This is a genomic window from Thermostichus sp. MS-CIW-23 (assembly GCF_054059455.1).
In genome coordinates this window covers 1-57,671 of record NZ_JBSSCC010000004.1, presented here as the reverse complement: position 1 = coordinate 57,671, position 57,671 = coordinate 1, and the positions used below count along the sequence as shown (strand labels likewise).

Genomic DNA, 57,671 nt, shown 5'->3' with positions numbered 1-57,671 from the left:
CATCCGTCCAGTGGGGGAGCAGGATCTCGGCCTGTTTGCCTTTGCCCACCACCTGCAACATTTTGGGGTGTCCCGGCTGCCAGCCACAGGGGTGATCGTCAAAGCCGCAAGTCTGTCGCCCTTGATCCACGCTCAAGGGGTAGCGCCCATCATAAAGGCGGAAAGGACAAAGATCCCGGTCTTCGGCCAAAAAGCGCTCGTCCTGCCACAGGTGGGCCGCCAAGGCATGACAGCCGATCCCTTCCTGGCTGTTGCAGGCTTTGAGCCAGCGCCGTTCCGCCAGTTTCCCGCCCACTTTGCTCGGGGCCAGGGGCCGGATCAAGCCGTTTTCCCCTTGGTTGAACAGAGGCCACACCAAAGGCTCGCCGGTTTCGGGTAGGGTCGGCAAAAGAGGGTGGGTTTTGCTGTAAAACGGGTCGCAAATGCGCTGGGCCACTTGCTGCAAGGGCAGTCCGCGAGGGGATCCCACCCAAGGCAGCAGGGATCCCGATCCGGCCTGAGCGCGGTGATACTGGATGGCCAGGGCCACCTCTAGCCCTATCGGACGGAGTTCCGGCGTGAGCTGCCGGTAGCGCTGCAGCAGCCGGGAAGCCTGCACAAACAGGTCGTAGCGCCGAACGGGAACTGCGTCAGCCATAGTGTTGCAGGAAAAGCTCCCCACTGCCTTGGGCAAGAGCTGGTACAGGCAAGCACCATGGCCTCAAGAAATGAGACCTTGGCAACCGCCTCTACAGACCCAGACCTTGCCGAGGATATCGGGCCGACACCCCCTCCTCTTGGCACCAGGTCAGTTGTCAGTGTAGTAGAGAAACCCAGGCGCGAGAAGATGCTGCCACCCGCTTGCAGGCTGTGGGAAAAATGCGCAGCAGGCCCTAACGCCACGGCCACCCAGGAAAGGGAAAGGGGCGCTCTGTCTCTGCATCACGGTCGTACTCCGTAGGTCGGCCTGTGTCCCGCTGAAGCACCAAGCTGCCCACATAGTCGGCCTCTCGATAGACGCGGGCAATTTGATGGTGGATTTGGGCCATGTCTTCAGCAGAGACCACGCCATTGTCGGTGGCTTTGTAGAACTGGACCGTGACCCGAATGGGAAAGCGGGGATCCCGCTCGATGTCCAGGTTGTTGACCTCGGTGAAGGGGCCTTCCACCGGCCCATGTCCAATGACAGCGGCTTCTACATTGCTGAGGCCGGCCAGGTCGGCTGCGGGTCCGAAAAACTTGACAGAGATATCCTCAACTTCCCTTCGCGGCGGCTGCCGCTGATGAAGAGGCACTTGGATCAGCATCACCAGATTCAGGGCTTCTTCTGCTACTTCCGCCGAATGGGGATCTCTGGGGGTTGGGTCGGCGGCTTGCTCGGCCCGAAAATCGCTGAGGCGCTGCCCGGTGAGGCTGGCCCGTTCACCGTTTTGATTGAAGAAAAGGCGCTGGCCCCAAATAGCCCCGCCCACCCTATCTTCGGTGCGGTTCTCGATCACCGTAATGCTGGTGCCCTCGCGGGTGGCCAAAATGGCCAGTACGGCTGGGTTACCGGGATAGGATTGGTAGTTGAACAGCACCGGGTTGAATTGAGCGGATCCCCCGGCAGGGATGGGCAAAAAGGCAGCTTGGGCGCTCACCAACACATGGCTATCCCGTGGGGCCAGCAGGGAGTTCCGGTTGCCGGCCCAGGAGCCGGGATCATGTAAGTAGCGGCGCAGATTCCCCAGCAGCTCTCGCAGCGACACGGGTTGCAGGGGTTTTCCTTTTTCATTGCCCACCAGCACCTGCAGGCTGTCGAGGGGCAGGTCGGCAGACAGATCGGCAAAGTTGGGGTAGCGGATCACCGGCATCAGGCTCAGCTCGTAGCGGCCCGTTCTGGGGTTGAGCTGGTGTACCTGGATGGTCATGTCGCTGATGTTGGGGCCAAGGGCGGATCCCTTGTGGCGTCCGGTATCTTCCCAGGTGATGTTGACGATATCCAGCCCATACTGCTTTGCCAAGGCTCGCGCTTGCGGATCCCAGGTCATGGAGATCGTCCGGTCGATGACCTGCCTGTAGGCCAAGTATTCCGCCCACTCTGAAGGAGTGGGGGAAGAAAGGGACTGGTGGAGCGGAAAATCCATAGGGGTTGCCTGCGAGGTGGACACCATCAGTGTAGGGACGAGGGCTGCTCCGGCCAGGGAAATGCCCACCCAGCTCAGTGAACTCAGCAGCCAGGGGATGGGGGCGCGCATAGCAATATTCCTGAGGATTGGAAATTGGGGGACTATACCCTGACAATAGCTCCCAAAAGGGGAGAGGACGTGGCGGTTTCACTTTTGGCAACCCCATGCTTTTGCCGGGATCCCAGGCCGCCTGGGCTACGATAAAAAGCTGTAGCACCCTTTCGAAATATTCCAGATCATGGCCAGTATTCGCCGGGATCCCGAGGTCAACGCTTCTGTAACTTCAACTTCTCCAGAGCCTCAGGCGCAGGTTCAGCCCTTGCCGCTGCATGTTATGTTCCGCCTGGGCCTGTTTCAGATGGGCTTGGGAATGATGTCGCTGCTCACTCTGGGAGTGCTGAACCGCGTCATGATCGATACAGAGCTGCTGGCCATCCCGGCCACAGTGGTGGGGGGATCCCTGGCCATGCACCAGTTGGTCTCCCCGGCTCGGGTTTGGTTTGGGCAGCTCTCGGATGCCAAGCCCCTGTTTGGCCTGCATCGCACCGGCTATGTGCGTCTGGGATCAGTGCTATTTGCCGTTTGTATCTTCCTGGGGGTGCAGGTGGTGTGGGGTTTGGGGGAGAGCTTTGCGGCCACGGGTTGGTCTGGAGGCACCTATGGCTGGGTAGGCTTGGCCTGTTTGATGTTTGCCCTCTATGGTCTCTGCCTCAGCGCCTGCTCCACGCCTTTTGCGGCTTTGCTGGTGGATGTGTCAGACGAGGACAACCGCTCTAAGTTGGTGGGGATCGTCTGGTCTATGTTGATGGTGGGGATTGCCGGCGGGGCCATTGGCTCGGCGGTGCTGCTGCGGGGCTTGCAGCCAGACAACCTGCAGAGCACCGTCAACCGCCTCTTCGTCATCATTCCAGCCGTGGTGATCCTGCTGGGGGTGATCGCCACCTGGGGAGTGGAAAAGCGCTATTCCCGCTACGGATCCCGTTCCACCTTGGCCGGACGAGAAGACCAAATCACCCTGGGTACGGCCATCAAGGTGCTGACCGCCAGCCGCCAAACCCTGATCTTTTTCGGCTTCTTGGTGTTGATGACCATGGGCCTGTTTATCCAACAGCCGATCCTAGAACCCTACGGCGGCGAGGTGTTTGGCATGACGGTGGCCCAGAGCACCCAGCTCAATGCCTTTTGGAGCCTGGGTATTTTGGCAGGGATTGTGCTGACCGGATTTTTCATTGTGCCCAAGCTGGGCAAGCAGACAACGGCTCGTCTGGGCTGTCTGCTGGTGGCCATCTCTTTTGGGCTGACCATTGCCTCAGGGTTTACAGGCAATCCACGGCTGCTGCAGCTGTGTATGATCCTGTTTGGCTTGGCTTCTGGGATCACCACCAATGGCGCCATTAGCCTCATGTTGGACTTGACGGCAGCGGAGACGGCAGGCACCTTTATCGGGGCTTGGGGTCTGGCCCAGGCCATGTCCCAGGCGGTTTCCACCTTGCTCGGCGGGGCTTTGCTCGATCTGGGGCGCATTCTCTTCCCCACTTCTTCAGTGCTTGCCTATGCCACCGTCTTTGGGGTGGAGGCAGCGGTGATGTTGCTGGCCGTGTATTTGTTGGGGCGGGTGAGCGTGGCTGAGTTTCGCGAAAAGACCAACCGTGCGCTGACCCAGGTGTTGGCTCTGGAGCTGGAGGGCTAGCAACGCGGGGCCGACTCGTAGTGGGGGCAGCCCTGACAGGGCCCGCTGGGGTTGACGGCACAACGCAGCAAGGGCGAGTGAGCATTAAACCGACAGGAGGGATCCCCCAGGCAATTCCCTGCTTCCTGCGGTGGGTTTACCGAACGCACCAAGGCGCGGATCCCACACAGGTGGTATTTGCCTTGCCGGAGCCGGTAGGAATGACGCTTTTCCAGAACCAGGTAGTGCTGCTCTGCCAGTTGGACGTAGGTGCCCGGATGGGGACTGCTCTCCCAAGGGCATTCTTCCACCACCTCTCCCGAATCCGCGTCGATCCACTGAATGGGCAGGGTCAGGTTGGGGGAAGACATAAGGTGCCAACGGAGCCAGTTTAGGGCAGCAGACTACAGGATGATGGGCTTGGTTTGACCCATGATAAGACCTGGGCAGCTTTTTCCGGCAACACTGACTAATGTTCCTAATGTTCTCTCTTCTGTGACTTGGATCCCGCTGATTTACAGAACTTCTACAAAGTCAAGCCCAGAAAAAGCTGTATCAGAAAAAGCTGTATTTAGAAAGCTGTATTCAGTGTAATGGAGTAATGGATTTTCCGCAGCGGGCGGAGAACGGGACAGGTTGGGCCTGTGGCGGCGAAAAGACGGATGCTTGGACTAGCTGTTGGAATGGGCTTGGCGGGCCAGTTGGGTGAGAAAGGCCAGAGGATGACGGTTTTGGAGCTGCTGCCTAATCCGCTCTTGCAGGATTTCCTCTTGCCAGGGATCCCCAGAGGACAGCCACTCTAGGTAACTGAGCCCCGCCACCCGTGTCAGATAGGCCCCCGTCACTGCCTGCAGGGGGATCCCCATCACCATCAAGGGGCTGGCCTTGAGCAGAGAGCCCAAAGCCTGAGTAGCCAGCTCCAGCCCCCCCAGTTGCACCACCATTTGCGCCAAACTCTGGGCAATTTGCTGGGCCCGGCGCAAGGTAATGCGTCGGTCAAACACCTGGTGCAGTTCCCCAATCATGCGCGCCTGAATGGCTACTCCTGCCAGCACATCCAAAGCAGGAAGAGGGTTTGCCGCCAGGGCAGCAGCGGTGGCCCACTGCATCCGTTCCACGATCTGACGACCCTGTTGGCGACGTTCTTCTTGGAGGGCCTGCTGGACGGCTTCGCTGAGAGTTCGGGTTTGCAACAAGGCATTGGCCAAGCGCAGGTGGGATCCCTTCTGCTGCAGCAGGTGAGCCATTTGTTGGATGAGGGCCTCTGTCTCGGGGGGCTGCGGCTCCCAAGTTTCCCACACAGAGCCATCTTCGGAGTAGTAGCGAACCTTCAGGGGTTCTGGATCGGCGGCGATGGCCACTACCTGTTCGGCGGGGATCACATCGGCGGTGCGCCGGCGCAAATGGGTCAAGATGGTCTCCACATCCTCCGGCAGCATCTGATCGGTTTTGTTGAGGGCCAGGATGGTGGATTTGCCCAGCCGGGCCAACTCCAGCATTTCGGCATATTCCGAAGCCAGCAGGTCTCCGGCCACCACCAAGATCAGCAGATCCGCCTTCTGGGCCAGGGCGCGGGCTTCCGCTTCACCTGCTCCCCCAATCGTCAGCAGCCCAGGTGTGTCGGTAAGGGAAATGGGGCCGTTCCAGCCCTCCAATTGGTAGGTGTGGATGGATCCCTGCTGGGTGGTGCCCAGCGTGGGGGCTGTTTCGCCCACTGGTCGGCCCATCAAGGCATTGATCAACGAGGTCTTGCCGGCGGAACTGGTGCCGAACACCACCAGATGCAATTCCTCCTGGTTAAGCCGCTGATTGATCTCTTGCAGCTTGGCACGCAGGGCACGGCGACTGATGTCATTCTGCAGCTTCTGGATCAGGCGATCGGCATCTTCCAGATCGGCTTGCACCTGATTCCGAGTTAACTTAACCCGCCGCAGCGGTTGTGTCCGCTGGTTTGGAGTACTTTGCCGTCGGCCAGCCTGCTGCCACCAATGGCGCGCTGCCAGACCTGCTGCTGCTGTCCCTCCCAGGATCCCGGCCACTGCCAGATCCGCCAGCGGCAACGAATGGGGGGCGATAAAGCTATAGATCCCGCTAACCCATTGCAGATATTGGCTCAGGGCCGCCAAACCCAGCCCTGCCCACAACCACACCCAAGTGGAGCGCGACAGCACCATCCCAACCCACAGCCTGCCCAGATCTCCAGATCAAAAAGCCAAAATCGACCGGTCATCCCAGAGGACAGCCCCCGCTGTCAACTGAATCTGCAACCGCTTCTCCAGCATAGGGCTTGCTGTAGCTGAGCATACAATTTTGTCAAGAGTTTTGCTGGGGATCAGCCACCCGCAAGTAAAAGAGGAAGGGGAAGCAGGAAGTCAAAAGCGCCCTCAGCTCAACCGGCCAAATGAGCCAGGGATCCCCTCTCCCAAAATCGCCGGCGGCTCCAGCGGTGCCGGCAAAAACTCGCCCCCGCGATAATCCAACAGCTGCACCAGCAGCAAGTAGCCCACCCCCAGAGCAATGGCCAGGATCCCTGTAACGATTGCTACCCACTTAGGCCGCTCCACGCTGAATCTCCCCAATAAAGTGCTGGATCTCGATGCCTCTATGATGCCCGAAGTGGTGGCCCAATTCCTAACGCGGCGGGATCAAGACGGCGTCGATGACGTGGATGATGCCGTTGGCAGCTCGAATATCGGCGGTCAAAAGCCTTTCTCTCACGGGTGGCCCTAGAGTAGAGCAGAGAGCACCTTGGCGCAGAAACAGCTGCCGTAAAGTTCGGTATCCTGGGGCTGTGATTGCTGGAGAGGAGAAAGGCCGTCAAGTACCCCCATTCTTAGCTGGGGGCTTGTGGGAGTAGGGCCTAGCCAGCCTGAAACCCCAAGGGCAAGGAAAGACTAGCCTGCCCAAGCAACCCAGTCATGGGGGGCGTTTGAAGGAGACTGAGCCGACTGGGCGTGGCAGCCCAAAGTACGTAGCGAATGCTTCCCTAGTTTGCTACCTCTACGTCGGCCAGGGGCGAAGGGATGTACATACTCCGCAAGGAGACTTACCGCATGTTCGTGCCCGTCGTAGACCACAACCAAAACCCCCTCATGCCGACCACTCCCAGCCGGGCGAGGCGGTGGGTTAAATCCGGCAAGGCTACTCCCTTTTGGAAGAGAGGGGTGTTTTGTGTTCGTCTCAACGGGGAACCTTCTGACCGGCAAACCCAACCCATAGCCGTCGGTATTGACCCAGGAAGCAAGAAAGAAGGGTGGTCGGTCAAATCAGCCGCACACACCTACCTCAACATCCAAGCGGACGCGGTTAATTGGGTGAAGGAGCATGTTGAGCAGCGTCGAAACATGCGTCGGTTGAGGCGGTATCGCCAAACGCCCTGTCGGCAACCGAGAGCGAACCGGGCTAGAGGCGGATTGCCCCCTTCCACCAAGGCTCGGTGGCAGTGGAAGCTCTGTCTTGCCAGGTGGCTGAGCAAGTTGTTTCCCATATCCGTATTTGTGGTGGAGGACATTAAGGCGAAGACCTCAGGCCAGCGTCGCTGGGACGTGTCTTTCTCCCCCCTAGAGGTGGGTAAGCAGTGGTTTTATCAACAACTAGCGGGCTTGGGGCAAGTGTTGATCCGCTCAGGGTGGGAAACCCAGCAGATGCGGGACGCCCTTGGGCTGAAGAAAACCAACAAAAAGACAGCCGAGGTCTTTGAGGCTCACTGCGTGGATGCGTGGGTGTTGGCTAACTCCGTAACCGGTGGGCACCTGCAACCTGACAACCGGCAGATGCTCATAGTAGTTCCTCTACGGTTTCATCGTCGTCAACTGCATCGTTTGCAACCGGCCAAAGGTGGGAAAAGACTGCCCTACGGGGGGACTATCAGTCTGGGTTTGAAGCGCGGCAGTTTGGTGCGTCATCCCAGATGGGGGCTCACTTTTGTGGGTGGCAGTTCTGGGGGGAGGTTAAGTTTGCATTGCTTACGGAGCGGGAAGAGGTTGACGCAGAGCGCCAAAAGAGAGGATGTGCGGTACTTATGCTTTTGTTCCTGGAGGTTTTATGGAGAGTAAAGCCGCCCTCAAGAGCGGGGTTTCAGACCTAGGTTGTGTTGATCTTTAGCCAGAAGAGAGCACCTGCGAAGTAGAGAAAGCTCAAGAAGTTCCTGGCCAACTTGTCAAAACGAGAAAACAAATGCCGATACTGCTTTAGCTTCTGAAAAAAGCACTCTACTAGGTGCCTCTCTCTGTAAACATGCCGGTCGTAATCTCGCACCACCCTCCTCTTCTTCCTAGAAGGAATCACCACCCGACTCTCCCTTATCACTTTCGTGCGTTCTTTTTGCCAGCTGTATCCACCTCGACTCCTGCCCAAGGCTTGCTCCCCTCTGGCTGCACAGGGGTGAGCACGAACGATAGTTGAGTCCAGGATAAGATGCTCTCAATCGGGTTCTGTGATGAAGAACTGAAACATTCTTTCCCAGACTCCCAAGCGACTCCAGTGATGGAATCTTGGGTAAACGGTGTACCACTTTCCACATCTTTCCGGGAGGTAGCGCCAGGGGGAGCCAGAACGAGCCATCCACAGCACGCCCTCGATAAACCGCTTGCATCCTGCCTCTTTGCCAATGTGGGGTTCTGTTCGCAGAAAAGCCAGAATCTTTTGCTATTTATTGTCATCTATGACAAGGCAACTCATCAGACCTTGCCCAAAAACTATCCTCACCTCATACTAAAAGTAAACACAGCCTAGTTTTTTCGATGAACGGGATCCAGTCGTGGTTGCGGCAACTCCGCCGCTGGCTGCCCTGGGTTGCTCTGCTTCTCATTCTGGTCTTGATCGGCTACTGGGTGGGTCCTCGGGCCAGACCCTACCCCCAAGAGCCGGAGCTGCCCACCCTGGCCCCTCTGCCGCAGCACCCCCGCATCCGGGTGGTGTTCAACCAAAGCCGCGAGAGCACCTATCGGGATCCCTACCGCCAGATCCGCCGCTATGGCTACAACCTGGAAGAGTTCATCATTTCCCAGATTCGCTCCGCTCGGCAGTCGGTGGATATTGCCGTGCAGGAGCTGAACCTACCCCTGATTGCCCAGGCTCTGGTGGAGCGGCGGCAGGCGGGGATCCCTGTGCGTTTTATTACTGAAAACACCTACGTGCGAGCCTGGCACCAGCTCACCCCTGCCGAAGTGCGGGCGCTGGACGAGCGCAGCCGTCGCAAGTTCGAGGAGTACCGCAACCTGGTGGATGTGAACCGGGATGGACGGTTTTCTCCCGAGGAGATTGCCAGCCGAGATGTGTACGCCTTGCTGGATGGGGGGCGGGTGCCCTGGCTGGATGATACCGCCGATGGCTCCAAGGGCAGCGGCCTGATGCACCACAAATTTGTGGTGATCGACGGGCAGAAAGTCTTGACCGGATCGGCCAATTTCACGCTCTCTGATATTCACGGGGACTTTGATGCCCCCGACAGCGTCGGCAATGCCAATCACCTGCTGCTGCTGGATAGCCCCGAGCTGGCCCGCCTCTACACCGAGGAATTCGATCTCATGTGGGGCGATGGCCCCGGTGGCTTGACCGATAGCCGCTTCGGCGTGCAGAAGCTCAAGCGTCCCCTGGAAACGGTGTACCTTGGCGATGCCATTGTGGGGGTTCACTTTTCTCCTGCCAGCCGCTCCCTGCCCTATGAAGCCACCTCCAACGGCATCATCGCCGCCGCCCTGGCCCAAGCCCGGCGACAGGTGGATCTGGCTCTGTTCGTCTTTACGGATCCGGGCATTGCCAACCAGCTCAGGCAACTGCGCCAGGAGCGTAACGTGGAGATCCGCGGGGTGTTCGATCCCGGCTTTGCCTTCCGCGACTACAGCCGCACCCTGGAGATGTGGGGGCTCCTGCTCCCCGACGAAAAGTGCCAGGTGGAGGCGGCGCGCCTGCCCTGGACGCTGCCGGCCCAGTCTGTAGGCATACCCAACCTCGCCCCCGGCGATAAGCTGCACCATAAGTTTGCCATCATCGATCCCAGCGCTCCTCAGGCCACGGTGATCACCGGATCCAACAACTGGTCGATGGCCGCCAATCACGTCAACGATGAAAACCTCCTGATCATCCGCAATGGCCGAGTGGTGGATCACTTTGTGCGGGAGTTCGACCGGCTGATGGCCGAGGCCCGTTTTGGCCCCAGCCGCCGCTTGCAACAGCAGGCAGAAGAGGCGTCCCGTCGCTGCCCCAACCCCGTCCCCGTTGCCGCTTCCTTGCCTGAACCGGAGCCGGAGCTGCTGGAAGTCGAGGTCGTTCTTCCTCCTGAGGCGGGATCCCCTTCCCCGTCGGTTGCTTTTCCGGTGGCGTCTCCTGGGGGATCCCCTCGCGTTAACCTGAATACGGCCACGGCGGCGGAGCTGGAACAGTTGCCCGGCATTGGCCCCGCCCTGGCGCAGCGCATTATCGAGGCCCGCCCCTTCTCCTCTTTGGAGGATCTGCAACGGGTCAATGGCATTGGCCCAGCCCGGATTGAGCAACTGCGGGATCGGGTAACCTGGTAGGAGTTAGCCCCCTCTTGGTCAGGTTGAGGGCGCGGAGTGCTTTCGGAAGTTCATCCCAGAGCAGCTCCTAAAGGGCCTCTCCCCTCGAATAAACCCCAAATTAAACCCCAAATATAGTCATTTCAGTTCAAACCAGGACACTGCACCCACGCCTAAAATGTTGGTCGCATCGGCGTTGCAGAGCAATAATGCAGGGGGCCAAAAGGCTTTTCAAGGACTCCGTCCCGCTGGCGCGATCAATGGCCCAGGTGTCTCACCCTAATCTGAAACGACTATAAATCAGGGATGCATAAGTCTATTCAGAAAGCTCCAGAAACGCTCCCATGCGGCGAAACTTTTGGTAGCGCTCCTCGCGCAATTCTCGCCCGCTCAGGCTAGAAAGTTCCTTGAGATGCCTGAGAAGAGCCTCTTTGAGGGTTTGAGCAGCTTCCAAGGGCGCGCGGTGGGCGCCGCCAACCGGCTCTGGCAGGATCTCGTCGATCACCTCCAGTTGCAGCAGGTCTTGGGCGGTAATGCGCAGGGCTGCCGCCGCTTGGGGAGCCTTCTTGGCATCCTTCCAGAGAATAGCCGCGCAGCCTTCCGGCGAGATCACGGAGTAGACGGCGTGCTCGAACATCAGGATGCGGTTGCCCACCCCAATGGCCAAGGCTCCGCCCGATCCCCCTTCGCCGATGACGGTGCAGATGATGGGGATCTCCAGCCGAAACAGGGTCTGCAGGTTGGTGGCAATGGCCTCCCCCTGACCCTCCGCCTCGGCTTTAACCCCTGGGTAGGCTCCCGGCGTGTCGATAAAGGTCAAAAGAGGCAGGCCGAAGCGGTGGGCATGTTCCATTAGCCGCAGGGCTTTGCGGTAGCCGGCGGGATTGGGCATCCCAAAGTTGCGGTGGATGTTGTCTTTGGTGTCGCGACCCTTTTGGTGGCCTAGGATCATCACCGGCTGATCCCCCAGCTTGGCCAACCCGCCCACAATGGCTGGATCGTCCTGGCCGTGGCGATCCCCGTGCAGCTCAAACCAGTCGTCACAGATGGTCTGTACGTAATCCAGGGTGGTGGGGCGGCGGGGGTGACGGGCCACCTGGAGCCGTTCTACTGGCGTGAGCTGGCTGAAGATCTCGCGGCGCAGCTCTTCGGCTTTGGCTTCCAATTGGCGAATTTGCTCAGAGGCATCGATGTCGTTTTCTTCTGCCAAGGCCCGAATTTCCTGAATCCGTTGTTCTAGGGCGGCAACAGGCTGCTCAAACTCCAGCAGTAGGCGGTCGTTGGACTTGGTCATGACCGGTTGGCTAAATTTCGGGAGCGTGCTGTGACCGGCAGAGGCTGCACAGATTTCGGGGTCAGGCTTTGATCTTCTCACATGTAGATCCCGTAGGCTAGAGGGAGCAATCCCCCTACTGCCCAAGAGGGATCCCTTGTCTGCTTCTGTCTCTTCTCCCCCTTCACCCCTTCCCCCCTGGCTGCGCTGGGGGGTGGTGGGATCCGTCGTTTTGGCCATCGCAGGGGGCGCCTTTTGGCACTACGGGCGGCCCGAGCGGCAAATCCGGGCCCACACCCAGAGATTGCTGCGGGCGGTGGAGCAGCGCAACTGGGATCAGGTGGAGATGTTGGTATCTGAGGCCTATAGCGATGGTTGGGGCCTGAACAAGCAGCGGGCGCTGGCCTACAGCCGCGAGATCTTCGGCCAATTTTTTCGCTTGCGCCTCCAACCCCAAGCGCTGCAGGTGCAGCTCGACCTAGGGGATCCCAGTCGCCAAGGACGGGCCACTCTCTGGTTTGTGATCGAGGGCTCCGGCGGCCCCTTGGCCAACCTGACGCGAGATCAGGTGAATGCGCTGGAGCAACCCTTCCAATTGAATTGGCAGCGACGGGGTGGGGAGCCCTTTCGCTGGGAGCTAACCCGCGTGGAGAATCCAGAGCTGCAACTGCCCCTTCTCCCTTCTCAAGAACAGGCAGGCCAGAGATGAGGGTCGAACACCAACAGGGGGAGCTGACCTTCAACTGGCGGGATCCACTGCACAATACCCCTTTGGCGGGCCTGAGCTGCATAGCGGCTGGGGAGAGGCTGCAACTGGGAAGAGGGCAGACGGCGCAGGAGGGGCTGAGTGGGAATGGGCAGAGCCCCTGTTTCTGGGTTGTCGATCTGGTCGGACAATCCGTCCTCAGAACTGCCTGGCTGCAACAGAATAACCCCTTCCGGTTGAAAAGGGATCCCTCGGCCCAGCAACAAACGACCGGTATCCAAAAGCTGGGGGCCGCCCTCCTGAGCAAGCTGAAACTCTGCCCAGCTAAAAACTCGCCGCGCCCGATCAACAGGGAGGCCGAAGCAGTAGGAGCCCAGTTGGAAAGTAATCAAGGTCTGCCGGTTTCTCAGTTGTTCTTGCCGAGCCAGACGACGCAGGCGCAGAGGGGAAAGCAGGGGCATGGACTACCTCGCCATCAAAACGCCGGTGGAAGGTGCCGAAGAGGCTGGTTGCAGCAGTTGCCGCAGCTTTTGGATCAGCTCCTGTTCCTGGAAGGGCTTGGAGAGGTAGGCGCTGGCTCCCAGCCGCTGGGCCAGTTGGCGGTGTTTCTCGCCACTGCGGGAGGTGAGCATGACCACGGGAAGCTGGTCATACAGGGGGTGGGCACGAATCTGGGCCAGCAAGCCAAAGCCATCCAGCCGCGGCATTTCAATGTCGGTAATCACCGCTCGGATGGGAATTCCTCTCTGCAAGTGCTCGAGGGCCTCTTGTCCGTCGCGAGCCTGTTCAACCCGGAACCCTGCTCTTTCTAGGGTCATGGCCAAGAAACGGCGCACGTTGACCGAATCTTCCACCACCAGCAGGGTGGGCTGGGCGGCAAACCTGGGCTGGGGAAGGGGATCCCTTGCCGACTGACAGGGCTGATCCCGCTGGGCGAGCAGCCAGCTCAAGAGGGCAGGCGGATCCACGAAAAGAGCGATTCGCCCATCGGCCAAAACCGTACAGCCGGAGAATCCCGACGGCAGAGGCAGACCTCCCTCCACCGGGCGCAGAGTTACCTCTTGCTCCCGCCAAAAGCGATCCACCAACAGGCCATAGGGCCGGTTGTCTTCTACCACCAGCAGCACCACAGGTCGGTCGAGAAGGGGGGTCTCGTCAATTTCCCGGCGAGGCTGCCAGCGCGCGAAGCGAAACCAGTGGCCCACAGGAATTAAAGGGATCTGCTCCCCTTCCCAGAGAAAGGAATCGGCAGGCAACTGCGGGGGGATAAGCAATTCTTCCACTGCGTTGGCCGGAAAAGCCAACATCAACCCCTGGCATTCTGTCAGCAGCACGCGGGTGACGCTCAAAGAAACGGGCAGAGTGAGGGTAAACAGCGTGCCCCGTCCCGGCCAAGATTCCACCTGCACCTGGCCGCCAATTCGTTGCAGGTTGGTGCGTACCACGTCTAGACCCACTCCCCGTCCAGATAGCTCGCTGACTCGCTCGGCGGTGCTGAAGCCCGGCTGGAAGATCAACTCCAGCAGCTCCTGGGAGCTGGCCTCAGCCAGGTCGGCAGCGGAAAACCCTATCTGCAAGGCGCGGGCCCGGATTTTATCCAGACAGATCCCTGCCCCATCGTCTCGCACCGTGATCAGAGTGCGGTTGCCCCGTTGGCTGGCGGCAATTTCGATGAGGCCCTTGGCCGGCTTGCCCTGGGCCAGGCGGGTGTCTGGAGCCTCGATGCCGTGGTCAAAGGCGTTGCGCACCAAGTGCAACAAGGGATCCGCCAAGGCCTCCAAAATCGAGCGCTCGATTAGGGTGGATCCCCCCAAGACCCGCAGCTCCACGGGCTTGCCATGGGCTAAGCTCAGCTCCCGCAGCGCTCTGGGGAAGCGATCCGTCAAATCCGATAGAGGCTGCATGCGCACCTGGTCGAGACGGGTTTGCATTTGCCTGGAGAGGCGGCTGAGCTGGCGGGCGCTGCCTTCGGTCTCCTGCAGGGTGGTGTCGATATCGTGGGTTACCTCATCAATTTGCACAACGGTTTCCATCACCTCTTGGGTCAGCAGGTGCATCTCTCCATAGCGATCCATCTCCAAGAGGTCAAAGGTATCGGCCAAGGTCAGGCCGGGATCCCCTTCTTTTTTCAAGAGCACAGAAGCAGGCACGGTGGCAGCGACGCGGTCGTAGCTGCTGCGCAGGCGGCTGTTGGTTTCTTCTAGAGTGCGAACCCGCCGTTTGAACAAGCTGACCAGCTCCCGCAGCCGTTGCAGGCGACTGTTTAAGCGGTTGCGCTCCCCTATGAGCTCTCCCAACAGCTCCCCCAACTGTTCCAGAGGGCGAGCCGGCACCCGTAGCATCTCGGCAGCGCTTTTGGCCCCGGCTGGAATCGAATCCGGCAGCTCGGTGGCTCCTGCCATTGCAGGGGGAGGGGCTTCTGGCGGGGGGGAAACTGGAGGCTCTGCCGGATCCCAGGAGCTGGGGAGAAGAGCGACCTGACCGACCAGCACCAGGGCCTGCGAGCGTCGCCAAGCTTGTAAAGCCGCCTGAGCAACGGGCAACACCTGCTCCTTGGCATTTGGCGGCAGCGTCTCCAGAGCTTGGACTACTGAGCCGCACAGGGTGGCAAAGGCAGGCAGATCCAACATTTCCCCCAGCGCCCCCAGCTCTTGGGCAGCAATGAGAAACTCCTCCCGCAAACAGGGCTGCTCGGGGTGGGCCAGCACACCTTCCAACCGCTGCAGACAGGCCTCCACCTCGGTTGCAAACAGCAGCACCCGCATATCGCCCCCGGCCTCTGCTGCCAGGACTTGGACGTTGTCCTCAGGCTGCAACTCTCCCAACTGCTCTCGCAATTGATCGAAAAGAGGCTGCACCCGCTCTGCCAGCCAAGATTCGTCCAAAAGCCGCTGCTGGCGGTGCTGCTGGGCTATTTGGCGCATGCAATCCAACGCCGCCAAGAGGTTGCGCTCCACTGCGGGGTCGGCTTTTTGGGGATCCACCTGCAAGATCTTGAAACCATCTTCCAGGCGATGGGCCAAGTCGCTAAGCACCGGAAAGCCCATCATGGCCGCCCCGCCCTTGATGGAATGAGCAGCCCGCAGCAAGCGATCCAAACGGGGGCGATCCAAACTCTGGGATCCCAGGCCCAACACCCCTGCCTCCAGGGTGTCGAGGTAAGCCTGGGCTTCGTCCAAAAACTGCAGCCTAACCTGCCACTCGCGTGGGTCAAGGGAAGTGGGATTCGGCCCCATGCTAAACCGCCTCCCCCACCTTGAAGGTGGACACAGAAGTCTGCAACTGACGGGCAACCGCCACCGTAGCCTGGAGAGAGTTGGCCACCTGCTGCGAGGCTGCCGCCGTCTGGGCGGCAATGTTGGCGATTTGCTGCATCAACTGGCGCACCGTTTGAGATGCATCTGCCTGGGCATCGGTGGAGCGGGCAATGGCCTGAAAGAGCTGGTTCACCTGCCGCGAGACTTCCACAATTTGTCCCAGGCTCTGCTTGGCTGCTTCCACCAAGCGGGTTCCCTCCACCACCTGGCCGGTGCTGGTTTCCATCGCCTGTACCACCTCGCCGGTTTCCCGTTGGATCCCTTCCACAATGCGCTCGATCTCGCGGGTGGCTTCTGCCGACTGGGCCGCCAGTGCCCCGACTTCCTCGGCGACCACCGCAAAACCTCGCCCTTCTTCGCCGGCACGGGCTGCCTCGATACTGGCGTTCACCGCCAAGAGGTTGGTTTTCAGCGCAATCTGGTTGATCAAGGACACCACCTTGGAAATCTGCTGGGAAGATTCCCCCAGCCGCTTCACCTTCTTGGCCGTTTCGGCCACCGTTTCCCGCAGTTGCAGGATGTTTTGCACTGTGCGATCCATAGTCAAGCTGCTGTTGATGGCCGTGGCGGCGGCAGATTCGGCAACGGTGGCGGCCTGTTGGGCTTTATCGGCTACCTCCTCGATTGAGAGCGTCATTTGCTCGACAGAGCGCAAGGTCTCTTCGATTTGGGTGGCCTGTCGGAGAGCGGCTTCGGCCAACTCGCGAATGGCTGCCTCGTCACGACCAATGGATTGGTTGACTTGACCGGCGGCCTGCTGCACTTGAATCACGATGTCGCGCAAGCTCTCGATAATGACGTTGAAAAAGTCCGCCATGATGCCAACTTGTCCGGCTGTTAGCTGCGCCCGCACCGTGAGATCCCCCCGCGAGGCTTCTGTGACCTCGCTGATAAGCTGCAGCAGCTCTCTTTGCAGCGCTTCCGACCGCTCCCGTTCCTGGGCGGCCACGGCTTTTTGCTCCAGCGCCCCCAGGTTACCCAAAGCTTGACCCAGGCGGTTGGCCAGCTCTGCCAAGGTTTTCTGTTCTTCGTCAGACCAGCTCTGGCTTTGGGCGCGGCCTATTGCCAAAAAACCGTAAAGCTCATCGCCACGCACCACCGGCGCTATCATCTCGGCTTTCAGTTGGGCTGTGGCCAGCCTCTGCAGGTAGTCGGCGCCCAGATCTGGCCTAGGCACCGGGCCAAAAGCGTAAACTTGCCCGCCATGGAGAGCCTGCTGGATCGGAGCCGGGATCCTGCGGAGGAGGGTGCCCAAGGTGTCGGGCAGGCGGCTGTCGTGAGATTCAGCGATAACCTGCGCCTCTTCGGGAGCGGTCAAGCGATAGAAGGCCACTCGTTCGGCACCGAAGCGCTGGCGCATCTCGCCCAACAAGTCAGTTAGGGGATCGATCAGCTCTTGCTCTTGGCGAATCCGGGCAATATCGGCAAACCGCTGGGCCAGTCGGGTGTCGGAAACTTGTCGCTCGTAGGTGGCGTTGCGTTCCCGCACAAAGTTGCGCACCAGGATCAAAATGATCCCCCAGCTCAGCAGCAGAATCGGGAAGCTGATGCCGGAAAAGATCAAAGCCTGCAGCAGCTCTTGCTCGTAAAGCTGGACCCTGGCCTGAATGTTGCTGCGAATGGCCTCCAGGGTTTGGTTGATCCCTTCGGCGTAGATGCGCTTTTGCTCTTCGTACTCAGGGCTGTGCAGCAAGTTGAAAGCCCGTTCCTGCTCGCCGGCCCGAATCAGATCAAAAGCCTGCACTTCCCACTCCACCAGCTTGATGTTGGCTGCTGTGGTTTTGGCTGCATAGGCTTCGTAAGAGGCGGGATCCAATTGCTGAATCTCCGCCAGCACCTCATCCAACTGAGGGACATGGATGTTGTAGCGCTCTTCCCAGGACAGATCCCCGCTGGCAGCGGCCATGCGGGCAGACATGGTCAAGACTTCATCCAAATAGATCACCTGATCGCTCAGGTTTTGCAGGGTGAACTGCCGCGAGATCGCCGGCTTGAACTCGAAATAGGTGCGGGCTACGCTGCCGGCAGAGACGGCAAACAGCAGGGAGCTGATGCCCAGAGGAAAACTGATTGCCAGGGCCAGGCGGGATCCCGCGACTTTGCGTTGGGGCCGAGAAGATGGAGCAGGCCTGAGAAAGAGGGGACGGAAGGAAACCATAGAATTTTGCCTTTAAGTGAGGGTAAGTCGGGGAAAAGGTCGCCAAGATCAAGATCAAGGGTTTGCCGAGGAATCAACTGAGTTGAGCTTTTGGACAATGGCAAGAGGGTCGAGCACCCAGAGAGGCTCATCCCCTTCCAACACCAGCCCTTTGCAAGAGTCGTAGAAGTTCTCCAGTCGAAAGTTGTTTTGTGCTGCCTGGGCTTTTGTTAAGGGTTGGATCTCCTCGGCGGGCACTCGAGCTACTCCTTTCACGTGTTGGGTTGCCAGGCCCAAGCCTGTTCGCACTGGCGATGCAGAGCCCCCAAATTCTGGGCGCATCACCACCAAGTGGTGTTCGGGCTGCCCAAAGTCCAAGGGCTCTAGGCCGAGAAATTGCGGCAGATCCAGTCCCCAGAGAATGCGATTGCGATAGTTGAACAAGCCCAGCACCCATGCGGGCTGGTTGGGGAGAAGGGTAAAGTGGTGCGGGCCAACAATTAGAGCTTCCTGGGCAAATGCCATGGGCAAAAGGGCCCGACAGTCTACCCCCAACTGTAGATGTAAGTACAGCTCGCCGGTACGGGTAGAAGTAGGGCTGTGTGGGGAGAAAGCTACCGCCATTGCCGTTCTCGCTCTGCCAATTCTAAGACATCTCCTAAGAACAATTCGTGATAATCACAGGGATCCTAACTGGAGGCGCAGCTCAGCAAGGACAGGAGTGGCAAAAATCATGAGCTCGGGCTGAGCACTACTGATTTCACGGCCCGCAAAATGTCTTCGCGGGTAAAAGGCTTGGTCAGATAAAGATCGATCCCTTGCTTCATGCCCCAGAGTTTGTCCAGCTCTTGATTTTTAGAAGTACAGGCCACAACGGGCAACTTTTGGGTTTCCGGGTTTTTCTTGATTTGGCGGCACAATTCCAGCCCGCTCATGCCTTCCATGACCAAGTCCGTCAGCACCACATCGGGTTTGTCGTTGCGGATCTGCTGCAATGCCTCTTGGGCGTTGGCCACCGCTACCACCTGATAGCCTTCTGAGCGGAGGTAATCGCTGATGAGCTGTCGCTCCGAGGCCACATCTTCCACCACAAGAACTTTCACCATGATCGACATCTCCTTACCTCTTTTTCGACGAACCTTTAGAGGGATCCCTAGCTGAGATAGCGAAACACCATCTGCAGCAATTCTTCCTGCCGAAAGGGCTTGGTCAGGTAATCGGTGGCACCGGCCAGGCGCGCCTTCACCCGATCGATCAGACCTTTGTGGCCTGTGACCATCACCACCGGCACATCCTTTAACACGGAGGATTTGCGGATGAGGCTGCACAATTGGTAGCCATCCACGTTGGGCATACCCACGTCCAGCAGGATCAAATCTGGCTTGAGGGTGGTCAGCTTCATCAGGGCTTTCAAAGAGTCGCTGATGGTGTGAATGACCAGGTTGTGCCCTTCCAACAACCGCTGCAACTCGCTGAGCATGGCTTCGCTGTCGTCAATACAGGCCACAATCCAGGTTTTCGAGGCTTGGGGAGATGGGCCTAGATCTGCAAGCCCGTTGGCCAGGTGAAGAGGGACGGTGGGAGTTTCTGAGGGCTGTGATTCTGTCTCAAGCTTGGCCGAGTAGGTTTTGGGCAGCCGATCAAAGGGGGGCTGGGGATCCCGCAGGACAAGGATACCGGCTTTGACCAGAGGATGTAGGCGGCGAGCGATCTGGAGGTCGTCTTGATCGAGAAGGGCGCTCAACTGGCGGAAGCTAAACCCCTTCAGTAACCGGCCTAGCCGTTCCTGTTGCTCGGCGGGAAGGCGTTCTGCCTGGGCCCGGCTGGCAAAGTAGGGCCGTTGGTAGGGGGAGGTGATCTCAGGCCCCAAAGATTGCCATGCCCGTAGCCGCTTTTGGATCAGGTCGAGCAGGGATCCCCCATCCCACTGGCCCAGGGTGGGCACGTTGTCCAGTGGGATGATCTCCTGCTGAAAGCCCCCTGGAACCAGCAACAGATTTTGCAGCACCTCCTCGCCGATCCAAGCATTCAACCTGCGCGCAGCTTCCCAAGGCAGCAGTTGCTCCGTTACCATCCAACTCAGCCCCAGAAGGTCTGCAGGTAGAGGCCCAGTCTCCTGAGCCAATAGCGCCTCCACCTGCCGATGGATGCGTAGGCAATTTTGGCGAGTCAGAGAAAAGACTTGATGGCTGAGCCGACGCAGGTGGCGATCCAAGCGCTCCAAGGGCTCCAAGCTGTGGTGAGCAAACCCTAGGCGACCTTGGTGAAACACCAATGACCAAGTGCCCAGCCCCTCCCCTTTGTCCAAGGCACTGAAATACCGAACAACTCCTGTGAAGCTGACCTCTGCGTTCAGCAGATGGGCCGAGACTTCTGTACAGACGGGGGGATGGTTCATGGGTCGAGAGGACGTGCTCGGACAATTTCCTGCGCTGAGGTTGATGACACGACTGAAGTCTTAGCTACCCCACAAGCCGGTGAAAAAATGCTTTCCAGAATACAGTTCAAGCCCAGCCCTGACCCAGACGAGATCTTTAGATGAGCCAAGCCCAACAAGACGGCCAAGGCTGCACGAACTCAAAGGCAGTTTCAGCGTTCAATCCGTATTCAGAAAAACTCTCCTTCTGGGGAGATCGATGACTATTGCTCATCAGCCAATCTCTAAAGGTGAAGGCTAGCCCTCAGATTGTCTGCTGGCTTTCTTACTCGGGAACTTCCCACGGAAAGCCTGCAAGACAAGATAAAGGTAACCCCGATAAACCTCTTCCGTAAAAATACGGAACTTAGGTCTTCTCCAATTTCCAAAGCTGCTCCAGGTGGGCTTGGCAGCGGCGCAGCAGTTGCCGACTTTCTTCGAAGCTGATCTGCTCCAAGGCTTCGGGGTAGGAGCACCAGCGGTAGGCGGCCACCTCCTCTGGTTGCACCTGTAGCTCAGGGGGAGGAAATTGGGGCGGCAGCAAGGCCACGTAGTAGGTAACGGTTTTGGCCACTCGGTTCCCCTCTGGATCCGTAAAGGTGTAGGCTTCCTGCAGCGTCAAAGGGTCAGACTGGCCGGGCAGGGTCAGAAGCTGGTAGTCGGTCAAGCCGGTTTCCTCTCGCAATTCTCGCTGCGCCGCCTCCAGGTCGCTTTCGGAGCTATCCTTGTGCCCTTTTGGGAAAGCCCAATGCCCCTTCTGGTGCTGGATGAGCAGATACAAATGCGAAGAGCCCAGTCTGGGAGCTTCCTGGGCGGGTGGGTGGGGCAGGATGGGGATCACCCCATAGGCAGCATCTATCAGCATTGGGGAGCTAATCTCCAAAGAGTTTGATGGCTGGCGGCTTAGGAGCGAAGACCTCGTTGGGATCCACCTGCGGGCGCTCTACCCCCTGCAGGGGCGAGAGGGGGCGACCGGTGTCGAATTGGAAGAGATAGATGGGCAACTGGCCATTCCCCAGAGGCAAAAGAGCTAAAGTATCGATTTGGGTCAGGGCGTTGCGGCTGGTGGGTCGGGTTAGGTTGAAAGCAACGATTCGGTCTTCCAAGGAATTGTCCGGGCTGGAGCGCCGGCCCAGGCCAATGCTGAACTGCTGGTTGCCCTGCTCATCCACTCCCAAGGCCCGCACATCTCCCAACTCCGCTTGAGGAGCGCTCCCCGGCAGGCCGGCTACCACCGGCGGCGCATCCACCGGCGGCTGCGAAGGCAAAAAGCGCAACTGCGTCCCTTCTGGCAAAATGCGGTAGTCCTGGTAGTCATGCTGGATGGACAGGGATCCCCTGAACACGCGGCGGTTCAGGCCCTCCAGGGTCCAAAAGCCATAGCCCAAATTGATGCGGGTGCTCTCCGGCAGCCAGTAGCGCTCCCCTCCCTCGGGAGCTGGCACCGCCGTAAACCCCATCAGGACATAGGCCTGCCCCCACACCCCCGACAAAAACAGCAACACCTGCCGCGGCAGCCCCGACTGCGGATCCAGCCACAGCTCCCGCAACTGGCCCTCCTGAATGGGTTCTAGGCGCAAATGCTGGACAGGGGATCCTGCCAAATCCACCCGTTCTGAGGAGAGGACGCGGTAGCGGCTGGGATCCGCCTTCAAGTAAAAGCTCACCGAGGGCAAGAGGGCTTCCGGTCGGCTCACATACACCGAGTACAGCTGCAGCAGATCCGACTGGTTCACCACTTCCAATTGGCGCGAATCCAAGAGGCGGATGCGATCCCCTTCGGCTACCCAAGCCTGCCAACTGCCGTCGCGGCGGTAGAGCACATCCAACGTGGCTGTGAAGGTTTGGGATCCCTCCACCCGCACCTGCTGGCGATATTGCAAGTTGGGCAAAGGGGGCAATTGCTCTAGAGCGGCGTTGTAGCGCTCCAGCCAAGCTTGGGGATCCTGCTTAGGGCTGGCAAGAGAAGAGGGAGCCGATTGGGCCACGGCTGGATCCCCTGACGGCAGACCGACCAGTCCCGTTGCCAGGAACACCACCCCGCCGAGATAGCCCCAGCCTCGAAGGGATCCCTGCCGCTTCCTAAATTGGGAGGGTTCAGGGAACATCAGCTCACCTCGCAACACCGCTCTTGCTGCCCTTCTTGTCGCTGCTTGTGCCCGGATCAGAGCGCTTCCCACACCTGAGAGAAAGCGTTCGGAAGGGATCCCTACTCTCTGCCCGCCGATTGAGTACGCCTATTCAATGGAAATGGATTGGGGGCCGTCGGAGCGACCGGAAGGCGGGGGCTCCTCCACCCTCAGCCCCTGGGACTCCAGCCAACTGCGCAGCGGATCTTGCTTCACATCCAAACGCAGCAGGCCGCTGAGAAAACCGCCACAGAACGGAACAGGATTGCTCAGAAAGGTCTTCCAGACCTCATTCATCTCCATAGCCGCAACACCAACCACCCCCCCAATCCTAGCAAGGCCGGCAGGTGGGGATCCCCTCCCTTGGCTAGACGGCAATCAACTTCTCTCGGTTTATGTTCTGCAGCACACTAAAAATGCTGTTGCCAATGCGCTGGAACTCTTTACTGCTTTTGTCGGCAAAGTGCAATACCCAAGGAAGCCTACAGGCTTGAAAACCACTGGCGGGATGAAGCTGGGAGAGATGGTAAGTTTGTATAGCCAGAACTTCCAAAGGAGTGTTGCCGTGTTCATGGACAACTCGCAGCGGTCTTGCGCTGCCAATTGGCACCGAGGACTTCTTAATGGGCTGGCTTGTTACGAGCATAAATGACCTTCGTTCATGGTCAAAAATGACAGTGCCCATTGCAGCGTCTCTATAGCTTCCTTTTTCCTCTCTTCCCATTCTGACTGTGCCACTTTTGCGCACTCCAACAATATCCACAGCAATCTTTTCTTTTCTTAGTTCCTCAATTGTTTTATCAAATTCGCCTCTTTGAACTAAGCCATCCCTCATCAAAAGAACCTTTCTAGGGTATCGATGAAATTTGTTGTAGAATCTATTGACGAGCTTGGACACGGTTTGATAAATTGCCTCGCCGGAAAAAGTTTCTCCTCTTTGTATATCGGGCAACTCCCAGCCTAAGCTTTGACCATTGGCCAGTACCGCGAAGGCAGAGGTTCCGTAGTAAAGCTCTCGATTCGTCCCCACATCAAAACCAATGGTAAGCTCGGAGCACTCAGGATGATCGAGGGGTTCAAGCAACACGGGTTGCCACGCAGCTTTACACAGAAGTCCTAGTACGACATTTAGAGCTTTGTAGGGGTCAGCTCCAGGAATCATAAACTGAGTTGCTATTCCTGCTCGAAGTGCTTGCAAGCGGATCTTTTGCTTGTGCTCATTAGGCGACAAGGGCATGACAACCAGAACGGTTTTGATCCCTTTGTCGGCCCAGCTTTGCCAAAACCTCTGTTGAGCAAGGTCGCCTTCAGGCAAATCTTGACGGGTTGCGTAAAAGTCTATTTCAACTCTTGCTCCGCTCTTTTTAGCTACTTCAAGTAGGCACTTGCGAACCTCAGTAGGATACTCACGTTTATTATCGTCAAGATTTAGAAGTCCAAACTTTGTCTCGCCAACTCTTGCACATCCTTGGTACCTAACTCTCGCGGGGTTTTGGACTTGTCTATGACCAAACCCCAATAGCCTTGGACTTGGCATAATGTATCCTTCTGCTTTTAGGGGATCAGCCTGAAAGTCAGAAATATTGTAGACATTTTCTATAATAGTTTTTGCGGTCTCTTTAGACTCTTTCAATCTCTCTTCTAAACTTTTTCTGATGTGCTCGCTAACCAAGGAGCTAACTTTTTTGCCAGTCCATCTTTGATCTTCTATACTTGCTAGCATCTCCAAAGTTAAAACAGGCGACAGTCTCCGCGATAGATGAAGGATAGGCTCTGCCTTTTGTCTGAAATTGCGTTCTCTCGAGACCACTTGAACCACCAGAGAGCCATCAACTTCTTCTGGAGTTGCTCCGTACTTCTGTACATGATAATCCGCTAAGCTAGTGTTTAGCTCCGCTAACCATACTTCCCTTGGCGACTGATTGGAGATAATGCCTCGATACTCCCAAGTTAGGTATTTATTATTTTTTGTCCTGTATGTGTTTCGTACAATTTCAATTTCAATTGAGACACCTCGGTAATTTTCCAGCCACTCATGCAGCGTCCATGGGCTGTAGAAATGGTATCGGATGTCGATCTCTAGATAGAGCTTCTTATCTTGTCTAATAACAACGTCTAGCTCTCTTCCTCTGTGAACCTCCCACCCATCTCCGCAAAGTGGTTTTTCCGAGTCCTTAATCCGTTCTACTCCTTCCAGACCCGTAACCCACCAGATCAATCCTCCTCCTGTTGATCGCTCAATCTCTGTTCTTTTGTACTTAGATCTTAGACTCCAATCTAGTTTCTTGCGCTCGAAAGTTTCTAGAGCCTGTCTCTCTGTAGGGTCTGTACAATCTAGAGCCTTAGAACCAAGCTCTTCCAACTCCCATTCCTCTGTTTTGAGTTTACTGGCCGGAACTTTTTCTCGGGTTATGATGCGATTTCCCAGACGAACAGCCATTACACCTAGCTGATTACAAATCTTGGAGAGAGCCCTCTGCTCCTCTCCTAGATCTGGAAGAGGGTTTGGCCTGCAACTATACTCATAGAAGGTGAGCTCTTCTTGAGTTAGCTCCTTGACGAAGAAGTGATTGAGTGTAGCCTCAACTTTTTGCTGGAGTAAATTCATTGGCAGACTCTAGTTTCAAGTTTCTCTCTAGGATCTCTAGGATAAGCTCTAATTCTCCTGCTCTTCACGAGGGATCTCCAAACAACCCTGGCGGAGCCAAATCTCTGCTGATCGCCTCCGCCTGAAACCGACCGCTCATGCCCACCACCTGCCACTCGGCGCTGCGATTTCCCTGGCGGAAGCGCAGCCGTCGGGCTCGCAAGGGCACCACTTCTACGACTTCTACCGGAAAGTGTTGGTATTCGCCCAAGTACTCCCGGTAATCCGGGGGTAAGTTTGAATGACTGTGGATTTGAATCCAAAACACCCGTCCCGCTTCGTTGCCATAGGCGCGGATCTGCTCTTGACCTCGGTATTGCTCCACCCCCCGCAAGCGCTGTCGCCCCACCGGCATGGGCTGTGCCCATTCGGGCAAGGGATCCCCTAAGCTCACGGCCCACCCTGGCCCACCTAGCCCCAACCAACACAACAACAGCAGTCCCCAAACCCAAGGCCATCTGCGCGGCGTGCTGTTCCCGGTTTTCAAGGCTCGACCGAACATGGCAAGTTTTTCTCCGCAATTGAACCCAACGTTAACGTTTGGGATGGTTCAAAACAACTTTGTCTCAACGCACGCGAAAGCCGATCCGCCCGCCCTCAACATCGAAGGCAACGTCGATATTGAAAAACAGCGGCATGCCCAACAGTTGCACCCCCTGGTTGCCGTTGACGAAAATCCGATCTCGACTGGGCGTAATGGGAAAGCCAACCCGAATGCGGTAGTCAAAAGCCCCCTCCAGCACAGCTCGCCATTCAGCGCCGGGGGGCAAGGTCGAGGTGGAGAAAGGAGCTGCCCCCAACAGCCTGACATTGAGAAAAATGTCGGAAGAACCACTGTCAAAAACGGTGGGGCTGAGGGCATTTTGAATGGAAGTGTTGCTAATGCTGTAGGCCACTTGCAAAGCCTCATCCCGCCAGATGGGTGTGCCATCGGGAAAGCTTCCCACCTGGGGAAACTGCCGGAAATTGAAGCCGGCGGTGTTGGCAGCCGTTAGGCCAACCGTGAACAGGCCCTGGGTGGAGTTGAAGCCCCCCGTTTGGATCATGTACCCAGAGCGAAAATTGCCCGGAAGACGGGTGAGCGGGCTAAACAGCTCCCGGTTGGGGCTGCGCTCATCCAAGGACGTGCCTAGGATCCCGGCGAAGGGCCGCCCTTCTCCAAACAAGTTCTCTGAACAACTGGCCACCAGGGCGTCCACACAGGTGATCCGGTCGATCAACTGAATTGTTACCGGCTCTCGACTGGGGATCCCTCCTATGCTGAAGGGGGCGCGGGCCAACACGCCGATAAATTGCGTGCCATCTCCAAACGTCACAGTGGAAGGGATCCCCGTCCGTTCCAGGCCAAAGCGACCTGCCGCCGTCGCTACAATGCGCAAACCTGCCGAGCCGGTATCCAGTAACACCTCAGCTCCGCTCCCGGCTACCCCCACTGTCAGGCCCAGGAGCTTGAAGCGGCTGTTGCCCAGGGTACGCACCGGCATGGGAATCGACTCGGTTCCCGGCTGAGGCGGGAGAGGGATCAACGCAGGGGGGGAAGCCACAGATTCCCCCTGGCCAGAACAGCCGGCACCGAGCAGCAGCAAGGTCAAGATCCCAACCAGGGCGATCACCATTCCCCAAGGGCTGTGCCAAGCCCACCCAGACCGTGGCTCATCCTTTGGGCCCGACCTCGCCTGCATTGAATACCCACACTGAATTAAAAGGAGCCTAGCCCGGTTGCAACCGGTAAACAGCACGCTCAAACCTGGGGGATTTGGATCCCGGCCAAGGACAGTGTACACAAAGCTGGCTGAGGGAGAGTGCGCAATAGCGCTGTCAACTGTGGAGTTGTGGGGCTGGATGGGCTGCAGCCTACAGCATTAGCTCCGCCTGCCAATCGACCACTTTTTGGAAGCGAAAAGCGCCTGCCAGGGCTCCCCAAACCTGCTGGTGGGTGATGGGATCCATCCCTCGGTCATGGCTGCAAAACTCGCTCTCGCTCAGGTGCAAGGTGGTCTGCAGATAAGTGGTTTGGCCGTTGCGCACCACGCAACACCGGCACCCCGGCTCCGTCGCGCCGATGAAGAGGGATCCCTGCCTCTTCACATGCACATCACACCCCTCTAGATAGGCTAGGTCGGCAGCCTGCAGTTGACTCAGTTGGTCTGCCCTTTCCCGAGCACAGCCCCGCCACCGCTGCGGCTCCAGAGGACGGTAGTTGCGAATCACGATCCCAGCGCTTGCCTGAGTCAATTCCACCACCGCCTGCCGATAGGGATCTTCCAAATGGCCACTGTAGGCTTGCTCCACATAAAAGCCGATCCCGCCCAAAACGTGGGCCGGCAAGGGGCGATAGGCCACCCGGATCTGGGCAAAAAACGGTGGATTCTCCCAGGCTTGCTCTTGGTTGCTGAAGTCTCCTGCCAGCCAACGCGCCATCTGCAGCAGCTCTGGGGAAGGAGTGCGATCCAACCCAATAGGCATAAGCGGGCATCCAGAACTTCTGTAAAAGGTGTGTACCGAAAATCTTAGGGAATCGAAGAGAACCTTCTCAGATTTTGCCCCAACCTCAGGCCCGACCGAGGATTGCAGCAAGTGTTAAATTATGTATCCTTTATGAGAATGTTCGCTCCGATACTGAAAATGGATCCCTTCCAAGCCGCAAAGCCGCGATTGAGGCTGACATCTTTCTTCACGTTGTAAAGCTAGGCAAAGAAACATTCTCTTTTGTAAAAAACTACTCCCGCGAAGGACAGGGAGAACAGCCTGGGATCCGAGATGGGAAGCAGGTTGGAAACCGATCTAAGACCTTTTGCGCGAGGTAAAGCGGATTTACATTTTTTGATTTCATCGCTTCTTGCCTTCGCGGTAGAAAAAGACTGGAAACAAGGCGAGCCAGCTTCTCCTCGTCTGCCCAGTTGAGGTTGCCAGCAGCGGCTGAGGCTCCTTAGCCCAAGTCCGATCCCTTGGATGAAGGCCTGGATCTGGGAGCGAGCTTCGCTTGCTCATCTTGGTTCTATCGGCTTCGATCCCGTCGGCGGTTCTGTGAGTTAAACAGCACCTCTCGGCACTGGGGATCCAAGCGGTGTTGCATTCCTGGCCGGCAGGTGCTCTCTTGTCCGCTGCAGGGAATGTGGATTCATAACCTCTTTTACTTTCGCTAGGGAGATTCAAAACCATGAACGATGTATTTGGCAAAGTGGTTGCCCAAGCTGACTCCAAAGGCGCTTTTTTGGGAGAGAACGAGTTTGCCGCTCTCCAGCAGGTAATTGCTGAGGGGAACAAGCGTTTGGATGCTGTGAACCGCCTCACCAGCAATGCCTCCAAGATCGTGACCGATGCCATCCGTCAGTTGTTTGCCGAGGAGCCCAATTTGAACGCTCCCGGTGGGCCTGCCTACCCCAGCCGCAATGTGGCTGCCTGTATGCGGGACATGGACATTATTCTCCGCTACATCACCTACGCCGTGGCAGCCGGAGATGCCAGTGTGCTGAACGAGCGCTGCTTGAACGGCCTGCGGGAAACCTATCAAGCCTTGGGCACCCCCGGTAGCTCGGTGGCCAACGGCATCCAAAAGATGAAAAAGGCTGCGGTGGCGGTGGTAAACGACCCCAACGGCATCACCCGGGGGGACTGCAGCGCTCTGATTGCCGAAATCGAATCCTACTTCGATCGCGCTGCCGCTGCTGTGGTTTGATCCCCTTTGGGCTGAAGTTTCTGTTGTGTTCGGATCCAGTTATGAAGACCCTCTCTCAAATCTGAGGCAACTCAGGCTAGCAGGGGATCCCTAGAAAAGCAACTTTTTTTGCAGCGATTTTGCAGTTGAGACTTTGCAGCTTTGGCCTTGTTCTTTGCATTGAGCTTGAGTTAAGTAAAGGAGCGTTTTGAATCATGCAAACCCCAATTGTTGACGCCATCGCCACTGCCGATAGCCAAGGGCGCTACCTGAGCAACAGCGAATTGCAGGCCATCAATGGCCGTTTTCAGCGGGCTGCCGCCAGCATGGAAGCCGCTCGAGTTCTGAGCAGCCGTGCCGACGAGCTGGTGCGCGGTGCCACCGAAGCCGTTTACGCCAAGTTCCCCTACACCACCCAACCCGGTGGGCAGTGCCACACCCAAGCTGGCAAGGACAAGTGCGCCCGTGACGTGCGCCACTACCTGCGCTACATCACCTACTGCTTGGTAGCCGGTGGCACCGGTCCTCTGGACGAGTATCAGTTGGCCGGGATCCGCGAAATCAACGCCGCTTTTGAGCTCTCCCCCAGTTGGTTCATCGAAGCCCTGCGCTACATCAAAGCCAACCACGGCCTGACCGGGCAAGCGGCCACCGAAGCCAACACCTACATCGACTACGCCATCAACGCGCTCAGCTAAACCCTTGGCTTGGGATCCCTCTAAAAGGGCGACGCCGGCTAGCCAGTTGGCTCATCCCATAAACCAGGGGAGATGGCGAGGGAAGGTTGTTGAGGGCAACGGTGGTGAGCCTGCTACGTTGCGGAGAGATACGTTTGACCACGTGGGTTTGCGGATCAGTCTCCCCAATAGGAAGGCGCCACTGTTGCTCTTCTGCAGCTTGGGGCTGCCGATTTTTGATTTCTAATTTTAGTTTTCGATTTCTACAGTCGTTTCAGGCTAGGGTGAGACGCCTGGGCTATTGATCGCGCCAGCGGGACGGAGTCCTTGAAAAGCCTTTTGGCCCCCTGCATTATTGCTCCGCAACGCCGACGCGACGACGCAACCAACACTTTAGGTGTGGGTGCAATGTCCTAGCTTGAATCGAAATGACCCTAAACGCAAGCTTGTTCTCAATCTGTGTCCATTCAGTTCAATCGGGGGAATTAGCATGAGTGCAATTACAGCGGCAAGCCGGATGGGGATCCGGGGCATTACGGAGACCACCCCACTGGAGTTGCGCCCCAACGCCAGCCAGGATCAGCTCAATGCGGTGCTGCGGGCCATCTACCGTCAGGTGCTGGGCAACGACCACTTGTTTGGGGCCGATAGGAAGGAGCTAGCCAGTGCGGAATCGCTGCTGCGCCAGGGCAGCCTGACGGTGCGGGAGTTTGTGCGATGGATCGCCAAGTCCGAAGCCTACAAAAAGCGGTTTTTCTACCCCAACTCGCAAACCCGGGCCATCGAGCTCAATTTCAAGCATCTGCTGGGACGCGCTCCCACCAGCCCCAAAGACATCGCCCGCCATTTGGACATCTACCAATCTGGCGGCCACAGCGCGGAGATCGATTCCTACATCGACAGCCCAGAATACCTAGAAGCTTTTGGAGACAACATCGTCCCCTACCCGCGTGGGTTTGAATACCGCAAGGCTCATTCCACCCGCGACTTTACCAATCTTTTCGCTCTCTACGGGGGCTACGCCAACAACGATCGCTCCCAAGGGCCCAGACCCCGTCTGATGATGCCTTTGGCCACCGGGTTTACCCCGGCCATTCGCCGCATTGGGGTGCGGGGGCTGCTGCCGCCCAGCCCCATTTCCAAACACCTGGGGCCGCCAACGGGCCAGTCGGATCGCATGTTCTGTGTGGAAGTGACCCGACTGCTGAATCCGCCTTCGGCGCTGGCCACTTCCAGCCGAGTGCGCAAATCCAACCAGCAGATTTTCGTCTCTGCCGATCAACTGTCGGCAACAATGCAGCGGTTGCTCAAATCGGGCGCCAAGATCGTCAGTGTCCGCAGCGCTTGATCCCTTCTCGGTGTCTTCTCCGTTGTTGATTCCATGACCACTGCTGTTCCTCTGGATCCCGATCCATCGGTGGATCTCACCCCGGCTGGACAAATCGCCAAGCTGCGCCACGGGGATCCGGGGGAACGCTACTATGCCGCTTGGTGGCTGGGACGCATGCGCATCGTCGAAGGGATCCCGGCCCTGATCGAGGCCCTGGCCGATGAAACGGATCGCACCGCTCAAGGGGGATATCCGCTGCGGCGCAACGCTGCTCGTGCTTTGGGTAAACTGGGATCCCTCGCCGGGATCCCTCCCCTGAAGGCGGCTTTGTCTTGCTCCGATGGCCAAGTGGTGGCAGCCGCTGCCCAGGCACTGGTTGAGATTGCCTTTGCCAACAACCTCCATAGGGATCCCGACGAAGTGGAAAAGCTGGGATCCGCTTTGCTAGAAGGGCTGCGCTTTGTGGAGCAAGGACTGCAGACGGAAGCCCAAGCCGCCCTAGAAGCCATTGTCGAGGCTCTTGGACAACTGCAAGTGACCGCTGCTCTGGAGCCAATCTGTCCCTACCTAGAGCACACTTCCATCCGTTTGCAATGTGCGGCGGCACGGGCCTGCTATCGTCTCACCGGGGATCCGACTTTTGCTCAGCGCCTGCTGTCGGTGTTGAATCACCACAACATCCATCTGCGGCGGGCTGCCCTTTTGGATTTGGGGGCCAGTGGCTATTTGCCGGCAGCACAAGCCATTGCGGTGGCGGCGGTGGAGGTCAACCTGAAGCTCCTCGCCCTCAAACAGTTGGTGGAGATCAACCTGGAACAACATCAAAGGATCCCCGGTGCTGAGCTGCAGCAGGTGCTCCGGCTGATCGACGAGCTGCTGTGAGCGGTGGTGCTTCTGGGACCTTGCTGTTCACATTAGCGGGACGGAGTCCTTTGCAACTGACCTATCAAGGCATTGCCCATGAGTTTGTGCATCCCTCTGCAGCGATTCAAAGCCGTCAGAATCTGTCCGCTCGGCACCAGGGTTGGGCTCCGTGGCTGTAGCACTGCCTCAGTCTTTTGCCTTCCCGTATCGAGGTGCCGCCCTCAGTTTTGGAGCAAGGGCAACAGCAAGGATCCCTGAGGTGCAAGGGAGCCCGGCAGCGGCTGTCTCCTCTCGGAAGCACTTCATGACCTTGGTCGAGGAAACCCAAAGGACGCCGTCCCGCTGACGCGACCGGGGGGATGAGCATCTGTTGCAGCAACTGGAACAGGAACGGCAACTGTTGGCCTGACAAGCTCGCTGCCTGCCCAAGGGATCCAGCTAATGCCCGACAATTGCCCAGAAGGGTTCGATATTCCCGATAATGGGAAGCGGCTCCTGGGATTCAAAGAGGGATCCGGGATCAGCTAGAAATCGCAGGAGCCCCGCACTGTACCCGTAGGGTCAGTGCCGGGAGGAATGCGAGGTTACAATAGAACTATGACCCAAGTCCTGACCGTCTCCTGCAAGCTCAAGGCGTCCCAGTCGCAGGCCGCCAAATTGGACGCGACTTTGGAGGCTTTTGGCCAAGCCTTGAACTGGGTCAACCAGAACACGCCGGAGAAAGTCGCCAACGCCGTTAAGCTCCAGTCTCTGTGCTACCGCGAAATCCGCGCCCGGTTCGACTTGTCCAGTAACTTGGCTCAGCAGGTCTGCAGACGGCTGGCCGGTGCCCGTAAAGTTGCCCAACAGAAAAACCGCCCCGTCAAAGCGTTCAAAGGGGGCTTCGCTACCTACGACGCTCGTATCTTTTCGTTCCGCGAGAAAGACTGGACGGTGTCGCTGACCACGGTGGAGGGTCGGGAGCGCTTTGAGCTGGCGATTGGCCGCTACCAGAGAGAACGGCTGGCGGGCTCCAATCCCAAATCTGCCACTCTGGTCAAGCGTAAAGACGGCTCCTACTCCATTCAAATCTGTGTGGAAGCGGAGCCATCCCCACCGCAACGCACGGGCAGAGTGCTGGGGGTGGACTTGGGGAGGACGGATATTGCCCATACATCAGACGGGGACAATTGGAATGGACAGCAGTTGAACAGAGTCCGAGACCACTACTCCCGGTTGAGGGCGGTACTCCAACGCAAAGCCAGTAAGGGCACCCGCAGTTCGCGGCGCAGATGCCGTCAACTGCTGCAACGGCTGTCTGGCAAGGAGAGACGCTTTCAGGCGTGGGTCAATCATCGCATCTCCAAAGCTATTGTCTCCAGGGCAAAGGCTACCAACAGCGCTATCGCCCTGGAAGACCTGACAGGGATCCGGGAAAGGGTCAATCAACAGCCGCGCAGCAAAACCGAAAGGCGCAGGGCCAACAGTTGGGCGTTCTACCAACTACGTCAGTTTCTGGAGTACAAGGCGAGGGTTGCAGGGGTTTCTCTGATTCTTGTGCCGCCCGCCTACACGTCGCAGACCTGCCACAAGTGTTTGCATATCCATCCCGATCCTGCGCAATCCTACCGCAGTGGCAAGTCGTTCAAGTGTGGGCACTGTGGATGGGAAGGAGATGCGGATTTGAATGGTGCGAATGTGATTGCGCTCTTGGGGGCTGCCGTAAACCAGCCTAGAGGTTCGGGCCTGTTTTGTTCTCTGGTAGAGCAGAGCAGGCCCAGGGCTACTGAAAGCCCGCTCCGTACCGCTTAGCGGTCGGAGCCGGGTAGTTTACTTTGTTGTTGAGGCAGTGGTTGGGGTGCAGGACACAAGGTAATGGAGGAGTCTGCCACTCAGGAAGAGATCCCTGGGGGATCTCCTTCAGCAGGGCCATCCCGTTCGTTGATGTCGGTGGCGGGCTTGGTAGCCGGGGCGACCTTGCTCAGCAAGGGCGTAGGCTTCGTTCGCCAAGCTTTGATTGCAGCAGTGTATGGCTCGGGGCCGGAGTACAGCGCCTTCGGGGTAGCCTACATCCTGCCCGGTTTTCTGTTGATTCTGCTGGGAGGGATCAACGGCCCTTTTCACAGCGCCATCGTCAGTGTCCTCAAAAAGCAGCGGGATCGGGACAGGGAGGATGCGGCTGCCTGGCTGGAATCCATTTCCACCTTGGTAGGCTGCCTGCTCCTGCTGGTCAGCTTGGGCCTTTGGTGGGGAGCGGACTGGGTGGTGCGCCTGAATGCGCCGGGAGCCAGCCCCGAAGTCCATGCTCTGGCCGCTGCGCAACTGCGGATCATGGCCCCTTTGGCCTTGCTCTCGGGGTGGATTGGCATCGGCTTTGGAGCGCTGAATGCTGCCGAACACTACGCCTTGCCTGCCCTTAGCCCGCTGATCTCCAGCTTGGCGGTGATCGGGATCCTGGTCACGCTGGGATGGACGGGGATCCCAACTTTGCTGGCCTGGGGCGTGCTCATCGGGGCCATTGCCCAATGGTTGGCCCAAGTTCCGCTCCAGATGCGGTTAGGGCTGGGGCGACCGCGCCTGCGCTTTGAGTGGGGATCCCCGCAGGTACGGGCGGTGGGCTTGCTGATGTTGCCGGCGGTGATCTCCTCCGGGATGATCCACATCAATGTTTATGTGGATCTGTTTTTTGCCTCTTTCGTACCTGGGGATCGCACCATCGGCAACTTGGGATATGCCCAGCTTCTGGTACAAACGCCGCTGGGGATCCTCTCCAACATGGTGCTGGTGCCCTTGATGCCTCTCTATGCCCAGTTGGCAGGGGATGGATCCCGTTGGCCGGAGCTGCGCCAGCGTATCCGCCAAGGGCTGATGCTTACGGCAATTGTGACCCTGCCCCTGTCGATGCTGTTGGTGGCTTTGGCCGAGCCCATTGTCCAAGTGGCCTACCAGCGGGGGCGCTTTACGCCGGAGGTGACACAAGAGGTGGCAGCCCTGCTCATGGCCTATGGTCTGGGGATGACCGGTTACCTGCTGCGGGATGTGCTGGTGCGGATCTTCTATGCCCTGGAGGATGGGGCTACGCCTCTGCGCATCAGCAGCATGGCCATTGGCCTGAATGCCCTACTGGACTTTCTATTTTTGCAGGCTTTTGGAGCGCCGGGCATTGCCCTGGCCACCGCCGGCGTCAACCTGATAGCCGTGATCGGACTGGGGATCCGCCTCCACCAGCGCCTGCCAGGGATCCCTTGGCGGGAGATGGGACAAGCCCTACTGCCATTGCTGGGGAGCACCGTCCTGGCCGGGGGACTGAGCCATTGGCTGTGGACCCAACTGCGCTCCTACGAGATTGTGGGGTCTCCCCTGCTCACCGCCATCATTTGGGCCGGGCTGGCCGCGGGTTTAGGTCTAAGCTTGTTCGCCGCCGGAGCTCTCTACCTGCGGATCCCAGAAGTGGAGTGGGCAGCAGCCCGACTGCGGAAACGGGTAGGACGCTGGGGGAGCCAGTGGGCAAGCCGGAACTAGCTGATAGCTTCCAGGTAATCTCGCACGCGGTTGCGTCGCTTCGGCTGACGCAGCTTCTGCAGGGCTTTGGCCTCAATTTGCCGCACCCGCTCTCGCGACAGATCCAAGGCGCGACCGATTTCCGCCAGCGAATAGGTGCGCCCATCCCCCAAGCCGAAACGCATGCGGATCACATCCCGCTCGCGGCTGGTCAGATCCGAGAGCAACTGCTGTAGATCGCGATGCAGGGCTTCCCGCATCATGGTCTCTTCTGGAGAAATGTCGTCAGTTTCCAGCAAATCCCCCAGTTCGGTGTCCTTGTCTTTGCCCACCTTGGTTTCCAGAGAAACCGAGCGGGGCACCCGTACCAACAGCTCGCGTACTTGAGGCGGCGTCATCTCCAACTCGGAGGCGATGTCTTCGATGGTGGGGGTGCGGCCCTTTTCCTGGGAGAGCTTGCGCTGCGCTTTTTTGATCTTGTTCAGCTTCTCGGTGATGTGAACGGGCAGGCGGATGGTGCGGCTTTGGGTGGCAATGGCACGGGTAATGCCCTGCCGGATCCACCAGTAGGCGTAGGTGCTGAAGCGGTATCCCTTTTTCGGGTCGAACTTTTCCACCGCTCGCTCCAGGCCCAGCGTACCCTCTTGGATCAGATCTAGCAGCTCCAAGCCGCGGTTTTGGTACTTTTTCGCCACCGACACCACCAGGCGCAGGTTGGCCTTGATCATGTGTTCTTTGGCACGCTTGCCAATTCGCTGAACCTGCTGCAGCTTTTCAGGGGTCAGTTGCGCCCACTCGGGGTACTGGTTGGCCTTGGCCACCCATTCCGCAAGAGTGGGATCCCGTCCCAACTCTTTCTGCAAACGCAGACGCAAATCCAAGAGCTTCATGTAGTCTTGGACTTTTTGGGCCAGGGCCACCTCTTCATCGCGCCCCAAAAGAGGAACACGACCAATCTCCTGTAAATAGAGGCGCACCAGATCGGTGGAGCGGCGGGTCGGCTCCTCTTCCAGTAGCTCGCCATCGGCCAGATCCACCTCTGCTTCTTCGGCGGCCTCGAGGAGATCGGCGGAGCTATCCAACAAAATGTCGTTGAGTTCAGGTTCGTAGTTAGACATGTAGGGTGTTGCTGATGTAGCGACAGAGGTAGCAGTTCAGTGGGCTGAGAGAGGAATGGTCAGTGATGTGGAGCAAGTTAAGCTTAAGTGTTCCCCAACGGTAACTTCGCGCCTGCTCAACGCCTTACAGCAGTCAGAGGAAATCATACATTGACCTCTTCCTCAACCGGACCTCCTGCCCATGCCCCATAGGGAAAGGCTGAAGTAGCAGCGGAGGGGTCACACGGAGAGCGTGAGCCCCTTATCATAACTTAATTATAATTATAGTTGCATTTCTCAGCCCAGAGACATGAGAGCCAGCGTAGGATCCCCCCAGTTCAACCGTCACCGCCACTGCGAAAAAGCGTATTGCCCTCAGGGTGAACCCAGCAGCTCGTCCTTGGGGGAAGTAACCCATCCATCCTAGAGGGTCTAAACTTCAAAGGTAGCGTGTAAATTGCTTTGCCTATTCCAATCTATTCGATTCTATTCGATGAACTGTTCCCATTCACCTATCCCACCCAGCTGTGGGGGAGCCAGACTCCCCGAACAGGTCAACCCCCTTCCTCTGGGCGGACTGGGCTCTGCTCAGGCACTTGGGTTGGCCATAGCGCCGCTGACGGGGGAAAAGGTTTCAACCTTGGCGTTGACGACTCTATTGGCCATCGGTCTATTCTTTTTTCTGCGAGCTGCGGGCAAGGATCGCGTGGAGAGTCGCCTCTACTTTAGCAGTCGCAGCCTGGAGGAAATGGGATCCGCTCTACGGGAGCACTTGGAAAGGCGTGGCTATCGTCTCCAGTCCGCCGATGCCGAGGGGATCGCCACCTTTGCAGGGCAGGGTCAGGCTAGCGTGGGGCTGGCCCTTTTTTTGACGGGGCTGGCGGGGACGGGACTGGCCTGTTTGGCCTTGGTGCTGCAGACCCTTGAGCCGGGGTGGGGAGCTTGGCCCTGGATGGTGGTGCTGGCTTCTCCTTGGGCGGGTTGGTACTACCGGCAGCGCAACCAACGCCCGGAACAAATCCGCCTGAAACTGCAGGAAGCCGACGAGGACTCCGTCCCGCTCCCCTTCTGTGGACAGCACGGTTCCCCCACAGCACCAACGCGAACGGCCCCTGGATCCCATCTGTGGGTGGAGGGGCATCGGGATGAGCTGGATGGGCTGGCTGCAGCCCTGGGGTTGCAAGAACGGGATCTGGATTAGGGGTAGGGGAGTCTAAGGCCAATCGGGAGAGAGAGGTGCTGGGATCAAAGACAGTTGATCCCCAACGGCGGAATCGGGGCTGCGATTGGGAGCGGGCTCTTTTTTGCAGTTCTTCTGGGCAGGTTGGCTTTTCCCTTGGTTTCTCAAGCCCAGGCCAATGCGGCTGTGTTTTTCCACTAGGGCCAGCACCTGTTTGGCCCGCTGGATTACCGGCTGGGGCAGGCCGGCCATGCGTCCCACCTCGATGCCATAGGAGCGATCTGCCCCCCCAGGCTGTACCTGGTGCAAGAAGATGATGCGATCTTGCAATTCCTTGACCACCACCTGAAAGTTGGCCACGTTGGGCAGCAAGGTCTCCAGTTGGTTGAGCTCGTGGTAGTGGGTGGCAAAGACCGTACGGGCGCGCACCTGAGTGGCCAGGTATTCCGCCACCGCCCAGGCAATGGAAAGGCCATCGAAGGTAGCGGTGCCTCGGCCAATCTCGTCCAGCAGCACCAGGGATCGCTCGCCGGCGTGGTTGAGGATGTTGGCGGTCTCGTTCATTTCCACCATGAAGGTGGACTGGCCGGTAGCCAGATCGTCCACAGCGCCAATGCGGGTAAATACGCGGTCGCAGAGGCCCAACTCTGCCCGCCGCGCGGGGACAAAGCTGCCCATCTGGGCCAGGATTTGGATGAGCCCAATTTGCCGCAGGTAAGTGGACTTGCCGGACATGTTGGGCCCGGTGAGGACGATCAAATCGGGGCCGTGGGGGGATCCCAGTTGCACCGAATTGGGCACGAAGAGGCCCTGGGGCAGGGATTTTTCCACCACCGGGTGGCGACCCTCCTCGATCATGAGCCGGCGGTCTGTTGTGAGGAGGGGACGGGTGTATCCCTGCTGCACTGCCACTTCCGCCAGGCCAAACAGAGCATCGACGGCAGCCAGGGTCTGGGCCACTTGGCGGATGGCTTCGGCCCGGGATCCTGCCTCTTGGCGCAACTGCACAAACAGCTCGTATTCCCGCTGGTTGATGTCGGTTTGGGCTGTGAGGATGCGGGCCTCTTTTTCTTTGAGCTCGGGGGTAATGAACCGCTCTTCGTTGGTCAGGGTTTGCTTGCGGATGTACTCTTTGGGGACTTGGTGGGCCTTGGCGCGGCTGATGCTGATGTAGTAGCCGAAAGCCTTGTTGAAGCCAACTTTGAGGGTGGGGATCCCAGTGCGCTCGCGCTCGGTTTTCTCCAACTGGGCAATCCACTGGCGGTCTTGCTCCACCTGCTGCCGCAGCCTGTCCAGCTCCGGATCGACGCCGGGCCGGATTAGCCCCCCTTCGGTGAGCACAGGGGGAGGGGAGGGCAGGAGGGTGTGCTCGATGCGTTGGCCCAGCTCAACCAGGGCGGGATCCACCTGTTGCAGGCTTTGCAAGAGGGGAGTCTTGGCTTCCCCCACCAGCTCGGCCAACTGGGGCAGTTTGCCCAAGGAGGATCCCAAGGCCACCATCTCGCGCGGGTTGGCGGTGCCCGATCCGACGCGGTTGGCCAGCCGCTCCAGGTCGTACAGAGAGTCCAGAAGGGATCCCAGGCGGGCCCGCAGAGAAGGGTTTTCCAAAAGCTCTTGGATGGTGTCTTGGCGAAGGCGGATTTGCTCCGAATCCCGCAAAGGCTGCATTAGCCAGCGCCGCAAAGTGCGCCCCCCCATGGCTGTACGGCTGTGATCCAGCACCCAGAGCAGGGATCCCACAAAAGCCCCCTCTCGGATGGTCTGGGTGAGCTCCAAGTTACGCCGGGTTTGGGCATCCAAGATGAGGTAATCCGTCAACTGATAGGTGCGCGGGGGAGGCAGGAGCGGGTGGCCTCCCTGGGGAGAAGGCTGCAGCAGGGTCTTTGGTGCTACGCACCGCTGAGGCGAATGGGTTTCTTCTAAGTAGTGCAAAAGCCCTCCCGCTGCTCGCACCGCCAGAGGCAATCCCTCACAGCCCAATCCTTCCAGAGAGCGCAGGCCGTAGGTCTGCATGAGGTTCTCCCGCGCCACCGCCAGTTCAAAAGGTTCGGCTGGGCGCAGGGTATAGGCGTATTGGTTGGGGAGACCCAGGGGCTTCTGGGGATCCCCTGGACGGATGAGGCCTAGTCCCAGCCCCTCCTCGGTGGGCAGCAAAACCTCTGCCGGCTGCAGCCGGGCCAGTTCCTGCTCCAGTTGCTCTTGCCCCTCGCTCTGACACACCCAGAACTCGCCGGTGGAGATATCCGCATAGGCTAGGCCCCAGCGGCAGGGAGCCTGCTTCGATCCTTTGAGCCGCACGACGGCTGCCAGGTAGTTGTTTTGCCGCGCCTGCAGCAGCTCCTCTTCGAGGACGGTGCCAGGGGTGATCACCCGCGTCACTTCCCGCCGCACCAAGCCCTTGGCCTGATCTGCCGGCTCCATCTGGTCGCAGACGGCCAGGGCATAGCCTTTGGCCACCAACTGGGCAGCGTAGCGGTCGAAAGCATGGTAAGGGATCCCGCACATGGGCACCCGCCCTATGGCCCCTGCTTCCCGCCCGGTGAGCACCAGCTCCAGCTCCCGCGACACCCGCTGGGCGTCCTGGAAGAACATCTCGTAGAAATCCCCCAGGCGGTAGAGCAAGATGGCGTGGGGATACTGCCGCTTCAGCTCCACATAGTGCTGCATCATGGGGGTGAGCAGGGCGGGATCTACCTCTAAGGCATCCCAAGTAGGCTCGGCGGAAGAACTCATGGCATCAAAACGTGGGCAAGCAATGGGCTGAAGGTTCGGAGTCTAGCCAACTCGGGCCGACCAGCTTGGGCCATTCTAGATCCAGGTCTAGATGAAGTTTGAGACGTTTCCCCAGCCCTTCTCCCCTGATTCCCATTTCGCGGTTGGTTGCCATGACCTCGCTCAGGGTAGTTGGATCCCCCCTGACTTGCAACATCCAAGAAGCCTTGCTATTCTAGCGACTACGTTTTGTTGAGTTTGACTTTCAATAAAGCTCGGGAGGGAGGCCTGGCCAACTTGGCTGAGTTTTCCATCCCGCCCTTGCGGGCGGAGGGGGTTTCTTGGCCTCAGAAGGCTCTCTTCCTGGGCAAAGCTCGAGAGGTTTTCCCGGTGCTGGTCGATCGCGAGTGTCCGTATACAGAGGTTGAGGGGGGCAGAGGCTGGGGGCAAAGAAAGCGGCTGCTCTCGCCAATCGGTTTGACCTGTTTGCTATTGAGTTTCATTTTCCTAGTACTTTTGGTCTCGATTGCTTTGGGATCCGTTCCCATGACTTTCCCAGAACTCTGGCAAGCCCTGTGGGGGCAGGGGGATCCCATTCGGCAGACGATTGTTTGGCAGTTGCGGCTGCCGCGGGCGCTCTTGGCCCAGTTGCTGGGGGCGGCTCTGGGGATGGCAGGGGCCCTGTTGCAGGGGATGCTGGGCAATGGGCTGGCGGATCCCTACCTGCTGGGCATTTCGGCGGGGGCGGGCCTGGCGGCGGTGGGGTTGCTCACCTTGGGAGAGTGGACGGCTTGGGTGCCCCTGGCCGCTTGGGTGGGCGGGGTGCTGACTACCGTGTTGGTGTACGGGTTGGCGCGTACTCCCTCGGGACTGGCGGTGGAGCGGCTGATCTTGGCGGGGGTGGCCGTCAGCGCCCTGTTTGGGGCCATTAGCTCCACCTTGTTGTTGATGGCAGATGACCGGGTGCAGGTGGCTCTCACCTGGTTGATCGGCAGCTTGAGCGGGCGGGGCTGGCCAGAGGTGCAGGTGGCCGGGGCGTATATCCTGGTCGGCTTGGGATTGGGATGGGGGCAGGCGCGGGCTTTAAACCTGCTGAGCTTGGGGGAAGAGATGGCGGTGAGCTTGGGGATCCCTCTGGCGCGGACGCGGGTGGTGATTGGTCTGGTGGCGGCTTGGCTGGCGGCAACCGCCGTCAGTGTGGGGGGGTTGATCGGCTTTGTCGGTTTGGTGGTGCCCCACATGGTGCGGCAGGGGGTGGGATCCGATTACCGCTGGCTGTTGCCCCTTTCTGCCTTGGCGGGGGCGACCCTGCTGAGCGGCGCCGATATCCTGAGCCGTTTGGGCCCGATAGAGCTGCCGGTGGGGATTGTCACCGCTGTGATGGGGGCTCCCTTTTTCGGCTGGCTGCTGTGGCAGCAGGGGGCAGGGCGATGAGAGAGCCCATCCTGCAGGTCGAGGATTTGAGCGGGGGCTACGGATCCCGGACGGTGGTGCGACAGGTGAGCTTCAGCGTGCAACAGGGGGAATGGCTGAGCATTGTCGGCCCCAATGGTTCGGGCAAATCGACGGTGCTGCGGCTGTTGAGTCGGGTTCTGATTCCCCAAGCTGGGCGCGTGTACTTGGGCGGTCGGGATCTGCACGCTCAACTCACTCCAAAGCAGGTGGCCCGGCAGTTGGCTCTTTTGCCGCAGCAGCAGCGGATCCCGGCAGGGCTGACGGTGCGGCAATTGGTGAGTCTGGGGCGTTCTCCCCACCAGCCCTGGTGGGCGTGGCAGTTGACGCCGGCGGATCGGCAGCGGGTGGAGTGGGCTCTGGAGCAAGCAGGACTGGGATCCCTGGCGCTGCGGCGGGTGGAAACCCTCTCGGGGGGAGAGCGGCAACGGGCTTTTCTGGCGCTGGCTTTGGCGCAGGAGCCGCAGGTGCTGCTGTTGGATGAGCCCACCACCTTTTTGGATCTGCGCTACCAACTGGAGCTGCTGGAGCTGTTGCAACGGCTGAAGCAGGAGCAGGGGCTGACGGTAGTTACGGTGCTGCACGACCTGAACTTGGCCATTCGCTACAGCGAGCAGATTGCCTTGCTGGGATCCGGCCAGATGCAGGCCCTGGGGTCTCCCTTGGCGGTGTTGACCCCCAGCCGGGTGCGACAGGTGTTTGGCCTGGAGGTGGAGTGGATCTCGACTCCGGTAGGGCCACAGCTTTGCCCCCTGCGCAGCACAGCTCCAGCGGCAGCAAGGCTCCTCTCCCTGCCGGTGTCAGGGTGCTGAGGGAGGGTTTGTCCGGTTTTGCAGTGAATTTTCCCTGTTGTGGATTTCGAGGAGCATGAGAGGTTATGCGCGTGAACGGTCGTTGGTGGCGGGTGGTGAGTTTGGGGTTGAGTTTGGGAGTGGGCTGGGGATCCCTGTCCCAGGCTCAGCCCAATGCCCGGATCCCTGATTCGACAACTCCGCCGCTGTTGGCCCAGGCCACCCCTGCACCGACCACCCTGCCAGAGCAGATTAGGGAGCTGAAGGCGCAAATCGAAGCTGCCCGCCAGCGGGGGGATCAGGCAGAGGTGGAGCGGCTACAGGCCGAGCTTCGGGCTCTCCAGCAGGAAGGCACGCCGATCTTTAACCTGCAACAGGTCACCGTAACCGGTACTCGCACCGAGCGCACCTTGGCCGACTCGCCCGCCAGCATTACCGTCATCGACCGGGAGCGGTTGCGGCGGGAGCTGCTTCAAAACATTCAGGATCTGGTGCGCTACGAGCCGGGGGTGAGCGTGCGGCGCAGCGTTCGCTACGGCCTGCAGGACTTCAACATCCGCGGCCTCGACGCCAACCGGGTGTTGATCCAGGTGGATGGGATCCGCCAGCCGGAGCGATTTTCCTTCGGCCCCTTCACCATTGGCCGGGATACCTTTGAGCTGGAGACCCTGAAAACTGTAGAAATTATCCGCGGCCCCGCCTCCACCCTCTACGGCAGCGACGCGCTGGGGGGTGTGGTGACCTATACCACCCTGGATCCAGCCGATCTGCTGGGGGAACGGGACAGCCATGTGGGCCTGTCCAGCCAGTACGACAGCAAAAACCAAGGGTACGTCAACACCCTCAGCTTGGCGGGTCGGCAGGATAACTTAGAGGCCCTGCTCATCTACACTCGCCGCGACGCCAGAGAGCCGGATATCCAGGCGGATCCCAGTTTCAAGGATCGGCAGACGGTGGAGGGAGACAATGTTCTGGCCAAGCTGGTCTATCGCTTCAGTCCCTTTGACAGCCTCACCCTGACGGCGGAATACTTCCACAACCGCACCACCACCACCTTTTCGCCCCGCAACCTGGATCCCGGCATCCGCTTTTTCAGGGAGACCATTGAGACCGAGCGCAGCCGCCTCAGTTTGGAATATCGCTACGCCAACCCCGATACCCCCGCTTTTGAGCTGGCCACCGTCCAGATCTACTACCAGCCGGCCCGCACCCAGGAGCCCAGCGTGGAAGAACGCACCCTCACGGTACAAGGTCGGCCCGTGCCTGTGCGTCGGGATACCTTCAACGAGCTGGTCAGCAACATTCTGGGAGCCAGCGTACAGGCCCAGAGCCGCTTCCAAACCGGGGATCTCTCCCACCGCTTGGTGTATGGAATGGAGATCTCCACCACCCGCAACGAACGTCCCCGCAACCGCTTCCAAACCAACCTGCTGACCGGGGCAGTCACCCAAAACATCCCCCCGGACACTTTTCCCACCAAAGATTTTCCCGACTCCGATACCGTGCGCTTTGGGCTGTATTTGCAAGATGAGATCGACTTTGGGGGCGGCAACTTTACCCTCATCCCCGGCATCCGCTACGACACCTACCGCCTCACCCCCAGCCCTGACGAAGCCTTCTTGAAAAGTGGGGCAGAAGCCGCCAGCCTGTTTGCCGATGCCATTTCTCCCAAGGTGGGCCTGGTGTGGAGGATTAATCCCAACCTCACCTTTACGGCCCAGTACAACACCGGTTTTCGGGCCCCTCAGTACAACGAAATCAACAGCGGCTTCACCAACCTGGTCAGCCCCTTCTTCCGCTACCGCACCCTTTCCAATCCCAACTTGCGACCGGAAACCAGCCAAGGCTTTGAAGTGGGGTTGCGGGGGATCTACCCCCAGGCCAGCTTTAGCTTGGCCGCCTACTACAACACCTACAACGACTTTATCGAGGCTTTCCGGGAGGTGGGATCCGAGCCTTCACCCCCCGGCCCGCCAGGGAGCCCGCCACCTCCACCGGTGACTCTCTTTCAGAGCCAGAACGTCAGTCGGGCCCGCATCTATGGTGTAGAAGCCACCGGGCAGTACTTCTTCAGCCCCGATTTGACCGGCTGGAGCCTCAATGGCAGCTTTGCCTGGGCGGTGGGGGACAACCTCACCGAAAACAAACCCCTCCTTTCCATTGAGCCACTGACGGCAGTACTGGGACTGCACTACGACGATCCCAGCCAGATCTGGGGAGCCAGGTTGGTGGCCACGCTGGTGGCGGATCCCCGCGACCCGCAACGGGAGGTAGTGCAACCGAACCCCAACGCTCCACCTCAAATTCCGTTTGTGCCCAAGGGCTACACCGTGGTGGATCTGCTGGGCTACTACAACCTGGACGACAACTGGCAATTGAATTTCGGGGTGTTCAATCTCTTTGATGAAAAGTATTTTCTCTACTCCGAAACCCGCTCTCTCTTTGTCGGCCCTGAAGTGGAACGGCGGGCCCAGCCGGGACGGCATGCTGCGCTCAGTTTTTCCACCCGGTTTTAGGGGCCAAGACCTGAGGCCGTGTTTACTCTGGATCCTGCTCTAACCGATGCTTGCCGAGCCACCTGCCCGCACCCCCAAGGGATCCCTCTCTCTTCTTCGGAAGTCCTGTCCCCAGCTTTTGTGGCGACTGCAGGGGTGGTATTGGCAGCAGGCGGGCATGGCCTGGGAGGCGGGGCTGGCTTGGTTGGCGTTGTGGCTTTGGGCTGGCGCAAGAGAGAGCGGCTGGCTGGAGTGTGCCGAGGAGCTGCTGCAAGAGGCTTGGGTGGCCGGCTATAGCTGGGCTGCCCTCTGGACAGCTTGCCAGGAGGGGGAAGATCCGCCGGGGACCGTCCTCCACCTGCGAGCCAGGGATCCCCGACCGCTGCGCCGGGAGGGGTTGATTTCCCTCCTCTTGCACCTGATGGCGCTGCTGGGGCTGGCTTGGTGGGGATCCCGGCCTTTATCAGACGCAGAACTCCGGATCCCAGTCACGCTTTTGCTGGAGGATCCCGAGCCACAGTTGCTCGAACCGGATTCAGAATCCATAGAATCTCTCCCACCAGAGCCAACAGCAGAGCCGCCCGGCCCGGCCCCGGAATCGCCCCCTGCAGACGATCTATCCCCACCGGAGCCTGTGCCCCAAGAGATCGAGATGCCAGCCATCCCGGAGGCTGAATCTTTGCTGGCCCTGCAAACTCCGACCCCTACGCCTCCACCGACCCCTACACCCATTCCCACGGCAAAGCCAGAACCCACCCCTACTCCTCCACTGACCCCATTACCGACAGCTACCCCGCAACCCACTCCTCCGCCACAACAGCCCACCCCAACTCCGGCGGTTACCCCCACCTCTACAGCGACTCCACTCACCTCCGCCCCGGTTACCTCAAGCACCCCTCTGCCCCGCTTTACCCCCTTGATCCAAGGGATCCGTTCCAGCGTAAAGACTGCCGCCGCTCCGCCTTCCCCCGGCAGCGAGAGCAGATTGGGGCCAAGGGATCCTGAAACTGGGACACCTGGCGGTATAGGTGCAGCCCAACCCCATTCCTCTGCCCCAACACCTGCCACCCCCAGTTCCTCCCCACCGACAGTGGCTGCCAACCCCCAGCCGGACATCCTGGCCCGCCCGATCCCCGGTCGCAATCCTCCGCCCCCCTACCCTCCTCAAGCTCGCCGTCTCGGCCAACAGGGGCAGGTGCTGCTGCGGGCCAAGGTCAATGCCCAGGGGCAGGTGCAGCAGGTGGAGATCGCCTCTTCCAGTGGGTTTCCCGCCCTGGATAGGGCAGCGCAGGAGGCGGTGCAGCGGTGGGAATTCAGCCCGGCCTTGAGAAACAACGCCCCCATCGAGTCTTGGGTGGTGGTGCCCATCCAGTTCACCCTCAATTGATTGCTGTTTGGGAATTGTTTTGGAGCATGACTCTAGTCAATAATAAGCTCAACTATACTGAAAATAATGTATAATATGTTCAGTACGGATTACTACCAGTTGATCTTTCTGTTTACTTTCGAGTCTGCCAACATGGTAGCCAAAGCAAAGCAGAAAATTGGTAGTAAGACGACACGGAAACTGCGCTTTGGGTATTCTACTCAAAGCTTTGCGGGATACCGCCATTCTGTTTGGAAACAAACAGAATGCTATCGCTGCATAGTTGAACAGTGATGTTCAGCAGTGTTCAGCGTAAATGTATCAGATTGTCTATGCTGTCTCGTCTTTCTCGCCGTCAACTGTTCGCCTTTGGTCTGGCCAGCGTGGGGGCCTGGGGAATGGGGCGTTTGGCCCAAGCCCAAGGTCGGATCCCTCAGGAGCCACTCCTGTCAGCGAGACAGAGTCCTTTTCGTCGGGTAGCCAGCCTCACCACCTTGACTGCCGATATCCTCTATCGCTTGGCCCCCGATAGGTTGGTGGGGATCCCTGCCGGTCGTTTGTTGGAGGAGGATCCCCGCTTCCAAGGCTTGACCCGCCTGGGGCTGGGCAACCAACCCAACCTGGAGCAGCTTGTGGCCCTACAACCGGACTGGGTGGTGGGGGCCAGTGGCTTTCACGAGGCTCTGGCAGAACGGCTGCAGGAGCTGGGGATCCCCACCTACCTCACCCGCGTGGACAGTTGGGCTGCTTTGGAAGAGACGATTGCCACCCTGGCTGCTGCTTTGGGGGCGGATCCCGATCCCTTGCTGCGGCAGTATGGATCCCTTTTGCCCCAGGAACTGCCCCGCGTTCGACCCAAAACCTTGCTCTTGGTGGGCACCCAGCCGATTCTTTCTCCCAACCGGCAAAGCTGGGCCGGGGATCTGCTGGAACGCTTTGGCGCGGACAATCTCACCGCTACCTTGCAAAGCCAAGGGCCTTTTCGGGGCTACGTCACCCTTTCGGCAGAGCGCATCCTGGAAGCCAACCCAGAAGTTCTGCTGGTGGTCAACCCGGAGGCGGCGGATCCCTTGGCGTTTTTCCGTTCCCGCCCCTTTTGGAATCGGTTGCAAGCCGTCCAAACTGGGAAAGTTTATGGATTTGACTACTACGGCTTGGTCAATCCCGGTAGCTTGGAGAAAATTAGAGTTGCCTGCGAGCAGTTAGCCCGCATTTTTTGAACGGACTTGGAGTGTCTCTCTAGTCCAAGCTATAGCGGGTCAGGCGCTGCACTTGCTCGGGAGCAAGGCCAAGCTCTTGGGCAATCTGAGCCGACACCTGGTCTGGATCCAGTTGTGGAAATTCAAATTCCAGCTTGCGCAGGTGGGGATTGGTGGTAGTCACCTCCACCTTGGTGTAGCCACGGGAGCGGCGGATCTCCGCCTGAATGGAAAGAATATCCAGAGCCAAGGTGGCTTGTTGCTGGCTGCGAATCGCCAAAGGTTGCTCTAGCCGGCGAGGACGGCTCAGCGCTTGGCCCGTCACCCACTCTCCCCCCGCCACAAAAAGAAGCCCTGCCAAGGGCAGCACCAGCCAAAAATCAAACCCTAGATCTTGCCACCGATGGATTTTGGGCCACCCCACCGTTGTTCTCTCCCTTGCAGAGGGCTATTTCCGTGATCCATCCTAGCCTGGGCAGTGGGAACTGGCCGTCTTGGTCAACGGCGCACAGGACGATGCGAATTTTGCTGGTGGAGGACGACCCGGAACAGTTGGAGCCTTTACAGGCTGCCCTGTCCAAGTGCGGCCACGTGGTTGACTGTGCCAAGGAAGGGGAGATGGCTGCCTGGCTGATGGAGGAGAAAGCCTATGATCTCCTGATTTTGGATTGGATGCTGCCGGGGCCAAGCGGGATCCAGCTCTGTCGGCAATACCGCCAATCGGGGGGATGTGCGCCGGTGCTGATGTTAACTGCCAAAGACGCAACATCGGATGTGGTGCAGGGGTTGGATGCGGGGGCGGACGACTATTTGGTCAAGCCGGTGGATCTGGTGGAGCTGCTGGCACGGGTGCGGGCTTTGGGACGCCGTTCCCCCCAATGGCAAGGAGACAGCCTCAGCCTGGGATCCCTGCACTTGCACTTGGCCAGCCTGACCCTAGAGCGGCAGGGGAGGCAGGTACAGCTTTCGGGCAAGGAGTTTCAATTGATGGAATACCTGATGCGCCATCCCAACCAGGTGCTCAGTCGGGGCCAGATCGAGCAGGCGGTGTGGGAATGGGGCTGTGAGCCGGAGAGCAATGCCGTGGCTGCGTTGGTGCGGCGGTTGCGGCTACGGTTAAAAGAGGTGGAGGCCCAAGATTGGCTGGAATCGGTGTATGGCCAGGGGTACCGGCTGCGCATAGCCTCTCCAGAAGAGAACCCATGAAAGCAGTTTCTAGGGGGTGGCGATGGAGGTGAAAAGAGCTGAACACAAGCATTCTCTCCCATGGCTGGGCTGGAACTGGGTTTCCCTGGCACACCCCCTTCAGCCGCACCTGGGGCAGAAGGCTGCGACAAGAGGGACGGGATCCCTGGTGTTTCACCACAGCCGCCGTCGCTTGGCCCGCAGCTTTGCCGGGGTCATGGGGGGGATCCTGCTGGTGTTTGCCGCCGTCTTCTACCGCTTGGAAGTGGAGAACCAGTTGCAGGCTTTTGACGAGGAGCTGCAGGTTCAGGCCGGGATCATGGCGGCAGCCATTAAGTACGAGCTGCGCCAGGGGCAGTGGCGGTTGGTGTTGAACGAGGTGCCCTTTTTGGGGGGGAAAACCCAACCCCTCGACCATCACTTGGCCTATGTGCGCTGGTTCGATCCTGCTCCCGGCACCGGAAGGGAAAGCTTGGGATCCCTGCGCCAGTACACGGGATCCCGGCCTCCTCTGGAGCTGTTTGACTTGGATGGCCCGCCTCACCATCTCCAACTGGGTTTCCAAACGGTGGAAGGAGAGAGCGGCTTACTGTTGCGCCAGCTCACGCTGCCGGTGCAGCAGGAGGAAAAGCTACTGGGCTACTTGCAACTGGCGGTGCCCCTGGAACCGCTGCAACTTACCCTGGGTCGCTTGCGCTGGGGGTTGGGGATCGGGATCCCGCTGACGCTGGCGTTGATCGGCGGGGCCGGCTGGATCTTGGGGGGGCTGGCGATGCAGCCGATTCGTCGCTCCTACGAGCAGTTGCAACGCTTCACTGCCGATGCTTCCCACGAGTTGCGCGCCCCCCTGGCCGCCCTGATGAGCAATGCTCAAATGGCTCTGCTGGCCCCGGAACAAGCTCAACCTCGCCTGGAAAAGGTGGTGAGCGGTGCCCGCCGCCTCAGCGTGCTGATCGATACCTTGCTGCAGTTGGCCCGCCAGCAGGGATCCCTGCCCCTGGAGGATCTGCCGCTTCTGAATTTGCGAGCGCTGTTGCAGGAGCTGAGCGAGCAATACCGCCCCCAAGCTGAGGCCCTTGGCCTTCACTGGCAATGCCACCTGCCTGAGACGGATCTTTCTGGGGGTTGGCTTGTGCGGGGGAACGCTGCCCTGCTGCGGCAGGCCATCGAGAACCTACTGCGCAATGCCCTGCAGTACACCCCTGCAGGCGGCACAGTGCAGGTGAGCCTGGAAAGCCAGCGCCAGCGCGCTTACCTCCACGTCAAGGATACAGGCATTGGCATTCCCCCCGAGCATCTGCCCCATCTGTTTGAGCGGTTTTACCGGGTGGATGAAACCCGTGCTCGCCATACGGGTGGGTTCGGTCTGGGCCTGGCCTTGGCCCAGCAGATCGTCACCGCCCATCGGGGATCCCTGCGAGTGGCCAGCCAAGTGGGAGAGGGATCGATATTTACGGTAGAGCTGCCCTTGTCATCTTCACGTCATTTTTCTCCGCCATTCTCAAGATGAGCCGCGATAACCCAAACCGGCTTGTCCTGTCGATTGGAGTCTATGACCAATGACGATTCGTTCCTCTTTTGCTCGCGCTCTGGGTTGTTCTCTGCCGATTTTGGTTCTGCTCACCCCCCTGGTGCTGGGATCCCCGGCGCAAGCCCAGCGGGGCAGACGCTCTGCTCCTGAAGCCACAGCTCCCCTTCAGGTACAGCCAACTTGGCAGCGCCCGCGGGATCTTGAGCGAGCCAGCCGCGATCTGGCTAAGGCGCAGCGACACCTGGCCGAAGCCAGCTTCCTCTCTCAGCGGGGGTCTTCCCCAGAGGCTGCCCGCCTTTTGGAACACGGCCAGGAGAGTTTCACCAACGCCCAAGCCTCACTTGAGGCGGGGAACTTCTTCGCCGCCCGCGAGCAGGCCAAAGCAGCGGAAAACTTAGCCAAAGCAGCCAAAGTTCTCTACGAAGCGGAGCTGGGTTTCATGGGCCGCCCTGGCCGTTCCTTCTTCGAGGCCCCTTTCCGGGCTCAGGAGTACCTCAGCCGGCTGCAAGCGGAGATGGCCTTCGCCAACATCAACTCCGGCAGCGTCTCTGACCTGCAGAATCAAGTGCAGAACCTGTTGGGCGACGTAAGTACGGATCCCAGCAGCTATACCTTCGCCGACTACAGCCGTAGCAAAGCTGCCCGCTACTCCGCCCGCGCTGCCCTACACCTGTTGGCGGCTGAGCGCCTCGGGGGGATGACTACCCTGACCAGGCGCTGATCTGGCCTACCCGGAACTGGGGATAGAGGGGATCCCTGCTGGCTGAGTCTTCGGGGTTAACCCCTCTACCTTCTCTTGCCCCTGCTGCAGTTGGGTTAAAGTGAAAGCCCCCAGAGCGGGGGCTGTTCTTCTCGAATACTGACTGATCGCGTCTTTACATCTCCCTTGGTGTACCTGCGTTTCCTGCACCTGCGCCACTTTCGCAACTACCGGGAGCAAGGGATCCCCTTCGACGCGCCCAAAACCATCCTGGTGGGGGAGAACGCCCAGGGTAAGACCAACCTGCTGGAAGCGGTGGAGCTGTTGGCCACCTTGCGCTCGCGGCGGGCCGCTCGGGATCGGGAGCTGGTGCATCAAGAAGAACAGCAGGCGCGGATTGCCGCCACGGTGGAACGGCTGGGTGTGGCCCATGAGCTGGTGATGGAGCTGCGCAGCAGCGGCAGGCGATCCCTGAAGGTGGACGGGCAGGTGCTGCGCCGCCAGGCGGACTTTTTGGGACAGGTGAATGCCGTGGTGTTCTCCAGCCTGGATCTGGAGCTGGTGCGGGGCGCTCCGGAGACGCGGCGCCATTGGTTGGACGGGGTGTTGCTGCAACTGGAGCCGGTTTATCTCGGCCTGGTGGAGCAATATCGCCAGATCCTCAGGCAGCGCAACGCCCTTTTGAAGCAGGATCCCAAGGACTCTGTCCCGCTAACGCAAGCGGCTGCTGGCGTTCAGTTCTCGCAGATGGCCTTCTGGGATGCCCAACTGGCCACCACCGGTAGCCGAATTATGCGCCGCCGCGCCCGGCTGCTGCAACGGCTGGAGCCTTTGGCTGCTCACTGGCACCGGGTCATTAGCGGTGGACGGGAAACCCTGACCCTTACCTATCGACCCCAAGTGCCCCTGCCGGATCCCCAGGCCAGCCCCGAAGTGATCCAAGCCCAGTTTTTGGCCGAGATCCGCGCCAAAGCCGCCGCCGAACACTCCCTGGGCAGCTCTCTGGTGGGCCCCCATCGGGATGAAGTGGAGCTGTGCATTAACGGAGTTGCCGCCCGCGCCTATGGATCCCAAGGCCAGCAGCGCACTCTGGTTTTGGCTCTGAAATTGGCGGAGCTGGAGCTGATCGAGCAGGTGGTCAGGGATCCGCCCTTGCTGCTCTTGGACGATGTGCTGGCCGAGCTGGATCTGCAGCGGCAAAACCAGCTCTTGGAAGCCATTCAGGAGCGCGTGCAAACCTTGGTTACCACCACCCATCTGGGATCCTTCGACGCCAGCTGGCTCAAGGCCGCCCAAATCCTTCAGGTGCAAGGGGGGCAGCTTTTTCCCAGCAAAACAGGGGGTGGGATCCCGTAGGACAGACCGGAGCTCTGGCAGTGAGGGAAACCCTATCTGGGAGGGGGGCTGGGGGTGGTCGCGTCAGCGGCGCCGAGCGCTTGGGCTTTACAGCCGAGCGCGATCCAGGCTGCGGTATTGAATCGCTTCGGCAATGTGGGTGGGGGCAATGGCCTCCGCGCCCTCGAGATCGGCGATGGTGCGGGCCACCTTGAGGATGCGGTCGCTCCCCCGCGCAGACAGGCCCAGCTTTTGGATGGCGTTCTCCAAGAGCTTGCGACAGGGATCCGAAAGGGAGCACCACTGCCGCAGGTGGCGGGATTGCATCTGGGCGTTGCAGTGGATCCCAGGCTCGTTTTGAAAGCGCTGCCGCTGCCGTTGTCGTGCCCGCTCCACCCGCCGCTGCACCGCTTGGGAAGATTCGCCGCCCTGGGCGCGGACAATTTCTTCCGGCTTAAGGCGGTTGACCCGCACCTGCAGGTCGATGCGATCCAGCAGCGGGCCGGAGAGCTTGGACCAGTAGCGCTCCCGCTGTTGCGGCGTACAGGTGCAGGGGTGAACGGGATCCCCGTAGAAGCCGCAGGGACAGGGGTTGGTGGAGGCCACCAGGGTGGTTTGGGCGGGAAACTCCAGGGAAACGCGGGCGCGGGAGATGGTAACCTTGCCATCTTCCAGGGGTTGGCGCAGCACCTCCAGAACCTCCCGCCGGAATTCCGTCAGCTCATCCAGGTACAGGATGCCATGGTGGGCCAGCGAGATTTCCCCGGGCTTGGGGTAGGGGCCGCCACCCACCAGCGCCACTGCCGAAGCCGAATGGTGGGGAGCGCGAAAGGGCCGCTGGGCGATCAGGGGGGTCTGGCGTCCCAGGTGCAGGTTTTGCCGCAACAGGCCGGCTGCCGAGTAGATGCGGGTGATCTCCAACATCTCTTCCCACTGCAACTGGGGCAAAATGCCGGGCAGTCGCCGCGCCAGCATGGTCTTGCCCGCTCCCGGGCTGCCCACCAGCAACAGGTTGTGCCCGCCGGCTGCCGCGATCTCCAGAGCCCGCCGGGCATGTTCTTGCCCCTTCACATCGGCCAAATCCAGCAGGGGTTCCGTTTCGGTTGGCAACATCTGTTCTGGCTGGATCCGCACCGGCTCAACTCCCTCTGGGTTTTGCAGCCAGCCCACCACCGCCGCCAAGGAGGGCAGCCCATACACTTGGATCCCTTGCACCACCGCTCCTTCCGGCCCATTTTCCTGGGGTACCACCAGGCGGCGGATCCCCATCTCGGCAGCGCTGGCGGCAATAGGCAGAACCCCGGCCACCGGGCGTAGGGTGCCGTCTAGGGCCAATTCCCCCACCATCAGGGTGTTGGCCAGTGCTTCCCCCTCGATCACCCCGGAGGCCGCCAAGATCCCGATGGCAATGGGCAGATCGAAGCTGGGGCCCTCTTTGCGCAGATCGGCAGGGGCCAAGTTGACGATGATCCGCCGCTGGGGTAAAGCAAAGCCGGAGTTCTTGATCGCCGCCCGCACTCGCTCTTTGGCCTCCTGAACGGCAGTATCGGGCAGTCCCACCAAGGTGATCTGGGGCAAGCCACCGCCCACATCCACCTCCACCGTAACCTGCACGGCCCGGAGTCCCAGCAGAGCGGCAGCAGTGACTTGAGCAAACAATGCAGTCACCTCCCTCGGATAGTTCTTTTACCCTTTGCACAAGTGGCCGCAGGCCTATTCTGTCCCAACACGTATCCTGGCCGAAATTGGGATCCCCACGCTGCCGGCTGCATTTGCCCAAGGAGAATGTCACAATCATCTCAGGTTTTTCCTGCCCCAAAGGAGGCACGTCGGTTTTCGCAGTCGCAGTCTTTAATGAATGCGGGGAATGCGGGATCCCGGATCCGAGCTTGCCGAATGGCTCAGGCTTGGGTTGGCTGTTGCTGCCGCCTTTGCGCAGCACAGCAGCGGTGAGGCTATGTTCTGACCAGGATGGGAACCCCCAGGGGGGGATAGCAGGGATCCGGATCCCTCTGATCGCAGCCTGCACCTCCAACCCAGATTTCCCCAGCCATTTGCCCTTTGGCAGAGGTCAAAAGGCGGGCACACCCCTCTGCCGACAAGCCAACAGAGGGACGACCCCATCTCTAGGAGGCTGATGCCGGTGGTCTTTCCTGCTGCTGAACCCCCTTTCGAGCGTTTCTCTGGCTCTGGGAAAAAGCGCGCCCTAACCTGGAATGAACTGGAGGAGCAGGTGCAGCAGTTTGCCCAGCGCTACCGGGGGCAGGTGGTCCAGCTCAGCCCGCCAGAGCTGGCGGTGGCGCTGCAGGAGTTGTCGGAGCTGACGCAGGCGCTCGCCCTGGCAGCCCATCTTGCCGAGGGTTGCGAGAGCAGCAGCCTTCCAACAGCGATCCCGGCTGAGGCCGAACCAGAGATGGCCTGGACGAAGGCAGACCCCAGCTGGAGGGATCTGGAGCGGGTCATCTCCCTGCAGAGCCAGCTGTTGTTTTTCCCCCTGGAACTGCAATCCCTGACCGCCGTTCCCCTCGGCGAACCCGCAGCTGAGACGCCGCAGGAGCGAGAGGATCGGCCCTCGGATCCCTTGGCCGCTGCTTGTGCCGAGCCGGAGCTGCGCCCCTTTCGCCAGTTTTTGTGTCGCCTCCTGCAGCAGCGGGGTCACCAACAACCGGAGCCTCTGGAGTGCCTGCTCCACCAACAGTACCCAACAGGAAGGTTAGCTTGGCGGCAGTTGTGGCAAGTGACCCTGAACTCGCCTGCTGCGCTCCCAGAGCACACTCTTGTCCAGCTGCAGAGCTTACAAACTCACGCCAGCGCGGAGATCCGCTGGGTGGCCTACCAGCGGCTAGTCCAACACCTAGAAGCCCATGCCGATCTGGGTGGGTTTATCCTCAGCACTCTGATCCGCGACCACCTGTGGGAGGCCCAATGGCGGGGCTATGACTCTGCTGCCGACCTGTATCTGGCCCGCCACGGCCTGACTCAGACCTTTTTGGAGAACCTCCTGGAAGGGATCCGCGATCGGTTGGATCTGTTCCAGCGCTATTACCGCCTCAAAAGCCGAAACATGGGGCGTTCCATTCGCATCTGCGATCTGCATGCGCCCTGGGGGGATCCCGTTCCACCCCTGACCCCTGCTGAGGCCACCTCTCTAATCTGGGCAGCCCTGCAGGACTTCTGCCCCGAGTGTGCGGCCCAGGCCAAACCCTGGCTGCTAGAAGTCGGCTCGGCAATCGAGGCAGACAAGCCCAATCGCGCAGCGGGCGCAGCCTTTCGCCCCGGCGAAACGGAGTTCTCGCCCAGGTCGGGAGAAACGGGATCCGGCGGGAGCGAGCTCCTGTTGAAGGTTCTTGCTATCATCAGCCAGCGGCTCCGGCCTGAGGATCCCCAAGTTTGGCTGGATCTGGAGGAGATGCAGGGGAGTTCCGCACTGCTGCCGCGAGCGTGGGGGGTGCAGGCTCACACCGTCTTTTTGCAGCAAATACTCCTGGATCACCTGGTTGCTTCAGCAGTGGGATCCCCTCGCATGGGCAGGCCTGCTCTTTACGACCCAGAGGGGCAAACTGCTCCGCAGCGCTGGCGGGAACGCTCCGGCAGCCTCCAGTTGGCCCAGGCCCTGTTGATACACCATTTGGAAGCCCAGTTGCAGGCGGTGTTTTACCAGAGCTTGATCAGTCGGCTGGAGCTGATTCTCTATCGGTCGGGGATCCCCGAATGGGAAAACGGTGTAACCTACTCCTCCTGGGTGAGCGAAGAGTGGTTGAAGCTGTGTCAGGAGCTGTGCGGAGATGCGGTGGAACTGTTGCCGGAACACCAGTTTTACTGGGTGGGGATGCCGGAGCTGTTTCTCCGCCCCTTCAGTGCCTATCAGGCCAGCCTTGCCAGCCTGGTGGCCTTGGCCTGTCACCGCCGCTATCATGATTCTCCGCGCAACTTTCTGCCCCACTACCTTCGTTGGTTGGCCAGCCCGCCCGGATCCCTGACTTTGGCAGAAGCCACCCAGATGCTGCAGGCGGATCTGAGCGACCCAGGGGGAGTGTTGCAGGCGCTGGAGGAGCTGGAGCATTGGATCGAGACGCTAGAAAAGCTGCTGGAAGAGGATCCAGATCACTGAACCAACGATGACCCACCCTTGTTCTCTTGGACATAGGCGTGCTCTGCGGCGGGAAGAACTCTGGAACCCTGTACCCGACTCCTGCGAACCCACCCCAGCGGAGCCAGCCGTTAAAGCGCGTCCCTTCCTAAAATGGGCAGGGGGAAAAGGGCAACTGCTCAGCCAATACGAACCCTTTTTTCCTCGCGCCTGGAACACCTATCACGAGCCCTTTTTGGGGGGTGGAGCGGTCTTTTTTCATCTGGCCCAAGGGATCCCATCGGGTTCTCGACACTTTGTTTTGTCGGATATCAACCCTGAGCTGGTGAATGTGTATCGCTGCGTGCGGGATCACGTGGAGGAGCTTATCGCCCTGCTCAGCCACCACCAAGCCCACCACAGCCGGGATTATTACTACACCATCCGCGCGGCTCGATTTGAAGATCCGGCGCAACGGGCTGCCCGCCTGCTGTATCTGAACAAGACCTGTTTTAATGGCCTCTACCGGGAAAACTCGCGGGGAGAGTTCAATGTCCCTTTGGGCCGTTACCGTAATCCCCGCATTTGCGACGCGGAGAACCTACGGGCCGTGGCACGAGTTTTGCAAGGCGTGGAGATCACAGTGCAGCCGTTTTGGCAGGTGCTCGAACGAGCCAAACCCGGGGATTTCGTCTATTTGGATCCCCCTTACTATCCCCTTTCTGCCAGCAGCAGCTTCACAGCCTACAGCCGGTTTGCCTTCGGCGAAGCGGAACAGATCCGCCTGCGAGAAGTGTTTGGAACATTGGCCGACCGAGGCGTGCAGGTGCTGCTCTCCAATTCCGATTGCCCCTTTGTGCGGGAACTGTACCGGGATTACCCCATCCAGACCATCTCTGCCAGCCGTGCCATCAACGCCCAGGGCCACAAACGCGGTCCCATCACCGAGGTCTTGGTGCTGAGCCATCCCAGCCTGGCCACCGCCTGCAGTGGGCCGGAAGAGATCCCGTTTTGCCCCGGAACCGTCTAGGGTAATGGATGAGCAGGTCGAGATCCAAGGCGGGATCTTGAGCTTGGACACAGTGAGACCACGGGGACAACAGCGCATGGATCCACGAGAAATTGAGGCATTGGTACGGGCTGCCCTACCCGGCGCAAGGGTGCAGGTGGAAGACACTGTCGGCGATGGCCATCATTTCCAGGCCATCGTGGTGGCGGAACAATTCCAGGGCTTGCCCCTGATCAAACAGCACCGGCTGGTGAATGAGGTCCTGAAAGCTTACCTGCAGGATGGCCGCCTACATGCTTTGGCCCTGCGCACCTTTACCCCCGCCCAGTGGGAGCAACTCCAGGGGCTGGATTCTGGTTCATCAGCCAATTGAGCCAAGAGGAGCATTCCCAGTCGGGCTGTGCATCGCCTCAACTCCTCTCTCCCTTTGAGAAAGGGGCTGAAGCTGTCGCAAACGGGAATCTTGACATCCTCCCCGGCCTGAAGGCCGGAGATTCCTACCACGCTGCGCATGGATGGCTCCTTGCGCAGTCGTCTCGGCGGGTTCCTGCTTCCGACCGCCCGTGCAGTTCGATCCACAGGCCATCCGGGCTGACACGGGTG

Annotated in this window: 47 protein-coding genes and 1 pseudogene (1 of these 48 running past the window's edge); 23 read left to right on the top strand and 25 right to left on the bottom strand. The window is 59.5% G+C overall.

Annotated features, from left to right (window positions below; translation table 11 throughout):
• A protein-coding gene (locus ACVW0B_RS02610) for a hypothetical protein (protein ID WP_011434306.1) crosses the window boundary here: on the bottom strand, nt 1-637 show its start. The gene continues 830 nt to the left of window position 1, outside the view; the window shows 637 of its 1,467 coding nt (coding positions 1-637); the start codon lies at nt 635-637; its stop codon lies off the left edge, out of view.
• A 235-nt stretch (nt 638-872) separates the two neighbouring features.
• Nucleotides 873-2,216, bottom strand: a complete 1,344-nt coding sequence (locus tag ACVW0B_RS02605) for a hypothetical protein (protein WP_457490881.1) — start codon at nt 2,214-2,216, stop codon at nt 873-875.
• Between the two features lie 169 nt (nt 2,217-2,385).
• On the opposite strand from ACVW0B_RS02605, the gene ACVW0B_RS02600 reads away from it, so the two are divergent.
• Complete coding sequence (locus ACVW0B_RS02600; RefSeq protein ID WP_457490880.1) at nt 2,386-3,837, top strand: BCD family MFS transporter; 1,452 nt, start codon at nt 2,386-2,388, stop codon at nt 3,835-3,837.
• Here ACVW0B_RS02600 and ACVW0B_RS02595 read toward each other — a convergent pair.
• From ACVW0B_RS02595 to ACVW0B_RS02580, 4 genes are all read right to left on the bottom strand, one after another.
• Nucleotides 3,834-4,187 carry a DUF6464 family protein gene (locus ACVW0B_RS02595; RefSeq protein WP_457490879.1) on the bottom strand — a complete coding sequence of 118 codons (354 nt, stop codon included), beginning with the start codon at nt 4,185-4,187 and terminating at the stop codon, nt 3,834-3,836. The genes ACVW0B_RS02600 and ACVW0B_RS02595 overlap by 4 nt on opposite strands.
• Nucleotides 4,188-4,487: 300 nt before the next feature.
• Nucleotides 4,488-5,990, bottom strand: a complete 1,503-nt coding sequence (locus ACVW0B_RS02590; RefSeq protein ID WP_457490878.1) for a DUF697 domain-containing protein — start codon at nt 5,988-5,990, stop codon at nt 4,488-4,490.
• 210 nt (nt 5,991-6,200) lie between these two features.
• Nucleotides 6,201-6,380, bottom strand: coding sequence for a hypothetical protein (locus tag ACVW0B_RS02585; protein ID WP_457490877.1), 180 nt, complete (start codon nt 6,378-6,380; stop codon nt 6,201-6,203).
• A gap of 67 nt (nt 6,381-6,447) precedes the next feature.
• Entirely contained in the window at nt 6,448-6,534 is an 87-nt protein-coding gene (locus ACVW0B_RS02580; RefSeq protein ID WP_414400693.1) for a fasciclin domain-containing protein, read from the bottom strand.
• Nucleotides 6,535-6,839: 305 nt separating this feature from the next.
• Between ACVW0B_RS02580 and ACVW0B_RS02575 the strand changes: the two genes are divergently transcribed.
• A complete protein-coding gene (locus tag ACVW0B_RS02575) occupies nt 6,840-7,871 on the top strand; it encodes an RRXRR domain-containing protein (protein ID WP_414341962.1) in 1,032 nt (343 codons plus the stop codon).
• 28 nt (nt 7,872-7,899) lie between these two features.
• On the opposite strand, the pseudogene ACVW0B_RS02570 reads toward ACVW0B_RS02575, so the two are convergent.
• A pseudogene (locus ACVW0B_RS02570) lies at nt 7,900-8,457 on the bottom strand (transposase).
• Nucleotides 8,458-8,558: 101 nt separating this feature from the next.
• Here ACVW0B_RS02570 and ACVW0B_RS02565 point away from each other — a divergent pair.
• Nucleotides 8,559-10,334, top strand: a complete 1,776-nt coding sequence (locus tag ACVW0B_RS02565; protein ID WP_457490876.1) for a phospholipase D-like domain-containing protein — start codon at nt 8,559-8,561, stop codon at nt 10,332-10,334.
• Nucleotides 10,335-10,629: 295 nt separating this feature from the next.
• Here the strand turns inward: ACVW0B_RS02565 and ACVW0B_RS02560 are convergent, their stop codons facing one another.
• A complete protein-coding gene (locus ACVW0B_RS02560) occupies nt 10,630-11,607 on the bottom strand; it encodes an acetyl-CoA carboxylase carboxyltransferase subunit alpha (protein ID WP_414356843.1) in 978 nt (325 codons plus the stop codon).
• Nucleotides 11,608-11,743: 136 nt separating this feature from the next.
• Between ACVW0B_RS02560 and ACVW0B_RS02555 the strand changes: the two genes are divergently transcribed.
• Complete coding sequence (locus ACVW0B_RS02555; RefSeq protein WP_457482363.1) at nt 11,744-12,295, top strand: hypothetical protein; 552 nt, start codon at nt 11,744-11,746, stop codon at nt 12,293-12,295.
• Here ACVW0B_RS02555 and ACVW0B_RS02550 read toward each other — a convergent pair.
• The 13 genes from ACVW0B_RS02550 to ACVW0B_RS02490 form a co-directional block, all read right to left on the bottom strand.
• Entirely contained in the window at nt 12,271-12,753 is a 483-nt protein-coding gene (locus tag ACVW0B_RS02550; protein ID WP_011434295.1) for a hypothetical protein, read from the bottom strand. The two genes, ACVW0B_RS02555 and ACVW0B_RS02550, sit on opposite strands and share 25 nt — an antisense overlap.
• A 3-nt stretch (nt 12,754-12,756) precedes the next feature.
• Complete coding sequence (locus ACVW0B_RS02545; protein WP_011434294.1) at nt 12,757-15,528, bottom strand: hybrid sensor histidine kinase/response regulator; 2,772 nt, start codon at nt 15,526-15,528, stop codon at nt 12,757-12,759.
• 1 nt (nt 15,529) lies between these two features.
• The gene (locus ACVW0B_RS02540) at nt 15,530-17,767 is read right to left on the bottom strand and encodes a methyl-accepting chemotaxis protein (RefSeq protein ID WP_457490875.1); all 2,238 of its coding nucleotides are present in this window, start codon (nt 17,765-17,767) and stop codon (nt 15,530-15,532) included.
• A 54-nt stretch (nt 17,768-17,821) separates the two neighbouring features.
• Nucleotides 17,822-18,370 (bottom strand): chemotaxis protein CheW, encoded by a 549-nt coding sequence (locus ACVW0B_RS02535; protein WP_011430974.1) that lies wholly within the window; start codon nt 18,368-18,370, stop codon nt 17,822-17,824.
• A 107-nt stretch (nt 18,371-18,477) separates the two neighbouring features.
• The gene (locus ACVW0B_RS02530; RefSeq protein WP_011434291.1) at nt 18,478-18,852 is read right to left on the bottom strand and encodes a response regulator; all 375 of its coding nucleotides are present in this window, start codon (nt 18,850-18,852) and stop codon (nt 18,478-18,480) included.
• A gap of 47 nt (nt 18,853-18,899) precedes the next feature.
• Entirely contained in the window at nt 18,900-20,144 is a 1,245-nt protein-coding gene (locus tag ACVW0B_RS02525; protein ID WP_457490874.1) for a response regulator, read from the bottom strand.
• A gap of 385 nt (nt 20,145-20,529) precedes the next feature.
• The gene (locus ACVW0B_RS02520) at nt 20,530-21,027 is read right to left on the bottom strand and encodes a bis(5'-nucleosyl)-tetraphosphatase (protein WP_414329981.1); all 498 of its coding nucleotides are present in this window, start codon (nt 21,025-21,027) and stop codon (nt 20,530-20,532) included.
• Between the two features lie 7 nt (nt 21,028-21,034).
• Nucleotides 21,035-22,270, bottom strand: coding sequence for a LolA-like protein (locus ACVW0B_RS02515; RefSeq protein ID WP_011434288.1), 1,236 nt, complete (start codon nt 22,268-22,270; stop codon nt 21,035-21,037).
• A 129-nt stretch (nt 22,271-22,399) separates the two neighbouring features.
• Nucleotides 22,400-22,612: a hypothetical protein gene (locus ACVW0B_RS02510; protein ID WP_238376814.1), complete on the bottom strand. Its 213-nt coding sequence runs from the start codon at nt 22,610-22,612 to the stop codon at nt 22,400-22,402.
• 46 nt (nt 22,613-22,658) lie between these two features.
• The gene (locus ACVW0B_RS02505; RefSeq protein ID WP_457490873.1) at nt 22,659-24,731 is read right to left on the bottom strand and encodes an argonaute PAZ domain-containing protein; all 2,073 of its coding nucleotides are present in this window, start codon (nt 24,729-24,731) and stop codon (nt 22,659-22,661) included.
• Between the two features lie 232 nt (nt 24,732-24,963).
• Nucleotides 24,964-25,440: a hypothetical protein gene (locus ACVW0B_RS02500; protein ID WP_457403898.1), complete on the bottom strand. Its 477-nt coding sequence runs from the start codon at nt 25,438-25,440 to the stop codon at nt 24,964-24,966.
• A gap of 64 nt (nt 25,441-25,504) precedes the next feature.
• A complete protein-coding gene (locus tag ACVW0B_RS02495; protein WP_457490872.1) occupies nt 25,505-26,482 on the bottom strand; it encodes a hypothetical protein in 978 nt (325 codons plus the stop codon).
• 310 nt (nt 26,483-26,792) lie between these two features.
• Complete coding sequence (locus ACVW0B_RS02490) at nt 26,793-27,404, bottom strand: chromophore lyase CpcT/CpeT (protein ID WP_457490871.1); 612 nt, start codon at nt 27,402-27,404, stop codon at nt 26,793-26,795.
• Between the two features lie 694 nt (nt 27,405-28,098).
• Between ACVW0B_RS02490 and ACVW0B_RS02485 the strand changes: the two genes are divergently transcribed.
• From ACVW0B_RS02485 to murJ, 6 genes are all read left to right on the top strand, one after another.
• On the top strand, nt 28,099-28,617 hold the full coding sequence (locus ACVW0B_RS02485) for a globin family protein (protein WP_011434282.1): 519 nt from the start codon (nt 28,099-28,101) through the stop codon (nt 28,615-28,617).
• Between the two features lie 194 nt (nt 28,618-28,811).
• A complete protein-coding gene (locus ACVW0B_RS02480; protein WP_011434281.1) occupies nt 28,812-29,294 on the top strand; it encodes a globin family protein in 483 nt (160 codons plus the stop codon).
• A 469-nt stretch (nt 29,295-29,763) separates the two neighbouring features.
• Nucleotides 29,764-30,621: a phycobilisome rod-core linker polypeptide gene (locus tag ACVW0B_RS02475; protein ID WP_414332161.1), complete on the top strand. Its 858-nt coding sequence runs from the start codon at nt 29,764-29,766 to the stop codon at nt 30,619-30,621.
• A 33-nt stretch (nt 30,622-30,654) separates the two neighbouring features.
• Nucleotides 30,655-31,485 carry a HEAT repeat domain-containing protein gene (locus ACVW0B_RS02470; RefSeq protein WP_457490870.1) on the top strand — a complete coding sequence of 277 codons (831 nt, stop codon included), beginning with the start codon at nt 30,655-30,657 and terminating at the stop codon, nt 31,483-31,485.
• Nucleotides 31,486-32,064: 579 nt separating this feature from the next.
• Nucleotides 32,065-33,258, top strand: a complete 1,194-nt coding sequence (locus tag ACVW0B_RS02465; protein WP_457490869.1) for an RNA-guided endonuclease InsQ/TnpB family protein — start codon at nt 32,065-32,067, stop codon at nt 33,256-33,258.
• 63 nt (nt 33,259-33,321) lie between these two features.
• Nucleotides 33,322-34,968 carry a murein biosynthesis integral membrane protein MurJ gene (gene murJ, locus ACVW0B_RS02460; RefSeq protein WP_457490868.1) on the top strand — a complete coding sequence of 549 codons (1,647 nt, stop codon included), beginning with the start codon at nt 33,322-33,324 and terminating at the stop codon, nt 34,966-34,968.
• On the opposite strand, the gene sigC is transcribed toward murJ, so the two are convergent.
• On the bottom strand, nt 34,965-36,065 hold the full coding sequence (gene sigC, locus ACVW0B_RS02455; protein ID WP_414408483.1) for an RNA polymerase sigma factor SigC: 1,101 nt from the start codon (nt 36,063-36,065) through the stop codon (nt 34,965-34,967). The two genes, murJ and sigC, sit on opposite strands and share 4 nt — an antisense overlap.
• A 619-nt stretch (nt 36,066-36,684) precedes the next feature.
• Here sigC and ACVW0B_RS02450 point away from each other — a divergent pair.
• On the top strand, nt 36,685-37,245 hold the full coding sequence (locus ACVW0B_RS02450) for a cofactor assembly of complex C subunit B (protein WP_457394153.1): 561 nt from the start codon (nt 36,685-36,687) through the stop codon (nt 37,243-37,245).
• A 12-nt stretch (nt 37,246-37,257) separates the two neighbouring features.
• Here the strand turns inward: ACVW0B_RS02450 and mutS are convergent, their stop codons facing one another.
• Nucleotides 37,258-39,957 carry a DNA mismatch repair protein MutS gene (gene mutS / locus ACVW0B_RS02445; protein WP_457490867.1) on the bottom strand — a complete coding sequence of 900 codons (2,700 nt, stop codon included), beginning with the start codon at nt 39,955-39,957 and terminating at the stop codon, nt 37,258-37,260.
• Between the two features lie 369 nt (nt 39,958-40,326).
• On the opposite strand from mutS, the gene ACVW0B_RS02440 reads away from it, so the two are divergent.
• The 5 genes from ACVW0B_RS02440 (at nt 40,327) to ACVW0B_RS02420 (ending at nt 47,260) form a co-directional block, all read left to right on the top strand.
• Nucleotides 40,327-41,370, top strand: coding sequence for a FecCD family ABC transporter permease (locus tag ACVW0B_RS02440; RefSeq protein ID WP_414355556.1), 1,044 nt, complete (start codon nt 40,327-40,329; stop codon nt 41,368-41,370).
• Nucleotides 41,367-42,200: an ABC transporter ATP-binding protein gene (locus ACVW0B_RS02435; RefSeq protein ID WP_457490866.1), complete on the top strand. Its 834-nt coding sequence runs from the start codon at nt 41,367-41,369 to the stop codon at nt 42,198-42,200. The genes ACVW0B_RS02440 and ACVW0B_RS02435 overlap by 4 nt, the downstream gene beginning before the upstream one ends.
• 65 nt (nt 42,201-42,265) lie before the next feature.
• Nucleotides 42,266-44,695, top strand: a complete 2,430-nt coding sequence (locus ACVW0B_RS02430) for a TonB-dependent hemoglobin/transferrin/lactoferrin family receptor (RefSeq protein WP_457490865.1) — start codon at nt 42,266-42,268, stop codon at nt 44,693-44,695.
• Between the two features lie 46 nt (nt 44,696-44,741).
• Nucleotides 44,742-46,061 (top strand): energy transducer TonB, encoded by a 1,320-nt coding sequence (locus ACVW0B_RS02425; protein WP_414408478.1) that lies wholly within the window; start codon nt 44,742-44,744, stop codon nt 46,059-46,061.
• Between the two features lie 311 nt (nt 46,062-46,372).
• Complete coding sequence (locus ACVW0B_RS02420) at nt 46,373-47,260, top strand: ABC transporter substrate-binding protein (RefSeq protein WP_011434267.1); 888 nt, start codon at nt 46,373-46,375, stop codon at nt 47,258-47,260.
• A 19-nt stretch (nt 47,261-47,279) separates the two neighbouring features.
• Here ACVW0B_RS02420 and ACVW0B_RS02415 read toward each other — a convergent pair whose 3' ends face one another.
• Entirely contained in the window at nt 47,280-47,663 is a 384-nt protein-coding gene (locus ACVW0B_RS02415) for a hypothetical protein (RefSeq protein WP_011434266.1), read from the bottom strand.
• A gap of 92 nt (nt 47,664-47,755) precedes the next feature.
• On the opposite strand from ACVW0B_RS02415, the gene rppA reads away from it, so the two are divergent.
• The 4 genes from rppA to recF all read left to right on the top strand — a co-directional run bounded on the left by rppA (nt 47,756) and on the right by recF (nt 52,011).
• Entirely contained in the window at nt 47,756-48,445 is a 690-nt protein-coding gene (gene rppA / locus ACVW0B_RS02410) for a two-component system response regulator RppA (protein WP_414355523.1), read from the top strand.
• Between the two features lie 28 nt (nt 48,446-48,473).
• Entirely contained in the window at nt 48,474-49,934 is a 1,461-nt protein-coding gene (locus tag ACVW0B_RS02405) for a sensor histidine kinase (protein WP_414343060.1), read from the top strand.
• Between the two features lie 49 nt (nt 49,935-49,983).
• Nucleotides 49,984-50,676 carry a DNA-binding protein gene (locus ACVW0B_RS02400; protein ID WP_457490864.1) on the top strand — a complete coding sequence of 231 codons (693 nt, stop codon included), beginning with the start codon at nt 49,984-49,986 and terminating at the stop codon, nt 50,674-50,676.
• A 168-nt stretch (nt 50,677-50,844) separates the two neighbouring features.
• On the top strand, nt 50,845-52,011 hold the full coding sequence (gene recF / locus ACVW0B_RS02395; protein WP_457490863.1) for a DNA replication/repair protein RecF: 1,167 nt from the start codon (nt 50,845-50,847) through the stop codon (nt 52,009-52,011).
• An 87-nt stretch (nt 52,012-52,098) separates the two neighbouring features.
• On the opposite strand, the gene ACVW0B_RS02390 is transcribed toward recF, so the two are convergent.
• A complete protein-coding gene (locus ACVW0B_RS02390; protein WP_457490905.1) occupies nt 52,099-53,649 on the bottom strand; it encodes a YifB family Mg chelatase-like AAA ATPase in 1,551 nt (516 codons plus the stop codon).
• Between the two features lie 478 nt (nt 53,650-54,127).
• Between ACVW0B_RS02390 and ACVW0B_RS02385 the strand changes: the two genes are divergently transcribed.
• From ACVW0B_RS02385 to ACVW0B_RS02375, 3 genes are read left to right on the top strand one after another with little or no spacing between them, the layout of a single operon-like run.
• Nucleotides 54,128-56,101, top strand: coding sequence for a peptidase M3 (locus ACVW0B_RS02385; protein WP_457490862.1), 1,974 nt, complete (start codon nt 54,128-54,130; stop codon nt 56,099-56,101).
• A gap of 7 nt (nt 56,102-56,108) precedes the next feature.
• Complete coding sequence (locus ACVW0B_RS02380; RefSeq protein ID WP_457490861.1) at nt 56,109-57,089, top strand: DNA adenine methylase; 981 nt, start codon at nt 56,109-56,111, stop codon at nt 57,087-57,089.
• A 4-nt stretch (nt 57,090-57,093) separates the two neighbouring features.
• Nucleotides 57,094-57,441 carry a BolA family protein gene (locus ACVW0B_RS02375; protein WP_457490860.1) on the top strand — a complete coding sequence of 116 codons (348 nt, stop codon included), beginning with the start codon at nt 57,094-57,096 and terminating at the stop codon, nt 57,439-57,441.
• The last annotated feature ends 230 nt before the right edge of the window (nt 57,442-57,671 follow it).

What these genes read in the sequence shown, in the direction of transcription:
- ACVW0B_RS02605 (WP_457490881.1), bottom strand. Translation starts at nt 2,216, where the DNA reads ATGCGCGCCCCCATCCCCTGGCTGCTGAGTTCACTGAGCTGGGTGGGC.
- ACVW0B_RS02600 (WP_457490880.1), top strand. Translation starts at nt 2,386, where the DNA reads ATGGCCAGTATTCGCCGGGATCCCGAGGTCAACGCTTCTGTAACTTCA.
- ACVW0B_RS02595 (WP_457490879.1), bottom strand. Translation starts at nt 4,187, where the DNA reads ATGTCTTCCCCCAACCTGACCCTGCCCATTCAGTGGATCGACGCGGAT.
- ACVW0B_RS02590 (WP_457490878.1), bottom strand. Translation starts at nt 5,990, where the DNA reads ATGGTGCTGTCGCGCTCCACTTGGGTGTGGTTGTGGGCAGGGCTGGGT.
- ACVW0B_RS02575 (WP_414341962.1), top strand. Translation starts at nt 6,840, where the DNA reads ATGTACATACTCCGCAAGGAGACTTACCGCATGTTCGTGCCCGTCGTA.
- ACVW0B_RS02565 (WP_457490876.1), top strand. Translation starts at nt 8,559, where the DNA reads ATGAACGGGATCCAGTCGTGGTTGCGGCAACTCCGCCGCTGGCTGCCC.
- ACVW0B_RS02560 (WP_414356843.1), bottom strand. Translation starts at nt 11,607, where the DNA reads ATGACCAAGTCCAACGACCGCCTACTGCTGGAGTTTGAGCAGCCTGTT.
- ACVW0B_RS02550 (WP_011434295.1), bottom strand. Translation starts at nt 12,753, where the DNA reads ATGCCCCTGCTTTCCCCTCTGCGCCTGCGTCGTCTGGCTCGGCAAGAA.
- ACVW0B_RS02545 (WP_011434294.1), bottom strand. Translation starts at nt 15,528, where the DNA reads ATGGGGCCGAATCCCACTTCCCTTGACCCACGCGAGTGGCAGGTTAGG.
- ACVW0B_RS02540 (WP_457490875.1), bottom strand. Translation starts at nt 17,767, where the DNA reads ATGGTTTCCTTCCGTCCCCTCTTTCTCAGGCCTGCTCCATCTTCTCGG.
- ACVW0B_RS02535 (WP_011430974.1), bottom strand. Translation starts at nt 18,370, where the DNA reads ATGGCGGTAGCTTTCTCCCCACACAGCCCTACTTCTACCCGTACCGGC.
- ACVW0B_RS02530 (WP_011434291.1), bottom strand. Translation starts at nt 18,852, where the DNA reads ATGGTGAAAGTTCTTGTGGTGGAAGATGTGGCCTCGGAGCGACAGCTC.
- ACVW0B_RS02525 (WP_457490874.1), bottom strand. Translation starts at nt 20,144, where the DNA reads ATGAACCATCCCCCCGTCTGTACAGAAGTCTCGGCCCATCTGCTGAAC.
- ACVW0B_RS02520 (WP_414329981.1), bottom strand. Translation starts at nt 21,027, where the DNA reads ATGCTGATAGATGCTGCCTATGGGGTGATCCCCATCCTGCCCCACCCA.
- ACVW0B_RS02515 (WP_011434288.1), bottom strand. Translation starts at nt 22,270, where the DNA reads ATGTTCCCTGAACCCTCCCAATTTAGGAAGCGGCAGGGATCCCTTCGA.
- ACVW0B_RS02505 (WP_457490873.1), bottom strand. Translation starts at nt 24,731, where the DNA reads ATGGCTGTTCGTCTGGGAAATCGCATCATAACCCGAGAAAAAGTTCCG.
- ACVW0B_RS02500 (WP_457403898.1), bottom strand. Translation starts at nt 25,440, where the DNA reads ATGTTCGGTCGAGCCTTGAAAACCGGGAACAGCACGCCGCGCAGATGG.
- ACVW0B_RS02490 (WP_457490871.1), bottom strand. Translation starts at nt 27,404, where the DNA reads ATGCCTATTGGGTTGGATCGCACTCCTTCCCCAGAGCTGCTGCAGATG.
- ACVW0B_RS02485 (WP_011434282.1), top strand. Translation starts at nt 28,099, where the DNA reads ATGAACGATGTATTTGGCAAAGTGGTTGCCCAAGCTGACTCCAAAGGC.
- ACVW0B_RS02480 (WP_011434281.1), top strand. Translation starts at nt 28,812, where the DNA reads ATGCAAACCCCAATTGTTGACGCCATCGCCACTGCCGATAGCCAAGGG.
- ACVW0B_RS02475 (WP_414332161.1), top strand. Translation starts at nt 29,764, where the DNA reads ATGAGTGCAATTACAGCGGCAAGCCGGATGGGGATCCGGGGCATTACG.
- ACVW0B_RS02470 (WP_457490870.1), top strand. Translation starts at nt 30,655, where the DNA reads ATGACCACTGCTGTTCCTCTGGATCCCGATCCATCGGTGGATCTCACC.
- ACVW0B_RS02465 (WP_457490869.1), top strand. Translation starts at nt 32,065, where the DNA reads ATGACCCAAGTCCTGACCGTCTCCTGCAAGCTCAAGGCGTCCCAGTCG.
- murJ (WP_457490868.1), top strand. Translation starts at nt 33,322, where the DNA reads ATGGAGGAGTCTGCCACTCAGGAAGAGATCCCTGGGGGATCTCCTTCA.
- sigC (WP_414408483.1), bottom strand. Translation starts at nt 36,065, where the DNA reads ATGTCTAACTACGAACCTGAACTCAACGACATTTTGTTGGATAGCTCC.
- mutS (WP_457490867.1), bottom strand. Translation starts at nt 39,957, where the DNA reads ATGAGTTCTTCCGCCGAGCCTACTTGGGATGCCTTAGAGGTAGATCCC.
- ACVW0B_RS02435 (WP_457490866.1), top strand. Translation starts at nt 41,367, where the DNA reads ATGAGAGAGCCCATCCTGCAGGTCGAGGATTTGAGCGGGGGCTACGGA.
- ACVW0B_RS02430 (WP_457490865.1), top strand. Translation starts at nt 42,266, where the DNA reads ATGCGCGTGAACGGTCGTTGGTGGCGGGTGGTGAGTTTGGGGTTGAGT.
- ACVW0B_RS02425 (WP_414408478.1), top strand. Translation starts at nt 44,742, where the DNA reads ATGCTTGCCGAGCCACCTGCCCGCACCCCCAAGGGATCCCTCTCTCTT.
- ACVW0B_RS02420 (WP_011434267.1), top strand. Translation starts at nt 46,373, where the DNA reads ATGCTGTCTCGTCTTTCTCGCCGTCAACTGTTCGCCTTTGGTCTGGCC.
- rppA (WP_414355523.1), top strand. Translation starts at nt 47,756, where the DNA reads ATGCGAATTTTGCTGGTGGAGGACGACCCGGAACAGTTGGAGCCTTTA.
- ACVW0B_RS02400 (WP_457490864.1), top strand. Translation starts at nt 49,984, where the DNA reads ATGACGATTCGTTCCTCTTTTGCTCGCGCTCTGGGTTGTTCTCTGCCG.
- ACVW0B_RS02385 (WP_457490862.1), top strand. Translation starts at nt 54,128, where the DNA reads ATGCCGGTGGTCTTTCCTGCTGCTGAACCCCCTTTCGAGCGTTTCTCT.
- ACVW0B_RS02380 (WP_457490861.1), top strand. Translation starts at nt 56,109, where the DNA reads ATGACCCACCCTTGTTCTCTTGGACATAGGCGTGCTCTGCGGCGGGAA.
- ACVW0B_RS02375 (WP_457490860.1), top strand. Translation starts at nt 57,094, where the DNA reads ATGGATGAGCAGGTCGAGATCCAAGGCGGGATCTTGAGCTTGGACACA.